This window comes from Kitasatospora sp. NPDC007106, from assembly GCF_040634455.1.
GTDB classification, from domain to species: Bacteria; Actinomycetota; Actinomycetes; order Streptomycetales; family Streptomycetaceae; genus Kitasatospora; species Kitasatospora arboriphila.
Map to the genome: position 1 here is coordinate 1 of NZ_JBEYFP010000012.1, position 42,638 is coordinate 42,638.

40 protein-coding genes, 2 tRNA genes and 1 pseudogene are annotated in these 42,638 nt (G+C 73.7%); 11 read left to right on the top strand and 32 right to left on the bottom strand.

All coding sequences use genetic code 11. The annotated features are described in order from the left end of the window. From ABZ641_RS02680 to ABZ641_RS02690, 3 genes are all read right to left on the bottom strand, one after another. Nucleotides 1-223, bottom strand: a 223-nt coding sequence (locus ABZ641_RS02680) for a hypothetical protein (RefSeq protein WP_359978669.1), incomplete at its 3' end; no start/stop codon positions are given. Beyond that, nucleotides 216-710, bottom strand: coding sequence for a SigE family RNA polymerase sigma factor (locus ABZ641_RS02685; protein ID WP_344628210.1), 495 nt, complete (start codon nt 708-710; stop codon nt 216-218). The genes ABZ641_RS02680 and ABZ641_RS02685, both read right to left, overlap by 8 nt. Before the next feature lie 109 nt (nt 711-819). After that, on the bottom strand, nt 820-1,089 hold the full coding sequence (locus tag ABZ641_RS02690) for a hypothetical protein (RefSeq protein WP_344628211.1): 270 nt from the start codon (nt 1,087-1,089) through the stop codon (nt 820-822). Nucleotides 1,090-1,451: 362 nt separating this feature from the next. On the opposite strand from ABZ641_RS02690, the gene ABZ641_RS02695 reads away from it, so the two are divergent. Continuing rightward, nucleotides 1,452-3,050, top strand: a complete 1,599-nt coding sequence (locus ABZ641_RS02695; protein WP_359978672.1) for a hypothetical protein — start codon at nt 1,452-1,454, stop codon at nt 3,048-3,050. A 69-nt stretch (nt 3,051-3,119) separates the two neighbouring features. On the opposite strand, the gene pth is transcribed toward ABZ641_RS02695, so the two are convergent. Then, nucleotides 3,120-3,707, bottom strand: a complete 588-nt coding sequence (gene pth / locus ABZ641_RS02700; RefSeq protein ID WP_344628212.1) for an aminoacyl-tRNA hydrolase — start codon at nt 3,705-3,707, stop codon at nt 3,120-3,122. A gap of 141 nt (nt 3,708-3,848) precedes the next feature. Between pth and ABZ641_RS02705 the strand changes: the two genes are divergently transcribed. Next, the gene (locus ABZ641_RS02705) at nt 3,849-4,583 is read left to right on the top strand and encodes a DNA alkylation repair protein (RefSeq protein WP_359978675.1); all 735 of its coding nucleotides are present in this window, start codon (nt 3,849-3,851) and stop codon (nt 4,581-4,583) included. 88 nt (nt 4,584-4,671) lie between these two features. Here the strand turns inward: ABZ641_RS02705 and ABZ641_RS02710 are convergent, their stop codons facing one another. The 4 genes from ABZ641_RS02710 to ABZ641_RS02725 all read right to left on the bottom strand — a co-directional run bounded on the left by ABZ641_RS02710 (nt 4,672) and on the right by ABZ641_RS02725 (nt 8,301). Further along, on the bottom strand, nt 4,672-5,262 hold the full coding sequence (locus tag ABZ641_RS02710; protein WP_344628214.1) for a 50S ribosomal protein L25/general stress protein Ctc: 591 nt from the start codon (nt 5,260-5,262) through the stop codon (nt 4,672-4,674). Between the two features lie 256 nt (nt 5,263-5,518). Beyond that, nucleotides 5,519-6,496: a ribose-phosphate diphosphokinase gene (locus tag ABZ641_RS02715; protein ID WP_344628215.1), complete on the bottom strand. Its 978-nt coding sequence runs from the start codon at nt 6,494-6,496 to the stop codon at nt 5,519-5,521. Nucleotides 6,497-6,701: 205 nt separating this feature from the next. Further along, on the bottom strand, nt 6,702-8,159 hold the full coding sequence (gene glmU, locus ABZ641_RS02720) for a bifunctional UDP-N-acetylglucosamine diphosphorylase/glucosamine-1-phosphate N-acetyltransferase GlmU (RefSeq protein ID WP_359978678.1): 1,458 nt from the start codon (nt 8,157-8,159) through the stop codon (nt 6,702-6,704). A gap of 71 nt (nt 8,160-8,230) precedes the next feature. Beyond that, nucleotides 8,231-8,301: transfer RNA gene (locus tag ABZ641_RS02725), tRNA-Gln, on the bottom strand. 201 nt (nt 8,302-8,502) lie between these two features. Between ABZ641_RS02725 and ABZ641_RS02730 the strand changes: the two genes are divergently transcribed. The 3 genes from ABZ641_RS02730 to ABZ641_RS02740 all read left to right on the top strand — a co-directional run bounded on the left by ABZ641_RS02730 (nt 8,503) and on the right by ABZ641_RS02740 (nt 11,096). Continuing rightward, nucleotides 8,503-9,459 (top strand): acyl-CoA desaturase, encoded by a 957-nt coding sequence (locus ABZ641_RS02730; protein WP_344628221.1) that lies wholly within the window; start codon nt 8,503-8,505, stop codon nt 9,457-9,459. A 92-nt stretch (nt 9,460-9,551) separates the two neighbouring features. Next, nucleotides 9,552-10,214 carry a TetR/AcrR family transcriptional regulator gene (locus tag ABZ641_RS02735; protein WP_344628222.1) on the top strand — a complete coding sequence of 221 codons (663 nt, stop codon included), beginning with the start codon at nt 9,552-9,554 and terminating at the stop codon, nt 10,212-10,214. An 18-nt stretch (nt 10,215-10,232) separates the two neighbouring features. Further along, nucleotides 10,233-11,096, top strand: a complete 864-nt coding sequence (locus tag ABZ641_RS02740) for a DMT family transporter (RefSeq protein ID WP_344628217.1) — start codon at nt 10,233-10,235, stop codon at nt 11,094-11,096. A 39-nt stretch (nt 11,097-11,135) separates the two neighbouring features. On the opposite strand, the gene ABZ641_RS02745 is transcribed toward ABZ641_RS02740, so the two are convergent. Beyond that, entirely contained in the window at nt 11,136-11,942 is an 807-nt protein-coding gene (locus tag ABZ641_RS02745; RefSeq protein WP_359978681.1) for a methyltransferase domain-containing protein, read from the bottom strand. Nucleotides 11,943-12,053: 111 nt separating this feature from the next. Between ABZ641_RS02745 and ABZ641_RS02750 the strand changes: the two genes are divergently transcribed. Next, nucleotides 12,054-12,548 carry a MarR family transcriptional regulator gene (locus ABZ641_RS02750; protein ID WP_344628219.1) on the top strand — a complete coding sequence of 165 codons (495 nt, stop codon included), beginning with the start codon at nt 12,054-12,056 and terminating at the stop codon, nt 12,546-12,548. Nucleotides 12,549-12,587: 39 nt separating this feature from the next. On the opposite strand, the gene ABZ641_RS02755 is transcribed toward ABZ641_RS02750, so the two are convergent. From ABZ641_RS02755 to ABZ641_RS02790, 8 genes are all read right to left on the bottom strand, one after another. Further along, nucleotides 12,588-14,129, bottom strand: coding sequence for a nucleoside-diphosphate sugar epimerase/dehydratase (locus ABZ641_RS02755; RefSeq protein WP_359978684.1), 1,542 nt, complete (start codon nt 14,127-14,129; stop codon nt 12,588-12,590). Between the two features lie 89 nt (nt 14,130-14,218). Next, nucleotides 14,219-15,061, bottom strand: a complete 843-nt coding sequence (locus ABZ641_RS02760) for a response regulator transcription factor (RefSeq protein WP_344622009.1) — start codon at nt 15,059-15,061, stop codon at nt 14,219-14,221. Nucleotides 15,062-15,257: 196 nt separating this feature from the next. Next, nucleotides 15,258-16,391: a galactokinase gene (galK, locus tag ABZ641_RS02765; protein WP_359978687.1), complete on the bottom strand. Its 1,134-nt coding sequence runs from the start codon at nt 16,389-16,391 to the stop codon at nt 15,258-15,260. Next, complete coding sequence (galE, locus tag ABZ641_RS02770; RefSeq protein WP_359978689.1) at nt 16,388-17,365, bottom strand: UDP-glucose 4-epimerase GalE; 978 nt, start codon at nt 17,363-17,365, stop codon at nt 16,388-16,390. Before galE ends, galK begins: the two co-directional genes overlap by 4 nt. Continuing rightward, complete coding sequence (gene galT / locus ABZ641_RS02775) at nt 17,362-18,465, bottom strand: galactose-1-phosphate uridylyltransferase (protein ID WP_359978692.1); 1,104 nt, start codon at nt 18,463-18,465, stop codon at nt 17,362-17,364. Before galT ends, galE begins: the two co-directional genes overlap by 4 nt. 84 nt (nt 18,466-18,549) lie before the next feature. Beyond that, entirely contained in the window at nt 18,550-19,224 is a 675-nt protein-coding gene (locus ABZ641_RS02780; protein WP_359978694.1) for a LuxR C-terminal-related transcriptional regulator, read from the bottom strand. 210 nt (nt 19,225-19,434) lie between these two features. Beyond that, nucleotides 19,435-19,510 (bottom strand) — tRNA-Thr (locus tag ABZ641_RS02785). A 104-nt stretch (nt 19,511-19,614) separates the two neighbouring features. Further along, the gene (locus ABZ641_RS02790; RefSeq protein WP_344622014.1) at nt 19,615-20,064 is read right to left on the bottom strand and encodes a helix-turn-helix domain-containing protein; all 450 of its coding nucleotides are present in this window, start codon (nt 20,062-20,064) and stop codon (nt 19,615-19,617) included. A 144-nt stretch (nt 20,065-20,208) separates the two neighbouring features. Here ABZ641_RS02790 and ABZ641_RS02795 point away from each other — a divergent pair, with 144 nt between their 5' ends. Continuing rightward, nucleotides 20,209-20,808 (top strand): flavodoxin family protein, encoded by a 600-nt coding sequence (locus ABZ641_RS02795; RefSeq protein WP_359978696.1) that lies wholly within the window; start codon nt 20,209-20,211, stop codon nt 20,806-20,808. 23 nt (nt 20,809-20,831) lie between these two features. On the opposite strand, the gene ABZ641_RS02800 is transcribed toward ABZ641_RS02795, so the two are convergent. Beyond that, nucleotides 20,832-22,169 (bottom strand): MFS transporter, encoded by a 1,338-nt coding sequence (locus ABZ641_RS02800; protein WP_359978698.1) that lies wholly within the window; start codon nt 22,167-22,169, stop codon nt 20,832-20,834. A 111-nt stretch (nt 22,170-22,280) separates the two neighbouring features. Here ABZ641_RS02800 and ABZ641_RS02805 point away from each other — a divergent pair, with 111 nt between their 5' ends. Next, nucleotides 22,281-22,511: a hypothetical protein gene (locus ABZ641_RS02805; protein ID WP_359978701.1), complete on the top strand. Its 231-nt coding sequence runs from the start codon at nt 22,281-22,283 to the stop codon at nt 22,509-22,511. Nucleotides 22,512-22,562: 51 nt separating this feature from the next. On the opposite strand, the gene ABZ641_RS02810 is transcribed toward ABZ641_RS02805, so the two are convergent. Continuing rightward, nucleotides 22,563-24,362 (bottom strand): ABC-F family ATP-binding cassette domain-containing protein, encoded by a 1,800-nt coding sequence (locus ABZ641_RS02810; RefSeq protein WP_359978703.1) that lies wholly within the window; start codon nt 24,360-24,362, stop codon nt 22,563-22,565. A gap of 139 nt (nt 24,363-24,501) precedes the next feature. On the opposite strand from ABZ641_RS02810, the gene ABZ641_RS02815 reads away from it, so the two are divergent. Continuing rightward, a complete protein-coding gene (locus ABZ641_RS02815) occupies nt 24,502-25,080 on the top strand; it encodes a Uma2 family endonuclease (RefSeq protein WP_344622019.1) in 579 nt (192 codons plus the stop codon). Here ABZ641_RS02815 and ABZ641_RS02820 read toward each other — a convergent pair. The 7 genes from ABZ641_RS02820 to rsmI all read right to left on the bottom strand — a co-directional run bounded on the left by ABZ641_RS02820 (nt 25,061) and on the right by rsmI (nt 31,613). Next, entirely contained in the window at nt 25,061-25,987 is a 927-nt protein-coding gene (locus ABZ641_RS02820) for a 4-(cytidine 5'-diphospho)-2-C-methyl-D-erythritol kinase (protein WP_359978706.1), read from the bottom strand. The genes ABZ641_RS02815 and ABZ641_RS02820 overlap by 20 nt on opposite strands. Beyond that, the gene (gene rsmA / locus ABZ641_RS02825; RefSeq protein WP_359978709.1) at nt 25,984-26,868 is read right to left on the bottom strand and encodes a 16S rRNA (adenine(1518)-N(6)/adenine(1519)-N(6))-dimethyltransferase RsmA; all 885 of its coding nucleotides are present in this window, start codon (nt 26,866-26,868) and stop codon (nt 25,984-25,986) included. Before rsmA ends, ABZ641_RS02820 begins: the two co-directional genes overlap by 4 nt. A 28-nt stretch (nt 26,869-26,896) precedes the next feature. After that, nucleotides 26,897-27,463: a Uma2 family endonuclease gene (locus ABZ641_RS02830; RefSeq protein WP_359978712.1), complete on the bottom strand. Its 567-nt coding sequence runs from the start codon at nt 27,461-27,463 to the stop codon at nt 26,897-26,899. Between the two features lie 64 nt (nt 27,464-27,527). Next, nucleotides 27,528-28,406, bottom strand: a complete 879-nt coding sequence (locus tag ABZ641_RS02835; RefSeq protein WP_344622023.1) for a TatD family hydrolase — start codon at nt 28,404-28,406, stop codon at nt 27,528-27,530. Continuing rightward, on the bottom strand, nt 28,406-30,025 hold the full coding sequence (metG, locus tag ABZ641_RS02840; RefSeq protein WP_344622024.1) for a methionine--tRNA ligase: 1,620 nt from the start codon (nt 30,023-30,025) through the stop codon (nt 28,406-28,408). The genes ABZ641_RS02835 and metG overlap by 1 nt, the downstream gene beginning before the upstream one ends. Before the next feature lie 98 nt (nt 30,026-30,123). Then, nucleotides 30,124-30,567, bottom strand: coding sequence for a hypothetical protein (locus ABZ641_RS02845; protein WP_344622025.1), 444 nt, complete (start codon nt 30,565-30,567; stop codon nt 30,124-30,126). A gap of 200 nt (nt 30,568-30,767) precedes the next feature. Continuing rightward, nucleotides 30,768-31,613: a 16S rRNA (cytidine(1402)-2'-O)-methyltransferase gene (rsmI, locus tag ABZ641_RS02850; protein ID WP_344622026.1), complete on the bottom strand. Its 846-nt coding sequence runs from the start codon at nt 31,611-31,613 to the stop codon at nt 30,768-30,770. Between the two features lie 131 nt (nt 31,614-31,744). Between rsmI and ABZ641_RS02855 the strand changes: the two genes are divergently transcribed. Together ABZ641_RS02855 and ABZ641_RS02860 are read left to right on the top strand one after the other, a co-directional pair. Continuing rightward, on the top strand, nt 31,745-33,622 hold the full coding sequence (locus tag ABZ641_RS02855) for a phospholipid carrier-dependent glycosyltransferase (protein ID WP_359978717.1): 1,878 nt from the start codon (nt 31,745-31,747) through the stop codon (nt 33,620-33,622). Between the two features lie 120 nt (nt 33,623-33,742). Continuing rightward, nucleotides 33,743-35,404 carry a penicillin-binding transpeptidase domain-containing protein gene (locus ABZ641_RS02860; protein ID WP_359978720.1) on the top strand — a complete coding sequence of 554 codons (1,662 nt, stop codon included), beginning with the start codon at nt 33,743-33,745 and terminating at the stop codon, nt 35,402-35,404. Nucleotides 35,405-35,501: 97 nt separating this feature from the next. On the opposite strand, the gene ABZ641_RS02865 is transcribed toward ABZ641_RS02860, so the two are convergent. From ABZ641_RS02865 to ABZ641_RS02890, 6 genes and pseudogenes are all read right to left on the bottom strand, one after another. Then, nucleotides 35,502-37,070, bottom strand: a complete 1,569-nt coding sequence (locus ABZ641_RS02865) for a N,N-dimethylformamidase beta subunit family domain-containing protein (protein ID WP_359978723.1) — start codon at nt 37,068-37,070, stop codon at nt 35,502-35,504. 113 nt (nt 37,071-37,183) lie between these two features. Continuing rightward, the gene (locus ABZ641_RS02870) at nt 37,184-38,521 is read right to left on the bottom strand and encodes a hypothetical protein (RefSeq protein ID WP_344622030.1); all 1,338 of its coding nucleotides are present in this window, start codon (nt 38,519-38,521) and stop codon (nt 37,184-37,186) included. A 180-nt stretch (nt 38,522-38,701) separates the two neighbouring features. Next, nucleotides 38,702-40,198: a penicillin-binding transpeptidase domain-containing protein gene (locus ABZ641_RS02875; protein ID WP_344622031.1), complete on the bottom strand. Its 1,497-nt coding sequence runs from the start codon at nt 40,196-40,198 to the stop codon at nt 38,702-38,704. Next, a complete protein-coding gene (locus ABZ641_RS02880) occupies nt 40,198-41,550 on the bottom strand; it encodes an FtsW/RodA/SpoVE family cell cycle protein (protein ID WP_344622032.1) in 1,353 nt (450 codons plus the stop codon). Before ABZ641_RS02880 ends, ABZ641_RS02875 begins: the two co-directional genes overlap by 1 nt. A gap of 55 nt (nt 41,551-41,605) precedes the next feature. Continuing rightward, nucleotides 41,606-42,109, bottom strand: a complete 504-nt coding sequence (locus ABZ641_RS02885; RefSeq protein WP_344622033.1) for a DUF1269 domain-containing protein — start codon at nt 42,107-42,109, stop codon at nt 41,606-41,608. A gap of 145 nt (nt 42,110-42,254) precedes the next feature. After that, a pseudogene (locus ABZ641_RS02890) lies at nt 42,255-42,638 on the bottom strand (ABC transporter); the annotation flags it as partial.

Here is a 42,638-nt window from a genome sequence, read left to right on the forward strand (position 1 = left end):
CCGCCGGCGCCGCCCCGCCCGCCGCGCCGCCGTCCAGCAGCGGCAGCAGGCCGGCCAGCACCACGGCCGCGGCGGCGGCCGCCTGCGCCCCGCGGCGGCGGAGCACCCGGCGCCGGCCCAGGGCGCGGAGCCCGGCCAGCGGCACCTCCGCCGCGCCGACCCGGGCGTCCGCGGCCGCCTCCAGGCGACCGGCCAGTGCGCGTCCGAATTCCTCGTCATCCATGTCGGCTCACCTCCCGCTCGGGCGCGAGGTCGCGCCGGAGCGTGGTCATCGCCCGTCCGAGATGTGTCTTCGCCGTCGCGAGCGTGCAGCCCATCTCCTCGGCCACCGCGGAGACCGGCAGGTCGGCCCAGTAGCGGAGCACGACCGCGGCGCGCTGCCGCGCCGGCAGCGCGCGCAGGGCCGCGGCCAGTTGCTCGTCCCCCGCCGTCGTCTCGGGCCCGGCGACGTCCGGCAGGCGGTCGGTGAGGACCTCGCGCCTGGTGCGCCGCCAGCGGGAGACGTGCGTGCGCACCATGGTGCGGCGCACGTAGGCCTCGGTCGCCGACTCCTCGCGGATCGACCGGCGCCGGACGTACACCCGGGCGAGGGCGTCGTGCAGCAGGTCCCGGGCGTCGTGGAGGTCGCCGGTGATCAGGAACGCCGCGCGGAGCAGCGCCTGGTACCGCGCTCCGACGAAGGCGTCGAACGGGTCACCCTTCATCGTCATGCCCACCTGACGCACCGGCGGGCCGGAACGGACGACAGACCGGGAGGAAATCTTCCGCCGGGAACGCGAGGGGCCGACCCCGGCGGGGTCGGCCCTGTGCCTGCGGCGGTCAGCTCTCGCGGTCGGCCCGGCGGCGGCGCACCCAGGTCGCCGCTCCGCCCGCCACCACGACCAGTCCGCCGGCCACCGCGTAGAGTCCGGCCGAGCCGCCGACCGAGCCGCTGACCGGCGGCACCATCTGGGCCGCGGCCGGCTCGGGGGACGGCTCCGGGCCCGCCGTCGCACCGGCGGCTTCCGCGGCCGGGGCGGCGATCCCGGTGGCTGCCAGGCACAATGCCGCGCCGCCGACCATCCGCGCCGCCCGGTAGGAGCGAATCACGTTCCTTACCCCCAGATCGAGCCCCTCAACCCCTTCGTACGGGTCAGACCGTATCCGATGGAACGGTTCGATCTGACCGGGATTCAGGTCCCAGCGGGCAAGCGTTGCAGGACCGTTGTGTACCCTCCGTCACCACCCGAGGTCGGCGGCCGTGTAGTCCGGCCCCGAACGAGGGCGGTACGCCCCCCCGGTCGCAAACGATCGATTCGTAATCGAATCGACGTTGTTGGGCCTGCCGCGAATCTGTAATCTGTGCACGCTTTCTCTCCTGACCGTTCAACGGAAGTGGGGGGCCGGTGTCCTACCGCCGCCTCGTTGCGAGCGCGGCCGCCATTGCGGCCGGCGTCGCATTCATACCTACTGTGGCCTTTGCGGCCGATTCGTCTCCTGCTGCGCCCACCGCGCACGGAGTCCACAGCGTCGACCCGACCAAGGCCGGTGCCTCGACCTTCAACACCTTCACCAGCCCTGCGGCCAAGTCGGTCCGCACGGCGTCGGGCTCGAAGCAGAGCCTGACCGCGGGCGAGACCGCCAGCCTCGCGGCCGGCCTCACCGCCAAGCACACCAGCGCGTACGGCATTTCGCTCGCCGTCAACGTGACGGGCGTCAACACGACGGCCAACGCCACCATCAACTGGGGTGACGGTTCGGCCCCGCAGAGCACGGGCTACCTGCCTGCGGGCCAGACCACCCTGGCGCACACCTATGCGAAGCTGGGTGCGTACACCATCACGGTGAACGTCGCCGACCAGGACGGCGTCACGACGGCGACCAACACCCTGGTGGTCACCACCGCGGGTTCGGCGTACACCGCGTACGGCCCCACCCGTCTGCTGGACACCCGTAACGGCACCGGCGCCCCCCAGGGCCAGATCCAGCCGTTCACCAGCACCCGCGTGCAGATCGCCGGCAACGGCGGCATCCCCGCCGGTGTGACCGCGGTGGTCCTCAACCTCACCGTCACCAACGCCGCCGGGCCGGGCTTCATCACGGCCTACGGCGAGGGCGACCAGCGGCCGATCACCTCGAACGTCAACTTCGTGGCGGGCCAGACGGTGCCGAACCTGTCGATCGTCCCGGTCGGCGCGAACGGCTACGTCGACCTGTACAACGGCAGCGGCAAGCCCACCGACCTGATCGCCGACGTGGCCGGGTACTTCACCCAGTCCGACTCGAGCGGTTTCACCCCGACCGGCCCCACCCGCCTGGTGGACACCCGTGAGGGCCTGGGCACCGCCCGCGGCCAGGTCGCCGGCGGCGGCTCCTTCGCCGTGCAGATCAACGGCAACGGCACGGCGGGCCTGCCGGGCTCTGGGATCACCGCGGTCGCGCTCAACGTGACCGTCACCAACCCGAAGAACGCGGGCTTCCTGAACGTCTACCCGGACGGCCAGTCGGTGCCCACCGCGTCGAGCCTGAACTTCACCGCGGGTCAGACCATCGCCAACTCCGTCGTCGTGCCGGTGGGTTCCAACGGCAAGATCCGGATCCGCAACGGCGCCGGCCTGCCGGCGGACGTCATCGTCGACATCGTGGGCTACTACAGCCCCGCGGCCAAGGGCGCCTACCTGCCGATCGCGCCGGAGCGGCTGCTCGACACCCGTGACCCGAAGACCTGGAGCTACGGCCCGCTGAGCAGCGGCTCCTACGCCTACATGCCGCTGTCCTACGACGAGCCGGCCATCTCCGGCTTCGTGTTCAACGCCACGGTGACGAACACCGCGACGGCCGGCTTCCTGAGCGTCGGTCCGGACCCGAACAGCGTGGACGCCTACAAGAACGGCACCGACGTCTGGCCGGCCCGGCCGACCGCGTCGGCGCTGAACTGGGTGAAGGGTCAGACCGTTCCCAACCTGGTCCAGGCGAACACCGGTGCCAACGGCATCATCGACTTCTGGAACGCCAGCGGCGGCAACACCGACCTGATCGTCGACATGTTCGGCTACTACGACACCCACTGAGCAGCGGCCGACTGCTCGACACCGGGCCCCGGGAAGGCGATCCTCGCCTTCCCGGGGCCCGGGCGCGTGTCAGGAGTTGTAGGTGCCCTGGGCCCGCTCCAGCCCCTCGGAGAGCAGCGCCTCCACGGCGTCCGCCGACCGGTCCACGAACCAGTCGAGGTCCTTGCGCTCGGCGGAGGAGAAGTCCTTCAGCACGAAGTCCGCGACCTCCATCCGGCCCGGCGGGCGGCCGATGCCGCAGCGGATCCGGTGGTAGTCGGCGCCGAGCGACTTGGTGATGGACTTCAGCCCGTTGTGGCCGTTGTCGCCGCCGCCGCACTTCAGCCGCAGGGCGGCGTAGTCGATGTCCAGCTCGTCGTGGATGGCGACGATCGCCCCGTTGGGGACCTTGTAGAAGTCGCGCAGCGCCGTGGTCGGCCCGCCGGAGAGGTTCATGAACGTCATCGGCTTGGCCAGCACCACGCGCCGGCCGGCCAGCCGGCCCTCGGCGACCTGGGCGCGGCTCTTGTGCGCCTTGAACTTCGCGCCCATCCGCTCCGCGAGCAGGTCCGCCACCATGAAGCCGATGTTGTGCCGGTTGCGGGCGTAGCCCTCGCCGGGGTTGCCCAGGCCCACGACCAGCCAGGGTCCCGTGTACTCGTCCGCCACCGCGCTCATCACCGATCTCCGCTCGCCTCGTTCCTGCGGGTCCATTATCCGCAGCGGCGCCGCGCCCGGCCGTGGCAGGGGCGTCCGCGGCGGCGGCGCGGGGCGGCGTACCGTCGTGACGACGACCGCCGCCGGACCGGAGGACCGCCCGTGACCGCACCGACCGCCGCACTGGCCGCCGAGCTCGACGCGGAGCTGCAGGGCTCCGTGGTGCCCGGCCGCGCCGAGCAGGAGAAGGCGTACCTGAAGAGTTCGCTGCGCCATCTCGGGGTCCCGGTGCCGGGGATGCGCGCCGCGGTGCGCGGTCTGCTCCGGCGCCACCCGGGGCTGGACCGGGCGGCGGTGCTGGCGCTGGTCGAGGAGTTGTGGGCGCGGCCGGTGCACGAGTCGCGCAGCTGCGCCGGGTTCCTGCTGGAGGCGCGCGAACGGATGCTGGTGCCGGCCGATCTGGCGCTGCTGGAGCGGATGCTGGAGCAGTGCGACACCTGGGCGCACGTCGACGTGATCGCGCCGAAGGCGGCCGGTCCGCTGCTGCTGCGGTACCCGGGGACGGCGGAGGTGCTGCTGCGCTGGAGCCGCCGGGACGAGCTGTGGGTGCGCCGGGGCGGGGTGCTGGGCCACCTCCCGGCGCTCCGCTCGCCGGAGCGGTTCCCGCTCTTCTTCGGGGAGTTCGGGGCGCTCGCGGACCCGTTGCTGACGGATCCCCGGTTCTTCGTGCGCAAGGCGCTGGGCTGGTCGCTGCGCGAGGGTGCCAGGCACCACCCGGAGGAGGTCTGCGACTGGCTGGCCGGACGGCTGCCGCGGGTCTCCGGGCTGACGCTGCGGGAGGCGCTGAAGCCGGTGCCGCAGGAGGTCCGGCTGCGGCTGCTGCCGGGGCACGGCTGAGCGGCGGCCGGGCCCGGGAACGCCGCCGCCCCCGGCCGCTCCTGGGGTCAGGAACGGCCGGGGGCGGCGGAAGCGGATCCGGCGGGGATCAGGCCTCGACGGCCTCGCCCTCGGCGGCCTCCTCCTCGGTGGCCTCGGGGGCCTGGGCGCCGATGACCTGCAGCACGACGGCGTCGGCCTCGACGGCCAGGGTCGTGCCCTTCGGCAGGACGATGTCACCGGCGGTGATGGAGGCGCCGGCCTCCAGGCCCTCGACGGAGACGGTGACCGACTCGGGCAGGTGGGTGGCCTCGGCCTCGATCGGGAGGGCGTTCAGCACGTTCTCGATCAGGTTGCCGCCGGGGGCCAGCTCGCCCTCGGTGTGGACCGGGATCTCGACGGTGACCTTCTCGCCGCGCTTCACGAGGAGCAGGTCGACGTGCTCGATGCTGCGCTTGATGGCCTCGCGCTGGACGGCCTTCGGCAGGACGTACTCGTCCTTGCCCTCGATCGGGACGACCAGCAGGGCGTTCGGGGTCTTGAGGGCCATCATCAGGTCGTGGCCGGGCAGGTTCAGGTGGACCGGCGCGTGGCCGTGGCCGTAGACGACACCGGGGACGAAGCCGGCGCGGCGGGCGCGACGGGCGGCACCCTTGCCGAACTCGGTGCGGGTCTCGGCGGCAAGGCGGATCTCGGACACGACTGCACTCCTCGGGAGAAAGACTGGCGCGGGTGCAGGAACGACAAAAACCGCCGGGCCACACCCTCAAGTTCCTTGGGGGTCGCTCGGCGGCGGACGACTACTGGAAGCAGCGCGTCGATCACGGTTGCGGTACCCGTACGGGCACACGGCATCCCTCGCCGAGCAGTTCCACGAGTCTAACCGGTGGTGGCGTCAACGTGAAATCGGCCCCCGCACGCGTGGCGTGCGGGGGCCGGACGTCCGGGGCGGACGGTCAGTGCACGCCCTCGAAGAGGCTGGTCACCGAGCCGTCCTCGAAGACCTCCTTGATCGCGGCGGCGATCGAGGGGGCGATCGAGAGGGTGGTCACCTTGTCCAGCTGCAGCTGCTGCGGGGTGGGCAGGGTGTTGGTGAAGACGAACTCGCTGACGCGGGAGTTCTTCAGGCGGTCCGCGGCGGGGCCGGAGAGCACGCCGTGGGTGGCGGCGACGATCACGTCGGCGGCGCCGTTGTCGTAGAGCGCGTCGGCGGCGGCGCAGATGGTGCCGGCGGTGTCGATCATGTCGTCGACCAGGACGCAGACCCGGCCCTTGACGTCGCCGACGACCTCGGCGGACAGGATCGTGTTGGCCTGCGTCATGTCGCGGCGCTTGTGGATGATCGCCAGCGGGGCGTCCAGGCGGTCGCACCACTGGTCCGCGACCTTCACCCGGCCGGCGTCCGGCGAGACGATGGTGAGCTTGGAGCGGTCGACCCGCTCGCCCACGTAGTCGGCCAGCATCGGCAGCGCGAACAGGTGGTCCACCGGGCCGTCGAAGAAGCCCTGGATCTGCGCGGTGTGCAGGTCCACGGCCATCAGGCGGTCGGCGCCGGCCTGGCGGAGCAGGTCGGCGACCAGGCGGGCCGAGATGGGCTCGCGGCCGAGGTGCTTCTTGTCCTGCCGGGCGTAGCCGTAGAACGGCAGGATCGCCGTGATGCTGTGCGCCGAGGCCCGCTTCAGCGCGTCGATCATGATCAGCTGTTCCATGATCCACTGGTTGATCGGAGCCGTGTGGCTCTGGATCACGAAGCAGTCCGCGCCGCGGGCCGACTCCAGGAAGCGGACGTAGATCTCACCGTTCGCGAAGTCCAGGGCCTTGGTGGGAACCAGTTCGGTGTCGAGTGCCCGGGCCACCTCCTCCGCAAGCTCGGGGTGGGCACGGCCGGAGAAGAGCTTGAGCTTCTTCTCACCCGACGTCGTGATCCCGCTCACTGCACCGTCTCCTCGCGTTGCTGCCGCACATGGACCCGCCACGGCGCACCCGGGCAGCAGCGCTCGGGGACGTCGGTCGGCAGGGGATTTGGAGTACGCCGGGACGAGTACGGTCAGCCCAGTGGCGCACGTATGTACTCCAGGTTACGCGGTGCGCAGGGAACCGTCCGCCCCGGGACCGTTTCCCAAGATCCCCCGCAGCCGCTCAGGCCTCGGGCGTCCCGGACGCCTCGGCCTTGGCGGCGGCCTCGGCGGCGGCCGTGCCGGGGCGCTTGCGGGCGACCCAGCCGGCGATGTTCCGCTGCTGCGCCCGGGCGACGCCCAGCGAACCGGCCGGGACGTCCTGGTAGATCACCGAGCCGGCCGCCGTGTAGGCGCCGTCGCCGACGGTCACCGGGGCGATGAACATGTTGTCCGAGCCGGTGCGGCAGTGCGCCCCGATCACGGTGCGGTGCTTGTTGACGCCGTCGTAGTTGACGGTGACGGAGGCCGCGCCGACGTTGCTGCCCTCGCCGATCGTCGCGTCGCCGATGTACGAGAGGTGCGGCACCTTGGCGCCCTCGCCGAGCTCGGAGTTCTTGATCTCGACGTAGGTGCCGGCCTTGGCCTTGCGGGCGAGCTTGGCGCCCGGGCGGAGGTAGGCGTAGGGGCCCACCGAGGCGGACTCGCCGACCTCGGCCTCGATCACCGTGGCGTTGCTCACAGTGGCGCCGGCGCCGATGGTGCTGTCGGTCACCGTGGAGTTCGGGCCCACGGTGCAGCCCTCGCCCAGGTGGGTGGCGCCCTGCAGCTGGGTGCCGGGCAGCACGACCGCGTCCGGCTCGTAGCTCACCTGGACGTCGAACCAGGTGGTGGCCGGGTCGACGACGGTGACGCCGGCCCGCATGGCCTGCTCCAGCAGCCGGTCGTTGAGCATCCGGCGGGCCTCGGCGAGCTGCACCCGGTCGTTGATGCCGAGGATGTCGCGGAAGTCGTCGGCGACCACGGCGCCGACCCGGTGGCCGCCGGTGCGCAGGATCTCCAGGGTGTCGGTGAGGTACTCCTCGCCCTGGACGTTGTCGGTGGTGAGCCGGCCGAGCGCCTCGGCGAGCAGCTTCGCGTCGAAGGCGAACACACCGGAGTTGATCTCGGAGACGGCGCGCTGCTCGTTGGTGGCGTCCTTGTGCTCGACGATCGCGGCGACCGCGCCGTGGTCGTCGCGCAGGATCCGGCCGTAGCCGTTCGCGTCCGGCACCACGGCGGTCAGCACGGTGACGCCGTTGCCCTGCTCGGCGTGCGCCTCGGCGAGGGCCCGCAGGGTGGCGCCGGTGAGCAGCGGGGCGTCGCCGGTGGTGACGAGCACGGTGCCGTCGAGGACGGTGCCGTCGGCGGTCAGCGCGTCGAGGGCGGTGCGGACGGCGTGGCCGGTGCCGTTCTGCTGCTCCTGGACGGCGGTGCGCACGCCCGCGTAGTGCTGCTCCAGGTGGGCGGCGACGAGCTCGCGCAGGTGGCCGACGACCACGACGAGGTGCTCGGGCTCCAGCTCCCGGGCGGCGGCGACGGCGTGGCCGACGAGGGACCGGCCGCAGATCTCGTGCAGCACCTTCGGCAGCCGGTTGGACTTCATCCGGGTGCCGCCGCCGGCGGCGAGCACGATCACGGCAGCGGTCTTCTTGGCAGTCACGCGGAGGGCTCCTCGGTTGTTCTGAGGGAGGGTCGGGCGCGCCTGCCGGACGGTCGGGGCTGTGTGCGGAGCTCCCGGAGGAGGATTCGAACCCCCATAAGCTGGACCAAAACCAGCTGTCCTGCCCTTAGACGATCCGGGACGGATGCCGTGCACGGGTGACGCGCCGACGGACGTCGGCGGGCAATGCAGGGCTAAGAGTACGGGGTGCGCCGCTCTGCATCCACCACCCTCCGGAGTCCCGCCGGTGCGACACGTCTTCCCATCGGATGCCCGGGAACCTACGATGCCGTAGGTTACGCCTACGTAGGTTCCGCTCCCTCCCGAGGACGCCCCCATGACCATGCAGGCCGGTGCAGCACCCACCATGGCGGCGCAGAAGCCACCCGCCCAGGTCTCCGCGACCCTCGGCGGGGAGAAACAGGGAATGGCCGAGCGGATCACCCTGGGCCTGTTCATCGCCGTCCCCTTCCTGGCTCTGCTGGCCGCCGTCCCGGTGGCCTGGGGGTGGGGCCTCGGCTGGACGGACGTCGCGATCGCGACCGTCATGTACTTCGTGTCCTGCCACGGCATCACCGTCGGCTACCACCGCTACTTCACGCACGGCTCCTTCAAGGCCGCCCGCCCGCTGCGCATCGCCATGGCGGTGGCCGGCAGCCTCGCCGTGGAGGGGCCGCTGGTGCGCTGGGTGGCCGACCACCGCAAGCACCACCGGTTCAGCGACAAGGAGGGCGACCCGCACTCCCCGTGGCGGTACGGCGAGAGCGTGCCGGCCCTGGTGAAGGGCCTGTTCTGGGCGCACATGGGCTGGCTCTTCGACGAGGAGCAGACCCCGCAGCACAAGTACGCCCCGGACCTGATCGCCGACCCGGCCATACGGCGGGTCTCCCGGCTGTTCTGGCTCTGGACGGCCCTGTCGCTGCTGATCCCGCCCGTGGTCGGCGGACTGGTCGCGATGTCGTGGCAGGGGGCGCTGTCCGCCTTCTTCTGGGGTTCGCTGGTACGGATCGCCCTGCTGCACCACGTGACCTGGTCGATCAACTCGATCTGCCACGCCGTCGGCGAGCGGCCGTTCAAGTCCCGCGACCGGTCCGGCAACGTCTGGTGGCTGGCGGTGCTCTCCTGCGGCGAGTCCTGGCACAACCTGCACCACGCCGACCCGACCAGCGCCCGGCACGGTGTGCTGCGCGGCCAGGTCGACTCCTCGGCCCGCCTGATCCGCTGGTTCGAGCGTGCGGGCTGGGCGACCGACGTCCGCTGGCCGGGGGCCGAGCGGATCGACGCCCGCCGCGCCGTATGACCCGCCCGCTGCAGCATGATGTAGGGGTGAACGGGAGCAACGCAGACACCGCGGACGGCCATCAGCACGCGACCGGCGGGGACGGCGCCGCGGTGGGCCGCACCCGCTCCGCACCGGCCGCGCGCGGCGGCCGGGCGGGCGGCCGGGTCCGGATGACCGGCAAGCAGCGGCGCGAGCAGCTGCTGGAGATCGGCCGGTCGGTCTTCGCGGAGCGCGGCTACGACGGCACCTCGGTCGAGGAGATCGCCGAGCGCGCCGGGGTCTCCAAGCCCGTCGTCTACGAGCACTTCGGCGGCAAGGAGGGGCTGTACGCCGTCGTGGTCGACCGGGAGATGCAGCTGCTGCTGGACATGGTGACCGGGGCGCTGACCGGCGGGCACTCCCGCGAGCTGCTGGAGCAGGCGGCCTTCGCGCTGATGGACTACATCGACACCTCGACCGACGGTTTCAAGATCCTCGTCCGGGACTCGCCGGTCGCGCAGTCGACCGGCAGCTTCGCCTCGCTGATCAGTGACATCGCCACCCAGGTCGAGGACATCCTGGGACTGGAGTTCAAGTCCCGGGGATTCGATCCCCGGCTGGCACCGATGTACTCGCAGATGCTGGTCGGAATGGTCGCGCTCACCGGCCAGTGGTGGCTGGAGGTGCGCAAGCCGCAGAAGGCCGAAGTGGCCGCCCATCTGGTGAATCTGGCGTGGCACGGCCTGGAGGGCCTGGAGCGGCATCCGAAGCTGGTGGGCGAACGACGGGTGTGACGGCACCGAGGTGGTCGCGTGGCGGTCTTCATTCTGGCAGTGGGGGCGGCCTGCTGCCTGGGCCTGGGCTTCGTGCTGCAGCAGCACGCCGCCCAGCGTGCCCCCAAGAGCGACCTGCTGCACTGGCGGTTGCTCCTCGACCTGGCGAGGATGCCGGACTGGCTGATCGGCCTCGGCTTCATGATCGCCGGCCTGGTGCTCAGCGCGGTCGCGCTGAGCCAGGGCGAGGTGGCACTCGTCGAGCCGCTGCTCGCCACCAACCTGGTGTTCGCCATGCTGATGGCCCGCAGGCTCACCGGGACACGGCTGGGCCGCTCCGGCTGGGCCGGGGTGGCGCTGATCGCCCTGGGGGTGACCTCCTTCATCGTGGCGGGCCGTCCGCAGGGCGGCGGCACCGAGGCCGGCCACCTGCGCTTCTGGCTGGTGGTCGGCATCGTCTCGGGGTTGGCCGTGCTGCTGGTGCTCGTCGCCAAGCACATGCCGCTCTTCGAGGAGGCCACCCTGCTCGCGCTCGCCGCGGGACTGCTCTACGGGCTGCAGGACGCCCTGACCCGGATGACCACCGAGCGGCTGGACGAGCACGGCATCGGCGCGGTGGTGCACAGCTGGCAGCCGTACGCGGTGGTGGTGATCGGCGTGGTCGGCCTGCTGCTGGTGCAGTCGGCCTTCGAGGCGGCACCGCTGCGGATGTCGCTGCCCGCGCTGACCGCGGCCCAGCCGCTGACCGGGATCGCCTGCGCGGTCGGCTTCCTCGGCGACCGCCTGCGGGTGACCCCGGTCGCGGTGGCCTTCCAGGTGGTGGGGCTGCTGGCGGTGGTGGGCGGCGTCGTCCTCCTCGGCCGCCACCCGGCCATGCCGGGCCACCACCACTTCCACAAGTAGGGGCCGCCTCAGCCCCCACGCGCCCCTGCAGTGATCCCCCTACCGGCGTTGCGCGACGGCGAAGATGCGGCGGAAGGGGAAGACGGTGCCGTGCTCCCCGGCCGGGTAGGCCTCGCGCAGGAGGGCGCCGTAGGCGGCGAGGAACTCCTCCCGGTCGGCCGGGTCGGTGAGCCGGGAGAGGACGGGCCGCAGGGCGGTGCCCTTGACCCACTGCAGCACCGGGTCGGGGCCGGCGAGCAGGGTCAGGTAGGTGGTCTCCCAGACGTCCGCGGTGCAGTCGGCCCCGAGCAGGGTCTGCAGGTACTCGGCGCTGTCGTGCACGCCGGCCCGTTCGGCGCCCTCGCCGAGGGCGTCCCGCCAGCGGGCGCTGCCGCGGAGCCCGGCGAGCAGGGTGTGGCTGGGCGCGTCGAAGTTGCCGGGCACCTGGAAGGCGAGCACCCCGCCGGGCCGCAGGACGGCCGCCCAGCGGGCGACCAGGGACAGGTGGTCGGCGCGGTCGGCGCCGTCGGGGTTGAGCCACTGCAGGGTGGCGTTGGAGACGATCGCGTCGGGGGCGGCGCCGGCCGGGTCCCAGATGCGGGCGTCGGCCAGGAGGTAGGCGGCGTGCGGTTCGCCGTCGGTGCGGGCGGTGGCGAGCATGTCCGCGGAGTTGTCGACGCCGGTGAGGTGGGCGTCGGGCCAGCGTTCGCGCAGGACGGCGGTGGAGTTGCCGGGGCCGCAGCCGAGGTCGAGGACGACGGGGGCGGCCGGCAGGGCGGGCATCCGGGCGACGAGTTCGTGCAGCGGGCGGGTGCGTTCGTCGGCGAAGCGGAGGTACTGCGCGGGGTCCCAGGCGGTGGCGGGCATGGCGGTCTCCCAAGTATCTCGACATCAAGATATCCAGTCGAGAGGGTGCGCGTGAAAACTCTCGATGTCAAGAGACTTCACATCGACACAACCCCCGATACACTGATCGTCATGGAGGACGAGGTCGACCGCCTGGTCGCAGCATGGCGCCGAGAGCGCCCCGACCTCGACGTGGAACCGCTCGAGGTGCTCAGCCGGGTCAGCCGACTCGCCCGGCACCTGGACCGTGCCCGCCGCACCGCGTTCGCCGAGCACGGCCTGGAGCCGTGGGAGTTCGACGTGCTGACGGCGCTGCGCCGGGCCGGCTCCCCCTACCAGCTCTCCCCCGGCCAGCTGCTCACCCAGACCCTGGTCACCTCCGGCACCATGACCAACCGGATCGACCGGCTCACCGGCAAGAACCTCGTCCGCCGGCTGCCCGACCCGGACGACCGGCGCGGAGTGCTTGTCCGGCTCACCGACGACGGCCGCGACAAGGCCGACCAGGCGCTCGCCGGTCTGCTCGCGCACGAGCGCGAACTCCTCGCCCAGCTCAGCCCCGACCAGCAGGGCGAGCTCGCCGCGCTGCTGCGCTGCCTGGTCGCCCCCTTCGACCAGGCCGGCTGACCGCGCCCCGTCGCCGGCCCTCCCGGGGCCGCCCGCGCCTCAGAAGCCGTCCGGGTACGGGGTGGCCAGGGCCGGCACCGGGACGGCCTCGGGCGTCCGGTAGCCCGGCAGCAGCTCCGCCAGCCGGTCGCGCACCTCGGCGTCCGCGTTGACCTTCGCCGCCGCGTACAGCCCGGTCAGGCCGCCGGCCAGGTCCTCCGGGCCGCCGTCGCCGGCCACCGTCGCGAAGATCCGGCCGTGCTCGGTCGGCAGCCGCTCCTCGCCCTCCGAGAACAGCGCCTCGTTGAGCTTCTCGCCCGCCCGCAGGCCGGTGTAGCGGATCTCCACGTCCTCCGCGCCGAGCTGCACCTGCCGGGCGTAGTTGTGCACCAGGTCGACGATCCGCACCGGCTCGCCCATGTCGAGCACGAAGACCTCGCCGCCCTCCGCCATCCGGCCGGCCTCCAGCACCAGGCCGACGGCCTCCTCGATGGTCATGAAGAAGCGGGTCACGTCGGGATGGGTGACGGTCACCGGGCCGCCGCTGCGCAGCTGTTCCTCCAGCACCGACAGCAGCGAGCCGCGCGAGCCCAGCACGTTGCCGAACCGGACGGCCGAGAACACCCCGGTGCCCAGGTTCCGGGCGTCCCGGGCGTTCGCCCGGACGATCAGCTCGGCCAGCCGCTTGCTCGCGCCGAGCACGGAGGTCGGATCGGCCGCCTTGTCCGTGGAGATCAGCACGAACCGTTCCACGCCGGTGGCCAGCGCCGCCTCCACCAGGTGGTCGGTGCCGAGGACGTTGGACTTCACCGCCTCGCTCGGGTGCCGCTCCAGCAGCGGCAGGTGCTTGTGCGCCGCCGCGTGGAACACGACCTCCGGGCGAAGGTCGCGGAAGATCTGCTGGATCCGCGGCCGGTCCCGGATGTCCGCGATCACCAGCGAGTCGTCGGTGAGCAGCGCCTCGCCCCAGATCTCCAGCTGGAGCCGGTGCAGGTTGGACTCGTCGTGGTCGAGCATGTACAGCTCGGACGGGTTGAAGGCGTGCACCTGGCGGCAGAGCTCGCTGCCGATCGACCCGCCCGCGCCCGTCACCAGCACCCGGCGGCCCTCGATCACCGCCCGGACGTCCGGCGAGACCACGTGCACCTCGTGCCGGCCGATCAGCTTGTTGACGTCCAGGCTGCGCAGGTCCGAGCCGACCACCTCGCGGCGGAGTGCCGACAGGAAGGACGGCAGGTAGCGGACGGCCGCCCCGGCCGCGGCCGCCGCCGTCGCCAGCGCCCGTACCTGCTGGTGCGGCAGCCCCGGGATCGCCAGCACCACCACCTGCGCGCCGTGCGCCACCGCCAGCGGCGTCAGTCCGGCCAGCGGGCCCAGCACCGGAACGCCGTCCACGGCCGTGCCCGCCTTGGCGGGGTCGTCGTCGAGGACGCCGACCGGGGCGAGGCCGAACTCCGGGGTCCGGATCAGGTCGCGGACCAGCGCCGACCCCGCGGCGCCACCGCCGATCACCAGGGTGCGCAGGCCCGGCGGGCCGGCGGCCGCCCCGGCGAGCGGGACGGGCTGTGCATCGGGACGGGCGGCGGTGCTGTTGGGCGACATCTGTCCTCCGGTCTCCTGACCTGACGGAGTCGGTACCTGGGTGTGGCGTCCGGCCGCTCCCCCGCCCGGCGCGGGCGCGAGGAAACGATTCAGCCGGCGCCCGGGCCTGCGTTCGAGGCGACGGTCGGCGGGTGCGGTGGCTGAGCCGGGGCGAGCGGGGGCAGCGGCTCGGAGGGCGTGATGCCCGCCCGGCGGGCCACCGCGACGGCGGCGAGGGTGGAGTGCACCCCGAGCTTGCCGAGGACGTTCTGCATGTGGGTGCGGACGGTGTGCGGCGAGAGGTACAGCCGTTCGGCGACGGCCTGCCGGCCGAGGCCGGCCACCATGCACCGCAGCACCTCCTCCTCACGGGGGGTCAGCGTGCCGACCAGCCGCTCGCTCTCCGTCCGGTCGCGCCGGGCACTGGTCAACTCCCGCACCACGCCCGTCAGCAGGGCCGGCGGCAGGTGCGTCTCATCGCGCAGCACCCCACGGACGACGGCCAGCAGCCGCCCCAGCGAGCTCTCCTTGGCGACCCAGCCCGACGCCCCCGCCTGCAGCGCGCGCACGGCGCGGCGCGGGTCGTCGTCGGTGGCGAGCACCACGGCGCGGAGCGCCGGATGGGTGCGGCAGATCCGGGCCACCAGGGCGATGCCGTCGCCGGGCGTCGGCGCCGGCGAGGACTCGCGGCGCGGCAGCGGCACGACCGCGACGGGGAACCTGTCGCGGGAGCGGGCCTGGCCGGGACGGCCGACCGCGGGGGTCAGGTCGGCGTCCACCAGGACGATGTCGTACGGGCGTCCCTCGGCGGCGGCGCGCTCCAGCGCGCGTTCGGCGGCGGCGGCGGTGCCGGCCGCGCCGACCTCGATCTCGGGCTCGGCGGCGAGCGCCGTGGCCAGCGCCTCGGCGAAGATGCGGTGGTCGTCGACCACCAGGACGCGAGTACGTCCCATCGTTCGTCCCCCCTGCTCCGGCGCCGACCCCCACCGGTACCGGACTCAGCGTACGGGAGGGGCGCGTGAAGGGTGGGGGATTGGTGAAGTTTCTTCATTCCCTGGGGATTTGACCTTCGCGCAGCAACCACGAACCGGGTCCGCGCGGACGGCGCGGGGCGCACCGCGAACGGTGCACCCCGCGCGCCGGTGCCCCTCAGCCGATGCGGTGCGCGCCCCGGGCCGGGACGGCGGTGAAGGTGCGGGGGGCCGCGTAGCCGGCGTCGGTGAAGGCGGTGGTGACGGCGGCGGCGACCGCGTCGAGGGTGTCGGCGGCGGTCAGGGCGATGACGGAGCCGCCGAAGCCGCCGCCGGTCATCCGGGCGCCGAGGGCGCCGGCCGCGACGGCGGTGTCGACCGCGAGGTCGGTCTCGGGGCAGGAGACCTCGTAGTCGTCGCGGAGCGAGGCGTGCCCGGCGGTGAGGATCGGCCCGAGCGCGGCGAGGTCGCCGAGGTCGAGGTGGGCGATCGCCTCCCGGACGCGGGCGTTCTCGGTGACCACGTGCCGCACCAGCGGCCGCAGTTCCGCGGGCAGCCGGTCGAGCGCGGCGGCCAGCCCGGCGGGGTCGAGGTCCCGCAGGGCGGGCAGGCCGAGCAGCGCGGCGGCGCGTTCGCAGCCGGCCCGGAGTTCGGCGTAGGCGCCGTCGGCGAGGTCGTGCTTGACCCGGGTGTCGATCACCAGGAGCCGCAGGCCGGCCCCGGCGAGGTCGAGCGGGACCTGCCGCTGGGCGAGGTCGCGGGTGTCCAGGAAGAGCGCGTTGCCCTCGGTGCAGCAGACCGAGGCCATCTGGTCCATGATCCCGCAGGGCACGCCGACGAACTCGTTCTCGGCGCGCTGGGCGAGCCGGGCGAGAGCCGGGCCGTCGAGGCCGAGGCCGTGCAGGTCGTTGTAGGCGGTGGCGACCACGCACTCGATGGCGGCCGAGGAGGACAGGCCCGCCCCGGTCGGCACCGAGCTGTCGATGCGGACGTCGGCGCCGCCGACCCCGTACCCGGCCGCCCGCAGCGTCCACACCACGGCGGCCGGGTACTTGGCCCAGCCGTCCACGCCGCCGGGGACGAGATCGGCCACCGCGAGCTCCACCGGACCGCCCCCGGCCTGCTCGCTGTGCAGGCGGAGCAGGCCGTCGGTGCGGAGCCGGACGTCGGCGCGGGCGGCCTGCGGCAGGGCCACGGGCAGCACGAAGCCGTCGTTGTAGTCGGTGTGTTCGCCGATCAGGTTGACCCGGCCGGGCGCCGCCCAGACCCCTGCCGGGGCGGCGCCGTCGCGGACGGACTGGGCATCTGTCATCGGGCTCGCTTCTCCAGGGTGAAGGCCCAGGCGTCGGCGACGATGTCGTCGAGCTCGGGGCGGCGGGGCCGCCAGCCGAGCGCCTCGTGGGCGCGGGCGGCGGAGGCGACCAGGACGGCCGGGTCGCCGGGGCGGCGCTCGGCGGTGACGACGGGGATCTCACGGCCGGTCACGCGCTTGACGGACTCGATGACCTGGCGGACGGAGAAGCCGTTGCCGTTGCCGAGGTTGCAGATCAGGTGCTCGCCGGGCCGGGCGGCGTCGAGGGCGAGCAGGTGGGCCTCGGCGAGGTCCGCGACGTGGATGTAGTCGCGGATGCAGGTGCCGTCCGGGGTCGGGTAGTCGTCGCCGTAGACGGCGATGTGCGGGCGCTGGCCGAGGGCGGCCTGGAAGACCAGCGGGATGAGGTGCGACTCGGGGTCGTGGCGCTCGCCGAAGGCGACACCCGAAGAGCTGCCGTAGGCGCCGGCCACGTTGAAGTAGCGCAGCGAGACGGCGGCGAGGCCGTGGGCGACGGCCTCGCTGGTGATCAGGTGGTCGACGGCGAGCTTGGTGGCGCCGTAGGTGTTGGTGGGTGCGGTGCGGGCGGTCTCCGCGATCGGGACGGCCTCGGGCTCGCCGTAGACGGCGGCGGTGGAGGAGAAGACGAGCTTGCGCACGCCGGCCTTGCGCATCGCGGAGATCAGCTCCAGGGAGCCGGCCACGTTGTTGCGCCAGTACTTCTCCGGGTCGGCGACGGACTCGCCGACCTGCGAGGAGGCGGCGAAGTGCAGGACGCCGTCGTAGGAGCCGTCGAGCACCTCGGCGGCGTCCTGGATCCGGCCGCGGACGAACTCGGCACCGGCCGGGACGCCCTCGGCGAAGCCGGTCGAGAGGTCGTCGAGCACGGTGACCTGGTGTCCGGCCTCCAGCAGGTGGGCGGCGACCACGCTGCCCACATACCCGGCACCACCCGTGACCAGGTACTTACTCATGATGCGACCTCCCGCAGGCGCTGTGCCGCCGTCTCGGGCGACACGTCGTTGACGAACGCGTCCATGCCGGACTCGACGCCGGCGAGGAACTTGAGCTTGCCCACCGTACGACGGATCGTGAACAGCTCCAGGTGCAGTGCCAGCTCCTCTCCTCCGAGGGCGGGCGCCTGGTGCCAGGCCGCGATGTACGGCGTCGGCTGGGCCTGCTCATTCTGCCCGGGCTCGATGAACAGCCGGTCGAAGCGGCGCAGCAGTTCCAGGAGGACGGCGGGGAGCTCGGCGCGCTCGGCCTCGGTGAGGCCGGTCAGGTCGGGCACCCGGCGGTTCGGGTGGAGGTGCACCTCGTAGGGCCAGCGGGCGGCGAACGGGACGAAGGCCGTCCAGTGCTCGCCGGCCAGCACCACCCGGACGGGGTCGGCGCGTTCGGCGGCGAGCAGGTCCTCGAAGAGGTTGCGGCCGGTGCGGGCCCGGTGGTCGGCGGCCCGTGCCATGGCGCGGGCCGTCCGCGGGGTGACGAAGGGGAAGGCGTAGATCTGCCCGTGCGGGTGGGCGAGGGTGACGCCGATCTCCGCGCCGCGGTTCTCGAAGCAGTACACCTGGCGCACGCCCGGCAGGGCGGACAGCTCGGCCGTCCGGTCCGTCCAGGCGTCGAGGACGAGGCGGGCGTGCCGCTCGTCGAGGTCGGCGAAGGACTTCGCGTGGTCGGCGGTGAAGCAGACCACCTCGCAGCGGCCGGTGCCGGCGGCGGACTCGGCGACCGGGTGGTGGTGGTCGGCCGCGTGCGCGGCGGCGTCGGCGGCCAGGGACGGGAAGCGGTTCTCGAAGACCGCGACCTGGTAGTCGCCGGCGGGGATCTCGCTGAGCCGCCCGTCGCGGGACGGGCAGAGCGGGCACTCGTCGGCCGGCGGGTGGTAGGTGCGGGCCTGCCGGTGGGCGGCGACGGTCACCCAGTCGCCGCTGACCGGGTCCCGGCGGATCTCGGAGAGGCTCGCCGCGGGCTCCAGCGGGCGCAGGTCGGCGGAGTCCCGCAGCACGGAGCCGTCCGTGTCGAAGTAGATGAGCTCGCGGCCGTCCGCGAGCTTGGTGACGGTCTTCTTCACGGTGGACTGCTCCGATCTCCTCGCTCTCCAACATATTCAAACATCACCGACCACAAGTCAACATCCGAGGGAGTTCGCGAAGGGTCAGGCGGACCGGTCCACCCGGTCCAGCAGCCCGGTCCTGGCGGCCACCGCCGCCGCCTCCAGCCGGGAGCGGGCGCCCAGCTTCACCAGCACCCGCTGGACGTGGGTGCGCGCGGTGCTGGAGGCGATGCCCATCCCCGCGGCGATCGCCGCGGTGTCCTCGCCCTCGGCGATCCGCGCCAGCACCTGGGCCTCGCGCCGGGTGAGCAGCCGCAGCAGCCGTACGGCGTCGTCGTCCGGCTCGGCGGCCGGGCGCAGCAGCGCCTCGAAGGCGCCCTGCAGCACGTCGACGGCGACCGCGGCCTCGCCCGCCCGGACCCGGGCGACGGCGCGCTCGACGACCTCGATCCGCTCGTCGCTGCGCACGTAGCCGGCCGCGCCGGCGGCGAAGGCCGCCGCCACCCGCCCGGGGTCGCCGACCGGGCCGAGCACCACGACGGCCAGCTCGGGCCGCTCAGCGCGCAGCTGCCGCAGCGGGCCGAACGGGTCGGCGTCCTCGGCCGGTTCGGCGACCCCCAGCAGGCAGACCTCGGGCCGCCGCCCGGCGACCAGGCCGCCGACGGCGGTGGCGGGCGCCCCCACGGCGAGGACGCGGTGCCCGCGCAGCCGCAGGGCGGCCGCCAGGGCCTCGGCCAGCAGGCGGTGGTCGTCGACGATCACGAGCCGAACGCCCACGGCGCCCTCCCCCAGTCCCCCGCGCCGTTCCGCCGGGGACCTCCGCCCCCGGCGCGGCGCGTGACGCACCATCACAGCGCATCCCCGGCGGGTCCGCCAGGCCGCCGGGCGGCCCGGAACGGGGCTCGGGAAGGTCCGGGGAATGCCCGGGGAATGCATGCGGGGAAACGCCGAAGGCCCCCGCCTTGCGGCGAGGGCCTTCGAGCTCCGTGGAGCCCCCATGCGGAATCGAACCGCAGACCTTCTCCTTACCATGGAGACGCTCTACCGACTGAGCTATAGGGGCTTGTTCTCGGTGTGTTCCCGGTGTTCCCCGCGAACGAGGAAGACATTACAGGGTGGGCGGCCGGAAAGGGAAATCGGTCGCGGGCGCTTCGACCGGGCCCCGGATCAGTCCTGCGGGGTGCAGGCCCCGCCGTGCGCCCGGTCGAAACGCTCGCGCGCCGCCACCACCTGGCCGGCGTAGGACTCGACCCAGTCTCCGAGCGGGGCGATCCGCTCCGCGAGGGTGCGGCCCAGCGGCAGCAGCCCGTAGACGACCCGCGGCGGGGTCTCCGGGTGGACGGTGCGCAGCACCAGCCCGTCCCGCTCCAGGGCGCGCAGGGACTGGGTGAGCATCTTGCGGCTGACCCCGCCGACCGCGCGCTGGAGCTCGGAGAACCGCTGCTCGCCGCAGCTGTGCAGGCTCAGCAGGAGCAGCAGCGACCACTTGTCGGCGAGCTCGGCGAACACGTCCCGACTGGGGCAGACGGCGGCGAAGATGTCGAACCCCTGGTCGCCGCCGGGACAGGTGTCCGGGGTCTCGGGGCGCGGGTCGGCGGTCTGCTGGGGGGTGGCCATACCGCAAGGGTAGCGCCGGCGGTCTCCAATCGGGAGTTGGTAACCATCGGAGACCTGGTCTACATTGGAGACCGTCAGCCCCGGCCGGCCCGTCCGTCCGGCCACCCGGGCATCCGTCCGCCCCCTTTCGAGGAGCCATCCCGCATGACGACCGCCATCCGTCCCACCGTCGCCATCGCCTACCACTCCGGCTACGGCCACACCGCCGTGCTGGCCGAGGCCGTCGCCCGCGGTGCCGCCGCGGCCGGCGCCGACGCGGTGCAGATCGCCGTGGACGCCATCACCGAGGAGCAGTGGGCGCAGCTCGACGCCGCCGACGCGATCGTCTTCGGCTCGCCGACCTACATGGGCACCGCCTCCGGCGCCTTCCACGCCTTCGCCGAGGCCAGCTCCAAGCGCTGGTTCGGCCAGACCTGGAAGGACAAGCTGGCCGCCGGCTTCACCAACTCCGCCTCGAAGAGCGGCGACAAGCTGCACACCCTGCAGTTCTTCACGGTGCTCGCCGCCCAGCACGGCATGCACTGGGTGAACCTGGGCCTGCACCCGGGCTGGAACTCCACCACCGCCTCGGAGAACGACCTCAACCGCCTCGGCCTGTTCCTCGGCGCCGGCGCCCAGACCAACAACGACCAGGGCCCGGAGGGCGTCCACAAGGCCGACATCGCCACCGCCGAGCACCTCGGCGAGCGGGTCGCCAGCCAGGCCGCGATCACCCTGGCCGGCCGGGCCGCCCTGGCCGTCTGACGCGCCGTCACCCCGACGCACCGTCACCGCCCGGCCGCCGCACCCCCGCCCAGCACGGGGGTCCGGCGGCCGGCCGCGTCCAGCTCCGCCCCGCGGGTCTCCGGCAGGCCGAGCACGCACAGCACCGACACCCCGCCGAGCGCCGCCAGGTACCAGCCGACCGGCACGGCCGTCCCGTACGCGGCGGTCAGCCGGGTCGCCACCAGCGGCGCCGTCGCCCCGCCCACCACGCCCGCCAGGTTGTAGGCCAGCGCCGCCCCCGTGTAGCGCACCCGGGTCAAGAACAGCTCCGGCAGGTACGCGGCGACCGGCCCGAGCATCGCGCCGAGCAGCGCCATCGCCCCGAGCAAGGCGAGCGCGATCCACGCCGTCCGGCCGGTCTCCAGCAGCGGGAAGAGCACCGCCGACCAGAGCGCCGCCAGGGCCGTCGCGGTGGCCAGCGTCCGCCGCCGGCCGAACCGGTCGCTCGCCCGCGAGGCGAGCACCACCGTGCCGCCCTTCAGCACCGCGCCCGCCATCAGCAGGCCGAGCACCGGGGTCCTGGCCACCCCCAGGTCCGCCGTCAGGTGCGCCAGCGCGTAGGTGGTCGTCAGGTAGAACAGCGCGTACCCGGACATCACCGCACCCGCACCGAGCAGCACCGGGCGGCCGTGCCGGGCCAGCACCTCCGCCACCGGCACCCGCGAGCGCGCCCGCTCCGCGCGGAACACCGGGCTCTCCGCCACCCGCAGCCGGACGAACAGGCCGATCGCCACCAGCACCAGGGACACCAGGAACGGCACCCGCCAGCCCCAGGCGAGGAAGGCCGCCTCGTCCAGCACCGCGCCCAGCACCAGGAAGACCCCCGTCGCCAGGAAGAACCCGGCGCACGGCCCGAGTTGCAGCAGCCCGCCGTACCGGCCGCGGCGGCCCGCCGGGGCGTGCTCCGCGAGCAGCAGGGCCGCACCGCCCCACTCGCCGCCCAGCCCCAGCCCCTGGCAGAAGCGCAGCACCGTGAGCAGCACCGGCGCCCAGCCGCCCCACCGGCCGTAGTCGGGCAGCAGGCCCACCGCCGCGGTGGACAGGCCCATCAGCAGCAGCGACACCACCAGGGTCGCCCGCCGGCCGAGCCGGTCGCCGAAGTGCCCGAACAGCACCGCGCCCAACGGGCGGGCCACGAAGGCCACCGCGTAGACGGAGAAGGCGGCGAGCAGCGAGCCGACCGCCCCCAGCCCGGGGAAGAAGACCCGGCCGAAGACCAGGGCGGCGGCCGTGCCGTAGATGAAGAAGTCGTAGAACTCGACGGCGGTGCCGAGGAGGGCCGCGGCGGCCACCCGGCGCAGCGCCGCCGGATCGCCCGCTGATGGGGTGTCATGCGTCATGACGCCCACCCTGGCAAGGCGCTGAGCTGCAAGGACAGCAGGCACACGGGTGATTCGGGAGCGAACGGCCGGACGGGAGCCGGGGTGGTGCGCCGCCCGGGGCGCGGCGGTATGGTGGCCGCCTCCGCCTCCGAAAGGCCGCACGTGAACAACGTGTTCGACGACAACGGCGTGTTCGACAAGCTCTTCGCCGTGCTCTGCCTCGCGCTCACCCTGCTGCTGCTCGACCTGGGCGTCGCCCAGTACCGCCACGGGGGTTCGGCCGCCTGGGCGCTCCTCGCCGCGGCCCTGCTGCCCGCCGCCGGCTGGGAGACCGTCCGCCGGTTCCGCCCCCGGCGCTGAGCGCCGCGGAACGCCGAAGGGCGCCCCGGCGGGGCGCCCTTCGCCGTGACGTCAGACCTGTTCGGCCAGCTCCAGCCAGGCCATCTCCAGCTCCTCCTTCTCGTCACGGACCTTCCGCAGCTCGGCGTCCAGTTCCGCGACCTTGGAGAAGTCGGCGGCGTGCTCGGCGAGCCGGGCGTGCAGCTTGGACTCCTGGTCGTCCAGCTTGGCGATCTGCCGCTCCAGCTTCTGCATCTCCTTCTTCACCGCCCGGGTGTCCGCGGCGGGCTTCGCCGGTGCGGCCGGGGCCGCGGCGGCGGCCGGCGCGGCCGACTCGGCCATCTTGGCCCGCCGCTCCAGGTACTCGTCGACGCCGTTCGGCAGCATCCGCATCCGCCGGTCGCCGAGCAGCGCGTAGACGGTGTCGGTGGTGCGCTCGATGAAGAAGCGGTCGTGGCTGATCACGATCATCGAACCGGGCCAGCCGTCGAGGACGTCCTCCAGCTGGTTGAGCGTCTCGATGTCGAGGTCGTTGGTGGGCTCGTCGAGGAAGAGCACGTTGGGCTCGTCCATCAGCAGCCGCAGCAGCTGGAGGCGGCGGCGCTCGCCGCCGGACAGGTCGCCCACCGGCGTCCACTGCTTGTCCTTGCCGAAGCCGAACTGCTCGCAGAGCTGACCCGCGCTCATCTCCCGGCCCTTGCCGAGGTCGACGCGGCCGCGGACCTGCTCGACGGCCTGCAGCACCCGGGTCGCCGGGTCCAGCTCGGCGACCTCCTGCGAGAGGTACGCCAGGCGGACGGTCTTGCCGACCTTGATCACACCGCCGGCCGGCTGCACGTCGCCCTCGGTCGCGTACGCGGCCTGCATGGCCCGCAGCAGCGAGGTCTTGCCGGCGCCGTTGACGCCGAGCAGGCCGATCCGGTCGCCGGGGCCGAGCTGCCAGGTCAGGTGGTCCAGCAGGTGCTTGGGGCCGGCCTTGACGCTCACGCCCTCCAGGTCGAACACCGTCCGGCCGAGGCGGGCGTTGGCGAACTTCATCAGCTCGGACTTGTCGCGCGGCTCCGGCACGTCGGCGATCAGCGCGTTGGCCGCCTCGATCCGGTAACGCGGCTTGGAGGTGCGGGCGGGGGCGCCGCGGCGCAGCCACGCCAGCTCCTTGCGGGCCAGGTTCTGCCGCTTCTGCTCCTCGGTCGCCTCGATCCGGGAGCGCTCGGCGCGGGCGAAGACGTAGTCGGAGTAGCCGCCCTCGTACTCGCGGACCTCGCCGCGCTGGACGTCCCACATCCGGGTGCAGACCTGGTCGAGGAACCAGCGGTCGTGGGTGACGCAGACCAGCGCCGAGCGGCGGGCCTGCAGGTGGCGGGCGAGCCAGGCGATGCCCTCCACGTCGAGGTGGTTGGTGGGCTCGTCCAGGACGATCAGGTCGGGCTCGCCGAGCAGCAGCTTGGCCAGCGCGATCCGGCGGCGCTCGCCGCCGGAGAGCGGGCCGATCACGGTGTCCAGGCCGTCGGCGAAGCCCGGCAGGTCGAGGCCGCCGAACAGGCCCTCGATGATGTCGCGGATCCGGGCGTCGCCGAGCCACTCGTGGTCGGCCCGGTCGGCGATCACCTCGTGCCGGATGGTGGCCTCGGGGTCGAGGGAGTCGTGCTGGGTGAGGACGGCCATCTGCAGCCCGCCGGAGTGGGTGATCCGGCCGCTGTCCGGCTCCTCCAGCTTGGCGAGCATCCGGATCAGGGTGGTCTTGCCGTCGCCGTTGCGCCCGACGACGCCGATCCGGTCCCCCTCGCTGACGCCGAGGCTCACCCCGTCCATCAGGGCACGGGTGCCGTACACCTTGCTGACGGACTCGATGGTGGCGAGGTTGACGGCCACTGCTGCTGCGCTCCTGGGGAGGGGTCGGGAGGGATCTCCGACCACCCAGCCTAGTGGGAGGCGGGAACGTCCCGGCCCGGACTCCGGCGCGGTACCGTGCGAGGGTCGCAGCAGCGAACCGGAGAGCGGGAGGTGTGCGGTGACCGCGGTGGAGGACCGGCCGCAGATGCTGGCCGAGGAGTTCGAGCGCATCGCCCTGGCGGCCGAGCGCGAGGGTGTGCGGATGGAATTCATCCACGGGCGGCTGGGGGTCAAGGCAGTGCCGGACGGCGACCACGACGAGATCATCCGCTGGGTGATGAAGCAGTGCATGCAGCAGCGCCCCGACCTCTGGCTGTACCCCGAGCGCGGGCTGCGGGTGGAGACCTACCGCAAGGGCCACGCCAAGCCGGACGGTGTGCTCGCCCCGGAGGGCAGCTTCGCCGGTCAGGGCGAGTGGGCCGATGCCGACCGCGCCGTGATGGTGGTCGAGGTGACCTCGTACGACACCGACACCGACCGCCGCGACCGGGACGAGAAGCCACGGGCCTACGCAGAGACCGGCATCCCGGTCTACCTGCTGGTCGACCGGGACAGCTGCGAGGTGCTGGTCCACAGCGAGCCCGAGGACGGGCAGTACGTGAGCCTGGTGCGGCGGCCGTTCGGCAAGACCGTCGTGCTGCCCGACCCGGCCGGGATCAGCCTGGACACCGAGCCGTTCAAGGCCTGGGTGCGCTGACCTCCGCGCCCGGGACGGGGCCGTGGGTGGCGTGGGCGGTGCGGCAGGTGCCGGAGGTCCGCAGGGCGGCGGCGATCGCCTCGGCGGACTCGGCGTCCTTGGCGAGGAAGGCGCAGGTCGGGCCGGAGCCGGAGACCAGGGCGCCGATCGCGCCGGCCTCGGTGCCCGCGTGCAGGGTGTCGGCGAGCGAGGGCCGCAGCGAGAGGGCGGCGGCCTGCAGGTCGTTGGTGAGCGCGGCGGCCAGTGCGACCGGGTCGCCGGAGGCGAGGGCGGCGAGCAGCGCCGGGTCGGCGTCCGGGGTGGGGACGTCGGCCTCCGAGGAGCCGGTGCCGGCCTCCTCGCGGAGCCGGTCGCACTCGCGGAAGACGGCCGGGGTGGAGAGCCCGCCGTCGGCGACCGCGAACACCCAGTGGAAGGTGCCGGCGACCGGCAGCGCGTCCAGGATCTCGCCGCGGCCGCGGCCCAGCGCGACCCCGCCGAGCAGGGCGAACGGCACGTCGGAGCCGAGCCCGGCGGCGAGCTCCAGCAAGGTCCCGATCGGGGTGGCCAGGCCCCAGAGCGCGTCGCAGGCGACCAGGGCGGCGGCGCCGTCCGCGCTGCCGCCGGCCATCCCGCCGGCCACCGGGATGGCCTTGGCGATGTGTAGGTGGACGCCCGGGTCGGCGAGGCCGTGGTGGGCGGCGAGCAGCCGGGCCGCGCGGGCGGCGAGGTTGCTGTCGTCCAGCGGGACGGACGCCGCGTCGGGGCCGGTGCAGGAGAGCGTGACGCCCTCGCCGGGCGTGGCGGTGACCTCGTCGAAGAGGCCGACGGCGAAGAAGACGTTGGCCAGGTCGTGGAAGCCGTCGGCGCGCAGGCCGCCGACGCCGAGCTGGACGTTGACCTTGGCGGGGACGCGAACCGTGATCATTTCTGGGCCTCGGGCTTGTGCTCGGCGATGGCGGCGAACTGTTCGACCGTCAGCATCTCGCCGCGCAGCTTGTGGTCGATTCCGGCGGCGGCGAGCGCCTGTTCGGCGCCGGCGGGCGAGCCGGCCCAGCCGGCCAGGGCGGCCCGCAGGGTCTTGCGGCGCTGGGCGAACGCGGCGTCGACCACGGCGAACACCTCGGCGCGGGAGGCGGAGGTCTTCGGCGGGTCGCGGCGGATCAGCGACACCAGCCCGGAGTCGACGTTCGGCGCGGGCCAGAACACGTTGCGGCCGATCGCGCCGGCGCGCTTCACCTCGGCGTACCAGTTGGCCTTCACCGAGGGCACGCCGTACACCTTGTTGCCGGGCTTGGCGGCGAGCCGGTCGGCGACCTCGCTCTGCACCATCACCAGGGTGCGCTCGATGCTCGGGAAGGTCTGCAGCATGTGCAGCAGCACCGGGACCGCCACGTTGTAGGGCAGGTTGGCGACCAGCGCGGTGGGCGCCGGGCCGGGCAGTTCGGTGACCTCCATGGCGTCGCTCAGCACCAGGTCGAAGTCCTTCGCCTTCTCCGGCATCCGGGAGGCGACGGTGGTCGGCAGGTGCCGGGCGAGCAGCGGGTCGATCTCGACGGCGGTGACGTGCGCGGCCACCTCCAGCAGCGCCAGGGTCAGCGAGCCGAGCCCGGGGCCGACCTCGACCACGCTGTCCTTGGCGGTCACCCCGCCGGCGCGGACGATCCGCCGCACGGTGTTGCCGTCGATGACGAAGTTCTGCCCGCGCTGCTTGGTCGGCTTGACGCCGAAGGCGGCCGCCAGCTCGCGGATGTCGGCCGCGCCGAGCAGGTGGTGGTCGGCGGCGGGTGCGGGATCGGTGCTGCTCACCCCGCAAGGATACGGGCGCCGCGGCACCTCAGAGTTCGACGACCTGCTTGAGGTCGATCTCCACCGGGAACGGCACCGCCGTGACCAGCAGTCCTTCGTGGACGGCGACCGGCAGGTAGACGCCCTGCTCCTCGTCCAGCCGGAACTCGTGGACGACCGGGAGGCCGTCGTCGGAGCGCTCGACCCGCCAGTAGGAGGGGATCCCGGCCTCGGCGTACTGCCCGGGCCTGCGGAACCGGTCGTCGGAGCGGGACGTCGGGGAGACCACCTCGACCACCAGCGCGATGTCCCCGGGCGAGAGGTGTTCGGTGCTCGCGCTGTCGACGCCGGTACGGTCGTAGACCACGACGTCCGGCCGAAGGAGGTTGCGCTCGTCGATGAGCACCGCCGTCCGGACGATCGCGCGGTACGGCCACGGCGCGGCGCGGCGCACGGGCTCCGCCAGGCTGTCGCGCACCTGGTCGTGCCAGAGCGCGGTGAGCCCCCGGGGCAGGACGGCACCGTCCACGAGCTCCCAGTCGAAGTCCAGGTCCACGTCTGCGAGCTGCTGGTACGTCCAGCCCTTGGACGGCGGGACGGTCCATCGGATCGTCATGGCCCGAGCCTATGGACGGTCACGCCTGCGCGGTGGCCCTTCCCCGGAACATCCCCCCGTTCGGTCAGTACCCGAAGGCGCGGGCGGTGTTCTCGGCGATCGCGGTGGCCATCTCGTCCTCGGTGATGCCGCGGTGGGCGGCCATCGCGCGGAGGGTGACCGGGATCAGGTAGGGGGCGTTGGGGCGGCCGCGGAAGGGGTGCGGGGTGAGGAAGGGCGCGTCCGTCTCGATCAGGACGCGGTCGAGCGGGGTCACCGCGAGGGCCTCGCGCAGGGCGTGGTTGGCCTTGTAGGTGACCGGGCCGGCGAAGGAGAGGTACCAGCCGTGCTCGGCGCAGGTCTCGGCCATCGCGGCGTCGCCGGAGTAGCAGTGGAAGACGGTGCGCTCGGGCGCGCCCTCCTCCAGGAGCAGGGCGATGACGTCCTCGTGGGCGTCCCGGTCGTGGATGACCAGGGCCTTGCCGTGCCGCTTGGCGATCTCGATGTGGCGCCGGAAGGACTCCTTCTGGATGTCCACGCCCTCGGGGCCGGTGCGGAAGTAGTCGAGGCCGGTCTCGCCGACCGCCTTGACCCGGGGCAGGGCGGCGAGGGCGTCGATCTCGGCGAGCGCCTCGTCGAGGGCGGCGGCCCCGCCGGGGGCCCGGTGCTGCCCGGACCAGCCGTCGGGGTCGCCGAGGAAGATCCGCGGTGCCTCGTTGGGGTGCAGGGCGACGGCCGCGTGCACGGCCTCGAACTCGGCGGCGAGGTCCGCCGCCCAGCGCGAGCCGCGCACGTCGCAGCCGACCTGGACGACGGTGGTCACCCCGACCGAGGCGGCCCTGGCGAGGCCCTCGGCGGGGGTGCCGTCCTGCATGTCCAGGTGGGTGTGCGAGTCGGCCACCGCCACGGCCAGGGGTTCCGGCAGCGGCGGCGGGGTCGACCGGTCGTCGTCCTTCTTGGCCATCAGGAGGCGGGCTTCTCTTCCAGGCGGGGGAACAGGATGTCGCCCTTGGTGACGGTGGCGCCGACGGGCAGCCGGCCCCAGTCGGCGACGGTGGCGATCGTCTGGTCGGCGAGGGCGCCGAGGCCCTCCTCCGCGCCGAGCGAGTCCCACAGCTTGGCGGAGGTCGCCGGCATCAGCGGGTTGAGCAGCACGGCGGTGGCGCGCAGCGCCTCGGCCGCGGTGTAGAGGATCGTGGCGAGGCGGGCCTGCCCCTCGTCCGAGGTGTCCTTGGCGACCTTCCACGGCTCCTGCTCGGTGAGGTAGCCGTTGACCAGCTTGACGAACTCGAAGATCGCCGCGATGCCGCCGGCGAAGTCCAGCTCCTCGCCGATCTTCGCGTCGGCCTCGGCCGCGGCCTTTGCCAGGCCGTCGACGACGGCCTGCTCGGCGGCGCCGGCGGCGGTGGCCGCGGGCAGCGTGCCCCCGTGGTACTTGCCGACCATGGCGGCCACGCGGGAGGCGAGGTTGCCGAAGTCGTTGGCGAGCTCGGAGGTGTACCGGGCGGTGAAGTCCTCCCAGGAGAACGAGCCGTCGGTGCCGAACGGGATCGCCCGCAGGAAGTAGTAGCGGTAGGCGTCCACGCCGAAGTGCGAGGTGAGGTCGGTGGGCGCGATGCCGGTCAGGTTGGACTTGGACATCTTCTCGCCGCCGACCATCAGCCAGCCGTTGGCGACGACCCGCTTGGGCAGCGGCAGGCCCGCGGCCATCAGCATGGCCGGCCAGATGACCGCGTGGAAGCGGAGGATGTCCTTGCCGACCAGGTGGACGGAGGCCGGCCACAGCTCGGCGAAGCGCTCCGGGTCGGCGCCGTAGCCGGCGGCGGTGATGTAGTTCTGCAGCGCGTCGACCCACACGTAGAGGACGTGCTTCTCGTCCCAGGGCAGCGGCACGCCCCAGTTGAAGGTGGAGCGGGAGATCGAGAGGTCCTGCAGGCCCTGCTCGACGAAGCGCAGCACCTCGTTGCGGGCGGAGGCGGGCGCGATGAAGTCCGGGTTGGCCGCGTAGAACTCCAGCAGCTTCGGGCCGTAGGCGGAGAGGCGGAAGAAGTAGTTCTCCTCCTCCAGCCACTCGACCGGGCGCTTGTGGATCGGGCAGAGCTTCTCGTCCTCGGTGGCGCCGGGGAGCAGCTCGCCCGGGAGCTTGTACTCCTCGCAGCCGACGCAGTACGGGCCGGAGTAACCGCCCTTGTAGATCTCGCCCTTGTCGTGGAGGTCCTGGACGAACTCCTGCACGCGGTCGGTGTGCCGCTGCTGGGTGGTGCGGATGAAGTCGTCGTTGGCGATGTCCAGGTGCCGCCAGAGCGGCTTCCACGCCTCCTCGACCAGCTTGTCGCACCACTCCTGCGGGGTGACGCCGTTGGCCTCGGCGGTCCGCATGATCTTCTGGCCGTGCTCGTCGGTACCCGTGAGGTACCAGACGTCCTCGCCGCGCTGGCGGTGCCAGCGGGTGAGGACGTCGCCCGCGACCGTGGTGTACGCGTGGCCCAGGTGCGGGCGGTCGTTCACGTAGTAGATCGGGGTCGTGACGTAGTACGCCGAGCGCGGGGCGTCGGTGGTGCTGTGGTCTTCAGTGGCCGCCATGCCACCGAATCTTAGTCGCGCGAAGGAACCGCCCTCGACCGATTACCGGCCCGGGCCCGGCCCCTCCGGCGTCGGCGGGGCCGGGCGGGCGGGCCGGATCAGTCGGCCCGGTGCCCGAAGAAGCCGAACCAGCGGCGGCGCTGCCCGGCGGGCACCGGGTGCTGCTCCTCGGCCGCGGCGCGCCGCGGCTCCTCGGGTTCGGGGTGGCTCTGGTAGCCGGGTGCGTGGTGCACCTGGCCCTCGGCGCCGGCCACCCGGCCCTCGCGCATGATCCGGACCTTGTGGCCGCCGCAGCCCGGGCAGGTGGGCTCGCGCAGCGGCGAGGGGACCCGGACGCCGTTCGCCTTGTACTCGAAGACGATGCGGCCCTCCCGGTCCACGTGGTGCTCGATGTCGTACGCCTGCTCCCAGCCGTAGCCGCAGCTCAGGCACGCGAAGGAGTACGCCTCCCGAACGGTTTCGACCTTCGGGGGCCGTCGGGTGGTCAGTCCGACGCCGCTGGGCGTTTCGCCAGTCAGAGGGCTACCGATCGTCTCGCTCATAGCCGTCTCCCAGGTGCCCGCCGGACGGTCGTCCGGCTCGGGTCTTCATCCCGGACGATTCCCGCGCGGGCGGGTTTCCCACCCGACTTGTCAAGTCTTGGACGTGCGTTGGGAAGACCTGTACGCAGCCGGTGCAACGCGGGCACTGCCGGGGTGCTTCCCTCCACGGTACGACCGGCACCCGCCGGGAGCACGCCTGGTCAGCCCGCGTTCTTCGCGGCCACCACGGCGTCGAAGACCTCGCGCTTGGGCAGGCCGAGATCCGCGGCGACGGCCGCGATGGCCTCCTTGCGGCGCTCCCCGGCCTCCTCCCGGACGGCGACCCGGCGGGCGAGCTCGGCGGGGCCGAACTCCTCCGGCGCGGCGGGCGGGGCGCCGGCCACCACGACGGTGATCTCGCCCTTGACGCCGTCGGCGGCCCAGGCGGCCAGCTCGGCCAGCGGGCCGCGGCGGACCTCCTCGTAGGTCTTGGTGAGTTCGCGGCAGACCGCGCCGGGGCGGTCGCCGCCGAAGGCCTCGGCCATCGCGGCGAGCGTCTCGGCGATCCGGTGCGGGGCCTCGAAGAAGACCATGGTGCGCGGCTCGGCGGCGACGGTGGCGAGCTGGCGGGCCCGGTCGCCGGCCTTGCGGGGCAGGAAGCCCTCGAAGGTGAAGCGGTCGACCGGCAGGCCGGAGAGGGCGAGCGCGGTGAGCACCGCGGACGGGCCGGGCACCGCGGTGACCCGGATGCCGGCCGCGACGGCCGCGTCGACCAGCCGGTAGCCGGGGTCGGAGACCGAGGGCATGCCGGCGTCGGTGACCAGCAGCACCCGGGCGCCGCCGCGCAGCGCCTCGACGAGTTCGGGGGTGCGGGCGACCTCGTTGCCCTCGAAGTACGACACCACCCGGCCGGTCGGGGCGACGCCGAGCGCCTGGGTCAGCCGGCGCAGCCGCCGGGTGTCCTCGGCGGCGACGACGTCGGCCCCGGCGAGCTCGGTGAGCAGCCTGGGCGGGGCGTCGCCCACGTCGCCGATGGGGGTTCCTGCGAGCACGAGTACACCTGTCACGGACACCATCCTCCCAGGGCCGGGCGAGTGCCGGGCCGGCACCGGGACAGCGGGGCGAACGGTGACGAACCGGGCGGGTTCGCGGGGGAGGTCCCCGGGGGCCCTCCTGCTTCCGGGGGAGCGCCCCTACGATGTGGCGCGTGAGCGGCGACACGGCATCCGAGGCGCCTGGGGGCGCGGACCACACCGACCAGGGCGGCGTGGCGCTGCTGAGCGCGTCCACGGCGGCGCCCGGCGGCGCACCCGCGGTTCCGGGCCTGCCCGGGCCGCGCGGCCCGGAACCGGAGCCGGAGCGGCCGTTCTGGCGGCGGCGGCTGGAGCGCGCGGGGTACCGCACGGCGGAGCCGCTGCCGGTGGCGCAGCGGCTGGTGCCGCCGATGCCGGACGGCCCGGGGGTGACCCCGGCGGTGGTGCCGCCCTCGCCGGTGCTGCTGCAGCTGGGGCTGCGCCTGCCGGACGGGCCGTGGTCGTGGCTGTGCCGCTGGTCGGGCTGGATCGGCCCGGTGGCGGTGGCGGTCTTCGGCGGTCTGCTGCGGTTCTGGCACCTGGGCACGCCGAAGGCGCTGATCTTCGACGAGACGTACTACGCCAAGGACGCGTACTCGCTCTGGCGGGGCGGCTACGAGACCAGCTGGGCGGACGACGCCAACAACCTGATCACCGCGGGGCACCCGACGGTGCCGTACCGGGCGGACCCGGCGTACATCGTCCATCCGCCGGTCGGCAAGTGGATCATCGGCCTGGGCGAGCAGGTCTTCGGGATGAACCCGCTGGGCTGGCGGTTCATGACGGCGGTGCTCGGCACGCTGTCGATCCTGATGATCGCCCGGATCGGGCGGCGGCTGTTCCGCTCGACGCTGCTGGGCTGCGTGGCGGGGCTGCTGCTCGCGGTCGACGGCCTGCACTTCGTGATGAGCCGGACGGCGCTGCTCGACCTGGTGGTGATGTTCTGGTTCGTGGCGGCGTTCGGCTTCCTGCTGCTGGACCGGGACCGGACGCGGGGCGTCGTCGCCCGCCGGCTGGAGGCCGGCGCGGGCCCGGACTGGGTGTTCCTCGGCTGGCGGCCGTACCGGCTGGCGGCGGGCGTCTCGCTGGGCCTGATGACCGCGACCAAGTGGAGCGGCCTGTACGCGCTGCTGGCGTTCGCGGTGATGGGCGTGCTCTGGGACGCCTCGACCCGCCGGGCGGCGGGCAACCACCGGTGGCTGCTGTGGGGCCTGTTCGACGCGGTGGTGGCGCTGCCGCTGCTGTTCGCGGTGACCGTCGGCGTGTACCTGGCCTCCTGGACGGGCTGGTTCCTCAGCAGCGCGGTGCCCGGCAAGGGCGGCTACGGCCGCGACTGGGCGGAGCACCGGGCCGGCCTGTCGCCGGACCACCTGATGGGCCTGCCGCTGCCGCAGTTCGACGTGAGCTGGGTCCCTGCGGGCCTGCGCAGCCTGTGGCACTACCACGCCACCATGTACGACTTCCACGTCCACCTGACCAGCCCGCACACCTACCAGTCGAACCCGTGGAGCTGGCTGCTGCTCGGCCGGCCGGTCTCCTTCTTCTACGAGTCGCCGAAGGCCGGCCAGGCGGGCTGCACGGCGACCGAGTGCGCCCGCGAGGTGCTGGGCATCGGCACCCCGGTGCTGTGGTGGGCCGGCATCGCGGCGCTGGCGTACTGCCTGTACCGCTGGGCGGTGCGGCGCGACTGGCGGGCCGGGGCGATCCTGTGCGGGGTGGCCGCGGGCTACCTGCCGTGGTTCGGCTACCAGCAGCGCACGATCTTCCTGTTCTACGCGGTCGCCTTCGTGCCGTTCCTGGTGCTGGCGGTGACCATGATGATCGGCGCCCTGCTCGGCCCGGCGGGGGCCGGCCGGGACCGCCGGCTGGTCGGCGGCGCGGCGGCCGGACTGCTCGTTTTCGCGGTCATGTGGAACTTTCTGTACTTCCACCCCCTGTATACGGGGGAGACGATCCCGATGGACGACTGGCGGGCCAGGATGTGGTTCACCAGCTGGATCTGACCGCCGCCCGCGGACAACGGGTGTGTCACGAGTGACCGAAGTGTCGTGGGTGCACACACGTTCCGTGTTCTACCGTGGGTGCGATCGGCCACTGTCGGGGCTACACCGTGGGGGGACACCGTGCACAAGGGCGTGAAGATCGGCATCGGCGGGGTGTGCGTGGCGATGCTGGGGGTCGGCGGGTACGGCGCCTACAACATCGCCACCGCGCTGACCGGCGACGGCGACAAGCCGAAGGGGCCGCGCACGGTCGTCGCGGGTTCGCCGACCCAGGAGCAGGCCGCCGAGGCCGCCAAGGCCTTCCTGGCCGCCTGGTCCAAGGGCGACCTGGAGGCGGCGGGCAAGGAGACCGACCGGCCGGACGCCGCCGACGCCGCCCTGGCCGCGTTCCGCAGCAAACTCAAGCCGACGGCGGTCACCATGACGCCGGGCGGCCCGACCGCGGCCCCGGCGGGCGCCCCCGTCCAGAGCTCGGCCAACGCGGCCCAGGCGGTGAACCTGTCGTTCTCCGCCAAGGTCGAGTTCGCCGGCTCCGGCAAGCCGTGGACGTACAGCGGCGTGCTGCCGATGGTGAAGATGAGCGACGGCAGGGCCGCCGTGCAGTGGGGCCCCGCGGTCGTGCACCCGCACCTGGCGGTGGGCAAGACGCTCGACGTCAAGCCGGTCTTCGCGCAGGCCGCGCAGGTCACCGACCGCAAGGGCCGCCAGCTGACCGGCTTCCCCTCGCTGCTCGGGCTGCTGGACGTCTTCAAGCAGGGCACCGCCGGCGACCCCGCCGACGCCGGCAGCGGCGTGGTGATCTCGGACGACGCCGGCAAGGCCAAGCCCGAACAGCTCTTCGTGATCACCGAGCCCAAGCCGGTGCCCTCGCTGAAGCTCACCCTCGACGCCACCCTGCAGAAGGCCGCCGAGGACGCGGTGAAGGAGCAGGCCAAGGCCGGCACCCACAAGGCCTCGCTGGTCGCGATCGAGCCCAGCACCGGCAACGTCCTGGCCTTCGCCAACGCCCCCGCCGACGGGCAGAACCGGGCCTTCGTCGGCGGTACCGCGCCCGGCTCCACCATGAAGGTGGTCACCGGCGCGGCACTGCTGGAGGCCGGGGTCACCCCGCAGACCCCGATCGCCTGCCCGGCCAGCACCACGGCCGGCGGTCAGCAGGTCTCCAACGACTTCCCCGAGGCCCACCCGGAGTTCACCTTCCGGCAGGACTTCGCGCAGTCCTGCAACACCGCCTTCATCAACACCGGCCACGACAGGCTGCAGGCCGACAGCCTGCCGAAGATCGCCAAGGAGGTCTTCGGCCTCGGCCTCGTCTGGCACACCGGCCTGCCGGCCTTCGACACCGACATCCCGGTGCCGTCCAACATCAACGGCGCACTGCCGGAGTTCATCGGCCAGGGCGCGATCCGCACCAATCCGCTGGCGATGGCCTCCGTCTCGGCGACCGTGCAGAGCGGCATCTTCCGCCAGCCCGTCCTGGTGACGGGCAAGACGGACGTGGCCAAGGCCTCCCGCACCCTCGACCCGAAGGTGCTGGCCGACCTGCGCTCGCTGATGCGGGCCGTGGTGACCGAGGGCACCGCCCGCGAGCCCATGGCCGGGATCAGCGACGTCTACGCCAAGACCGGCACCGCCGAGGTCGACGGCAAGGGGACGAACAGCTGGTTCACCGCCTACCGCGGCGACCTCGCGGTGTCCGCCGAGGTCGAGGGCGGCGGCCACGGCTCCCAGGCCGCCGCACCGGCCGCCGCCAAGCTGCTCCGCATCGGCAACAACGGCTGACCCCCGAGGCCCTGCCCGTCTTCGAAGAACTACGGGTGCACCCAGGGGCGCTGGGGGCACCTGAATCGGCCACCCGAGCGCCCTTTGAAGACAGCACCTAGCCGTAAACGGCGGCGACGTTGTCCACGGCCGGGTGGGTCCGGGCGGCCGGGCCGGCGGCGAAGGCGGTGAGGACGTTCTCGGTGACCCGGCGCACCAGGTCGCCCGTCCGGCCGTCCATGCCGTGGTTGCCGTGCCCGCCGGGGCCCTGGGCGTCCAGGGCCTCGACCCAGCGCATGGTGCCGCTGGCGAACACCCCGGCCCCGCCCGGGGCCGTCCAGTAGGCGGTGTCGGCGAAGGACCGCCGGCCGTCGCAGACCACCGGGGAGTGCGCGACGACCTCGATCGGCCGCGGGGTGGGGAAGGCGGTGTTCACCCGGTCGTACTCGACGCCGACCAGGTGCGCGAAGGAGTCGCCGGCCTTCGCCCCCGTCCCGGCGAACACCCAGTGGCCGGGTTCGGTGACCACGTAGGGGGCGTCCACCGGGTAGCCGTCGTAGATCACCCCGAGCAGCGAGCTCTCCGGGTCGGCGTCCGGCGCGGCCCGGAAGTCGTTGGTGGCGGGGTGCCCGGCCCTGCGGCCCGGGTCCTCCTGCCAGGCGCCCTTGTAGCAGACCACCGTGCGGTCCGGGCCGAGCGCGGAGGGCTCGTAGCGGACCCGGCGGAAGCAGCAGTTCGCGCCGAGCACCGCCAGGTTGGTGCCGGCGTCCCGGGCCGCGGCGACGTGGGCCCGCTGTTCGGGCGACCAGTACTCGTCGTGGCCGAGCGAGAGCACCGCGGTCGCGCCGTGCAGCAGCTCGGCGTCGCGGGCCAGGTCGACGGTGGTGGTGTACGCCAGCGGCAGGCCGAGCCGCTCGGCGAGGGCGATCAGCGGCGCCTCGTACACCAGGAAGAGTCCGGCGCCGTCGGCGTAGCGGTAGGGCCGGTCGAAGGTGACCTGCAGCGACCGGGTGGCCAGGCCGCCGGTGGGGCCGTTGTAGAGGTTGTGGCCGCCCCACTCGTTGTAGGCCTGCCAGGTGGTGACGGCGTTGACCACCACCGTCCGGCCGGCGGCGGCCCGGGAGCGGACGGTGATCGGCACGTACCGCTGGGCGGAGCCGTCCTCGGCGTCCAGCCGCAGCAGGTAGCTGCCCTCGGGCCAGCCGCGGGTCTGCACGGTGGCGGTGCGGCGCCAGCCGGCGCGGACCTGCCGGGTGGCCGCGTCCACCTCCGGGTCCGGCTGGCGGGTGCCGGGCAGCGCGTCCGAGTGCCAGACCAGCCGGGCGCGGGTGCCGCCGTACCAGCCCATCCGGTAGGCGCGGATCCGGAACCCGGGCACCGTGGTGGAGACGTACAGGCCGAAGGGCTCGCCGGGCAGCATGCTCACCCGGTCGGCGAAGCCCTCGATCGCCTCGGCGGAGCCCGGCCGGGTGATCCGCCAGTCCGGGTCGCCGGGCAGTGCGTTCTCGGCCGCGGTGGCGGAGGGCGCGGGGCGGGCCGCGGAGGACCTCCCGGTGTCGGCGGGGGGCGTGGGGCCGGCCGTGGAGGCGCAGCCCGCGGTGGCGGCGGCGCCGGCCGCCGCGGCGCCGACCGCGAGTCCGAGGAAGCGCCGGCGGTCGGTGCCCGCCGGTCCGTCGCTGTGCGCCATCCGCCGTCCTCCCTGCGGTGCCGGCCGTCCCGGCACGAGTGTTCTGGATCATCGTGGCGCAGTGCGCGGGACGCGCCGGACGGGGGGTCCGGGCTGTCGTCCGGGCCCGGGGGTCAGACCTGGACGAGTCCGGTGCGCGGCGGCAGTGCGGCCCGCTCCGACGTCCGCCAGGAGAGCGTCCGGGAGGCCAGCCGGGGCCAGATCACCAGGACGGCCGGCAGCGCCAGGTAGCCGAACCGCCCGGCCGGGGCGAGCACGAACGCTATCGCCAGGCCGGCCGCCAGCAGGTCGCAGGCGGCGACCGCCGAGGTCGGCGGGTAGGCCAGCAGCCAGAGCGCCACGGCGAGGCCGCCCAGGCAGAGCAGGGTGAGCGAGATGGTGTGGCCGGTCGGGCCGAGGCCGGCCAGCACCTTGCCGGGCAGCGGGCTGCCGGCCGGGGTCTGCACGGCGGCCAGGCCGAGCGGGAAGCGGACGACCTGCTCGCGCATCTCCTGCCCGTCGAGCAGCGCGAACGGCAGCACCACCGCCACCGAGGCGCCGACCGCGATCAGTGCGGCCCGGGCGGCCGGCAGCCGGCCGTACAGCCGCCAGATCAGCAGGGCGGCCACCGGCAGCGCCGGCCAGGCCGTCCACTTGAGGGTGCAGGCGAGGGCGAGCACCACCCCGGCGGCGGTGGCGCGGCCGCGGGCGGCGAGGGCCATCGCCAGGCAGCAGACGCCGATCAAGGGCAGGTCGACGCCGCCGACCGCGAGGGCCAGCCCGATCAGCGGGGAGGCGGTGAGCACGGCGAGCGGCAGCAGCGGGGCGCGGTCGTGGGCGGGGCGCAGCAGCCACCAGCTGCCCAGCATGCAGCCGAGGAAGGTCAGCGCGAACCAGATCCGGGCGTCGCCGAGCAGCATCGCCGCCGGCCCGGCGCTGCCGAGCACCGCCCGCGGCAGACCGAAGAGCACCATCGTGGGCAGGTACGGGTTGTAGTCGGCGGCCCGGACGGGCGCGGCCAGGTACGGGTCGCCGGAGAGCAGCATCAGGTGGGCGGAGCGTTCGACCACCATCACCTCTGACTGGTGGCGGCCGTGCACGGCGAGCAGCACCAGCGGCAGCAGCACCGCACCGACCAGCGCCACCGCGGCGGCGGCGCGCGGGGCGATCCGCCGGGGCAGCACCAGGCAGAGCAGTCCGGCGATGCCGTAGGCGGGGCCGGCCAGGGTGCCCCAGAAGACCTGGTTGGGCAGGTCCGAGACGAGCGGGAAGGCGGCGGCCCAGCCGGCCGCGATCGCGCAGCCGAGCAGTTGGACGCCGCGGTGGCCGGCCAGCCGTCGGGCGGCCGGGCGGCGGACGGACCGGGGGCGGGGCACCCGGACGGCGGGCGTCGCCCCGGTGCCGGGGACGGCGGGGCGCCGGCGCGCACGGCGCCGGGGCACGGGCCGGTCGGGCATCCGGGGGGTCACCATGGCTGAGAGGTTAGGGGCTGGGAGGGTCCGTGTCCCGGTGCCCCGACGGTTGATGGTGTGCGTCCTGCCACAACGGGGGCGGCCGGCGGGCGGTTCGGGGCCGTCGGCCGCGGTGCCGTGCCCGCCGGTCGGGGGGCGTGTCGGCGGGGCGCGCGCCGGCCGGGCGGTGACGGCGGCGGATCAGCCGCCGTCCAGCACGGCCCGCAGGACCGAACGGGCGATGGGCGCGGCCAGGGTGCCGCCGGTGACGTCGGTGGCCTCGCTGTCGGCGACCACCACGGCCACCGCGACCGGCGGCACGCCGCCGGAGTCCGCCGGGCGCGCCCAGGCGATGAACCAGGCGTACGGGGTGCCGCCGTTGCCGGTGCCGTGCTGGGCGGTGCCGGTCTTGCCGCCGACGACGGCGCCGGGGATCCGCGCCCTGCTGCCGGTGCCCTCCTCGACGACGTCGACCATCAGCTGCTGGACCTTCGCGGCGACGGAGGGGCTCACCGCCTGCCGGTACGTCTGCGGGTGCATGAGCTGGACGACGGTGCCGTCGCTGCGGGTCAGTTTGTCCACCAGCTGGGGATGCATGACCGTGCCGTTGTCGGCGATCCCGGCGGCGACCATCGCCATGACCAGCGGGGTGGCGGCGGTGTCGTACTGGCCGATGGAGGAGAGCGCCACCTGGGAGGTGTTCATCCTGGTGTCGAAGTTGGAGCGGGCGGCGCGCACCGGGACGTCGAGGGCGGCGTCGTTGAACCCGAAGGACTGGGCGGTGGACACCATCCTCTGCAGCCCGACCTGGGTGCCGAGCCAGCCCATCGTGCTGTTGCAGGAGTTGACCATCGCCTCGTCCAGCGACAGGCCGGCCTCGTCGCAGGCCCGGCTGTCGTTGACCAGCTCGGTGGTGGTGCCCTGCATGACGTACGGGTAGGGCGCGCCGGTGGGCGCGTGGATGTCCGTCACCTGGCCGGAGGCGAGTGCGGCGGCCGCGGTGACCACCTTGAAGGTGGAGCCGGGCGGGTAGATCTGGCGCAGCGCCCGGTTGAGCATCGGCTGGTCGGTGTCGGCGCGCAGCTTCGTCCAGGCCTCGCGGTCGGCGGCGGAGGAGCCGGCGAAGCTGCCCGGGTCGTACGAGGGGGTGCTGGCGAGGGCGAGGATGCGGCCGGTGGCGGGTTCGATCGCGACGACGGCGCCCTGCTGGCGGCCGAGGCCGCGCAGGGCGGCCTGCTGGGCGGCCGGGTCGATGGTGGTGTGGACGTCGCCGCCGGGGTTCTGCCCGCGGGAGACGGCGTCCCACACCGCCCAGCCGGAGAGGCGGTCGTCGGCGCCGGAGAGCAGGTCGTCGTAGACGCCCTCCAGCTGGGTGGTGCCGTAGACCTGGGAGGCGTAGCCGGTGACGGCGGCCCAGGCGGGGCCGTCGGTGTAGGTGCGCTTGTAGTCGTAGCGGCCGCCGGTCGGCGTGGAGCCGGTGACCGGTTCGCCGGCCACCAGGATGTTGCCGCGCGGCTGGTCGTAGCGTTCGACGGTGAGCCGCTGGTTGGCCTTGTTGTGGTTGTAGGCGTCGGCCTGGAACACCTGGACCCGGGTGGCCTGGGCGGCGAGGGCGACGATCAGCAGCAGGCAGAAGGTGCCGGCCCGGCGGCCGGTGGTGGAGATGCCGGGCCGGGCGGCGGAGTCGCCGCGGGTCATCACGGGCTGACCCCGGGGCGGGGGCGCCGGGCGGTGTCGCTCATCCGCACCAGCAGGGCGACGATGATCCAGTTGGTGACGACGGAGGACCCGCCCTGGGCGACGAAGGGCAGCGTCATCCCGGTCAGCGGGATCAGCGCGAGGACGCCGCCGGCCACCACGAAGACCTGCAGGCCGACGATGGCGGCCAGGCCGATCGCCAGCAGCCGCCCGAACGGGTCGCGCAGCGCGAGGCCGGTGGCGAAGCCGCGCGAGACCAGCAGCGCGTAGAGCAGCAGGACGGCGGTCAGCCCGGTCAGGCCGAGCTCCTCGCCGATCGTGGCGAGGATGAAGTCGGACTTGGCGGCGAACCCGATGAGGATCGAGTGGCCGAGGCCGAGGCCGGCGCCGAGCAGACCGCCCCAGGCGAACGCGAACAGCGACTGGGCGATCTGGTTGGGCCCCTGGCCGGCGGCGATCGAGCCGAGCGGGTCCAGCCAGTCGGTGACCCGGCTGTGCACGTGCGGGGAGAGCCGGCCGACGCCCGCCGCCCCGACCGCGGCGAGGAACAGCCCGATGGCGATCCAGCCGCTGCGGGCGGTCGCCACGTACAGCATGATCACGAACAGCCCGAAGAACAGCAGCGAGGTGCCGAGGTCGGTCTCCAGCACCAGGACGCCGACGAAGGCCGCCCAGACCACCAGCACCGGGCCGAGCACCCGGCCGCGGGGCAGCTGGAACCACCAGATCCGGCGGCCGGTCAGGGCGAGGGCGTCGCGGTGCGCGGCCAGGTAGGCGGCGAAGAACACCGCGAGCAGGACCTTGGCGAACTCGCCGGGCTGGATCGAGAACGCGCCGACGGTGATCCAGATCCGGGAGCCGTAGACCGGCGGGAAGAACACCGGCAGCACCAGCAGCACCAGGGCGGCCAGCGCGCAGATGTAGGCGTACCGCTGGAGCACCCGGTGGTCGCGCAGCACGACGACCACGGTGAGGAAGAGCGCCACCCCGAAGGCGGACCAGAGCAGCTGCGCGGGGGCGGCGGCCGAGCCGGGTGTGGCCCGGTCCAGCCGGTAGATGACGACCAGTCCGATGCCGTTGAGCAGCACGGCGATCGGCAGCAGCAGCGGGTCCGCGTACCTGGCCCGCCAGCGCACCGCGGCGTGCGCGACCAGGGCCAGCGCGCCGAGCGCCGCCCCGTAGGAGGCGGCGTCGGGCGGTGGCCGGCCGTCGATGTTGGCGCCGACCTCGATGTAGCCGAAGACCGCGATCAGCACGGCGCCGACGACCAGCAGCAGCTCGGTGGTGCGGCGGGTCGGCGGTGCCGGGGGCGCGGTGGTCGGGGCGGCCGCCGGGGTGGTGGGTGTGGCCACGGCCGGTCCTTGGGCGGGCGGAGCGCGGCCGCCCGGGCGGGCGGCCGCGGCGGGGTCAGACGCCGCTGGGCGCCTTCGCCGCCTTGAGCGCCTCGACGAGGTGCTCCTCCTGGTCCGCGCTGAGCGAGGTCTGCAGGATCTCGCCGCCGTACTGGGCGAACTGCGGGACGACCTTGTCCGCGGTGGCGGAGCGGACGAGCATGAAGAGGGCGGCGGAGCCCGGCTCCATCTTCTGGCCGACCTGGCGCATGAAGTTGTCGTCGACGCCGGTGTCGGTCGCGGCGCCGACCGCCGCGCCCGTGGCGCCGCCGACGGCCGCGCCGAGGAACGGCATGAAGAAGAGCAGGCCGATGACGCCGCCCCACAGGGCGCCGGAGGCGGCGCCGATGCCGGTGGTGCTGACGGCCTGGTGCAGTTTGACCTTGCCGTCGAGCCGGCGCTCGACGACGACGATGTCCTCCAGGTCCATCAGCTTCTGCTTCTGCAGGCCGATGGCGGTGTCCCGGACCTGCTGGGCGGTCGCCACATCGGGGTAGGAGATCGCGAAGAGGTTGCTCACGCGCGGGTTCCTTCCAGTCCTCGAGCGTGCGGGACCGGTGCCGCACCGCTGCTGGTGGTCGCAGCCTAACGATGATTTGCCATATTTATGGCGGATCGTGGCGGTGTGTCCGATTTTCGGTGCCGGAAGGAGGGCCGCCCCCCGGTCACTCCCCCCGGCGCACCGCCAGCTCCGCCGCCGCGGCCACCGCCCCGGCGGCGAACACCGCGGCGGCCAGCAGCGCCGGCAGCACCGAACCCGTCAGGTCGAGCTCGCCGTGCTCGGCCGCCCGGACGAGCGCCCGCACCACCACGTGGGCGGGCGCGAGGGGCACCATCAGCACCAGCACCGCCGCGCCGAGCGCCGCCAGGATCCCGAACGGCCCGGAGGACATCACCGGGCGGTTGCACAGCGCGCCGACCGCCAGCCCCAGCAGCACGCAGACCGCCGTGGCCGCCAGGCCGCCCAGCAGGGCCGGCCCGGGGCCGGCCGCGGAGCGGCCCCCGGTGGCGATCACCGCCGCCGCCCCGGCCGCCGCGAGCACCGCGGC

What these genes read in the sequence shown, in the direction of transcription:
- ABZ641_RS02750 (WP_344628219.1), top strand. Translation starts at nt 12,054, where the DNA reads ATGGAGGACGAGGTCGACCGCCTGGTCGCAGCATGGCGCCGAGAGCGC.
- ABZ641_RS02795 (WP_359978696.1), top strand. Translation starts at nt 20,209, where the DNA reads ATGACGACCGCCATCCGTCCCACCGTCGCCATCGCCTACCACTCCGGC.
- ABZ641_RS02845 (WP_344622025.1), bottom strand. Translation starts at nt 30,567, where the DNA reads ATGAGCGAGACGATCGGTAGCCCTCTGACTGGCGAAACGCCCAGCGGC.
- galE (WP_359978689.1), bottom strand. Translation starts at nt 17,365, where the DNA reads ATGAGTAAGTACCTGGTCACGGGTGGTGCCGGGTATGTGGGCAGCGTG.
- ABZ641_RS02835 (WP_344622023.1), bottom strand. Translation starts at nt 28,406, where the DNA reads ATGGCCAAGAAGGACGACGACCGGTCGACCCCGCCGCCGCTGCCGGAA.
- ABZ641_RS02855 (WP_359978717.1), top strand. Translation starts at nt 31,745, where the DNA reads ATGTGGCGCGTGAGCGGCGACACGGCATCCGAGGCGCCTGGGGGCGCG.
- galK (WP_359978687.1), bottom strand. Translation starts at nt 16,391, where the DNA reads ATGACAGATGCCCAGTCCGTCCGCGACGGCGCCGCCCCGGCAGGGGTC.
- ABZ641_RS02800 (WP_359978698.1), bottom strand. Translation starts at nt 22,169, where the DNA reads ATGACGCATGACACCCCATCAGCGGGCGATCCGGCGGCGCTGCGCCGG.
- ABZ641_RS02870 (WP_344622030.1), bottom strand. Translation starts at nt 38,521, where the DNA reads ATGGTGACCCCCCGGATGCCCGACCGGCCCGTGCCCCGGCGCCGTGCG.
- ABZ641_RS02760 (WP_344622009.1), bottom strand. Translation starts at nt 15,061, where the DNA reads ATGGGACGTACTCGCGTCCTGGTGGTCGACGACCACCGCATCTTCGCC.
- ABZ641_RS02745 (WP_359978681.1), bottom strand. Translation starts at nt 11,942, where the DNA reads ATGCCCGCCACCGCCTGGGACCCCGCGCAGTACCTCCGCTTCGCCGAC.
- ABZ641_RS02805 (WP_359978701.1), top strand. Translation starts at nt 22,281, where the DNA reads ATGGTGGCCGCCTCCGCCTCCGAAAGGCCGCACGTGAACAACGTGTTC.
- ABZ641_RS02865 (WP_359978723.1), bottom strand. Translation starts at nt 37,070, where the DNA reads ATGGCGCACAGCGACGGACCGGCGGGCACCGACCGCCGGCGCTTCCTC.
- ABZ641_RS02730 (WP_344628221.1), top strand. Translation starts at nt 8,503, where the DNA reads ATGCAGGCCGGTGCAGCACCCACCATGGCGGCGCAGAAGCCACCCGCC.
- metG (WP_344622024.1), bottom strand. Translation starts at nt 30,025, where the DNA reads ATGGCGGCCACTGAAGACCACAGCACCACCGACGCCCCGCGCTCGGCG.
- pth (WP_344628212.1), bottom strand. Translation starts at nt 3,707, where the DNA reads ATGAGCGCGGTGGCGGACGAGTACACGGGACCCTGGCTGGTCGTGGGC.
- ABZ641_RS02830 (WP_359978712.1), bottom strand. Translation starts at nt 27,463, where the DNA reads ATGACGATCCGATGGACCGTCCCGCCGTCCAAGGGCTGGACGTACCAG.
- ABZ641_RS02685 (WP_344628210.1), bottom strand. Translation starts at nt 710, where the DNA reads ATGACGATGAAGGGTGACCCGTTCGACGCCTTCGTCGGAGCGCGGTAC.
- ABZ641_RS02755 (WP_359978684.1), bottom strand. Translation starts at nt 14,129, where the DNA reads ATGTCGCCCAACAGCACCGCCGCCCGTCCCGATGCACAGCCCGTCCCG.
- ABZ641_RS02820 (WP_359978706.1), bottom strand. Translation starts at nt 25,987, where the DNA reads ATGATCACGGTTCGCGTCCCCGCCAAGGTCAACGTCCAGCTCGGCGTC.
- ABZ641_RS02875 (WP_344622031.1), bottom strand. Translation starts at nt 40,198, where the DNA reads ATGACCCGCGGCGACTCCGCCGCCCGGCCCGGCATCTCCACCACCGGC.
- ABZ641_RS02790 (WP_344622014.1), bottom strand. Translation starts at nt 20,064, where the DNA reads ATGGCCACCCCCCAGCAGACCGCCGACCCGCGCCCCGAGACCCCGGAC.